At 74.3% G+C, this 57,671-nt stretch carries 43 protein-coding genes; 21 read left to right on the forward strand and 22 right to left on the reverse strand.

Annotation, left to right across the window (positions count from 1 at the left end):
* Positions 1-81: 81 nt before the first annotated feature.
* Genes selD through selA form a run of 3 tightly spaced genes read right to left on the reverse strand, consistent with a single transcriptional unit; the run spans position 82 to position 4,221 of the window.
* Positions 82-1,083 carry a selenide, water dikinase SelD gene (gene selD / locus F8568_RS26035; protein WP_151596322.1) on the reverse strand — a complete coding sequence of 334 codons (1,002 nt, stop codon included), beginning with the start codon at positions 1,081-1,083 and terminating at the stop codon, positions 82-84.
* A gap of 13 nt (positions 1,084-1,096) precedes the next feature.
* A complete protein-coding gene (locus F8568_RS26040) occupies positions 1,097-2,881 on the reverse strand; it encodes a selenocysteine-specific translation elongation factor (protein WP_151596407.1) in 1,785 nt (594 codons plus the stop codon).
* A 2-nt stretch (positions 2,882-2,883) separates the two neighbouring features.
* Positions 2,884-4,221, reverse strand: coding sequence for an L-seryl-tRNA(Sec) selenium transferase (gene selA, locus F8568_RS26045; protein WP_151596323.1), 1,338 nt, complete (start codon positions 4,219-4,221; stop codon positions 2,884-2,886).
* A 428-nt stretch (positions 4,222-4,649) separates the two neighbouring features.
* On the opposite strand from selA, the gene F8568_RS26050 reads away from it, so the two are divergent.
* Complete coding sequence (locus F8568_RS26050; protein WP_236009157.1) at positions 4,650-5,978, forward strand: PucR family transcriptional regulator; 1,329 nt, start codon at positions 4,650-4,652, stop codon at positions 5,976-5,978.
* 10 nt (positions 5,979-5,988) lie between these two features.
* Here F8568_RS26050 and F8568_RS26055 read toward each other — a convergent pair whose 3' ends face one another.
* From F8568_RS26055 to F8568_RS26065, 3 genes are all read right to left on the reverse strand, one after another.
* Positions 5,989-7,749 (reverse strand): fatty acyl-AMP ligase, encoded by a 1,761-nt coding sequence (locus tag F8568_RS26055; protein ID WP_151596324.1) that lies wholly within the window; start codon positions 7,747-7,749, stop codon positions 5,989-5,991.
* Positions 7,750-7,781: 32 nt separating this feature from the next.
* Positions 7,782-8,789, reverse strand: a complete 1,008-nt coding sequence (locus F8568_RS26060; RefSeq protein WP_151596325.1) for an acyl-CoA desaturase — start codon at positions 8,787-8,789, stop codon at positions 7,782-7,784.
* A 96-nt stretch (positions 8,790-8,885) separates the two neighbouring features.
* Positions 8,886-10,163, reverse strand: a complete 1,278-nt coding sequence (locus tag F8568_RS26065; RefSeq protein ID WP_151596326.1) for a lipase family protein — start codon at positions 10,161-10,163, stop codon at positions 8,886-8,888.
* Between the two features lie 309 nt (positions 10,164-10,472).
* Here F8568_RS26065 and F8568_RS26070 point away from each other — a divergent pair, with 309 nt between their 5' ends.
* The 3 genes from F8568_RS26070 (at position 10,473) to F8568_RS26080 (ending at position 13,605) form a co-directional block, all read left to right on the forward strand.
* On the forward strand, positions 10,473-12,176 hold the full coding sequence (locus F8568_RS26070) for an ExeM/NucH family extracellular endonuclease (protein WP_151596327.1): 1,704 nt from the start codon (positions 10,473-10,475) through the stop codon (positions 12,174-12,176).
* 102 nt (positions 12,177-12,278) lie between these two features.
* On the forward strand, positions 12,279-12,557 hold the full coding sequence (locus tag F8568_RS26075) for a hypothetical protein (protein ID WP_151596328.1): 279 nt from the start codon (positions 12,279-12,281) through the stop codon (positions 12,555-12,557).
* 40 nt (positions 12,558-12,597) lie between these two features.
* Positions 12,598-13,605, forward strand: a complete 1,008-nt coding sequence (locus F8568_RS26080) for an LLM class flavin-dependent oxidoreductase (protein WP_202125348.1) — start codon at positions 12,598-12,600, stop codon at positions 13,603-13,605.
* Positions 13,606-13,677: 72 nt separating this feature from the next.
* Here F8568_RS26080 and gabT read toward each other — a convergent pair whose 3' ends face one another.
* On the reverse strand, positions 13,678-15,030 hold the full coding sequence (gene gabT / locus F8568_RS26085) for a 4-aminobutyrate--2-oxoglutarate transaminase (RefSeq protein WP_151596329.1): 1,353 nt from the start codon (positions 15,028-15,030) through the stop codon (positions 13,678-13,680).
* A gap of 86 nt (positions 15,031-15,116) precedes the next feature.
* Between gabT and F8568_RS26090 the strand changes: the two genes are divergently transcribed.
* Together F8568_RS26090 and F8568_RS26095 are read left to right on the forward strand one after the other, a co-directional pair.
* Positions 15,117-16,610, forward strand: coding sequence for a PucR family transcriptional regulator (locus F8568_RS26090; protein ID WP_151596330.1), 1,494 nt, complete (start codon positions 15,117-15,119; stop codon positions 16,608-16,610).
* A 4-nt stretch (positions 16,611-16,614) separates the two neighbouring features.
* A complete protein-coding gene (locus tag F8568_RS26095) occupies positions 16,615-18,042 on the forward strand; it encodes an aldehyde dehydrogenase family protein (RefSeq protein WP_151596331.1) in 1,428 nt (475 codons plus the stop codon).
* 46 nt (positions 18,043-18,088) lie between these two features.
* Here the strand turns inward: F8568_RS26095 and F8568_RS26100 are convergent, their stop codons facing one another.
* Together F8568_RS26100 and F8568_RS26105 are read right to left on the reverse strand one after the other, a co-directional pair.
* Positions 18,089-19,120, reverse strand: coding sequence for an alpha/beta hydrolase (locus tag F8568_RS26100; protein WP_151596332.1), 1,032 nt, complete (start codon positions 19,118-19,120; stop codon positions 18,089-18,091).
* A 90-nt stretch (positions 19,121-19,210) separates the two neighbouring features.
* Positions 19,211-23,851 (reverse strand): hypothetical protein, encoded by a 4,641-nt coding sequence (locus F8568_RS26105; protein ID WP_151596333.1) that lies wholly within the window; start codon positions 23,849-23,851, stop codon positions 19,211-19,213.
* Positions 23,852-24,074: 223 nt separating this feature from the next.
* On the opposite strand from F8568_RS26105, the gene F8568_RS26110 reads away from it, so the two are divergent.
* On the forward strand, positions 24,075-24,362 hold the full coding sequence (locus F8568_RS26110; protein WP_151596334.1) for a hypothetical protein: 288 nt from the start codon (positions 24,075-24,077) through the stop codon (positions 24,360-24,362).
* A gap of 29 nt (positions 24,363-24,391) precedes the next feature.
* Here F8568_RS26110 and F8568_RS26115 read toward each other — a convergent pair whose 3' ends face one another.
* Entirely contained in the window at positions 24,392-25,864 is a 1,473-nt protein-coding gene (locus F8568_RS26115; RefSeq protein ID WP_151596335.1) for a carboxyl transferase domain-containing protein, read from the reverse strand.
* A gap of 122 nt (positions 25,865-25,986) precedes the next feature.
* Here F8568_RS26115 and F8568_RS26120 point away from each other — a divergent pair, with 122 nt between their 5' ends.
* Positions 25,987-27,411 carry an amidase gene (locus F8568_RS26120; RefSeq protein ID WP_207750429.1) on the forward strand — a complete coding sequence of 475 codons (1,425 nt, stop codon included), beginning with the start codon at positions 25,987-25,989 and terminating at the stop codon, positions 27,409-27,411.
* A 51-nt stretch (positions 27,412-27,462) separates the two neighbouring features.
* Here the strand turns inward: F8568_RS26120 and F8568_RS48605 are convergent, their stop codons facing one another.
* Positions 27,463-28,830, reverse strand: coding sequence for a sensor histidine kinase (locus tag F8568_RS48605; protein WP_151596337.1), 1,368 nt, complete (start codon positions 28,828-28,830; stop codon positions 27,463-27,465).
* Between the two features lie 407 nt (positions 28,831-29,237).
* Between F8568_RS48605 and F8568_RS26130 the strand changes: the two genes are divergently transcribed.
* A complete protein-coding gene (locus F8568_RS26130) occupies positions 29,238-30,518 on the forward strand; it encodes a serine/threonine-protein kinase (protein ID WP_160573763.1) in 1,281 nt (426 codons plus the stop codon).
* A 42-nt stretch (positions 30,519-30,560) separates the two neighbouring features.
* On the opposite strand, the gene F8568_RS26135 is transcribed toward F8568_RS26130, so the two are convergent.
* Positions 30,561-31,679: a PP2C family protein-serine/threonine phosphatase gene (locus F8568_RS26135; RefSeq protein WP_151596339.1), complete on the reverse strand. Its 1,119-nt coding sequence runs from the start codon at positions 31,677-31,679 to the stop codon at positions 30,561-30,563.
* A gap of 140 nt (positions 31,680-31,819) precedes the next feature.
* Here F8568_RS26135 and F8568_RS26140 point away from each other — a divergent pair, with 140 nt between their 5' ends.
* A complete protein-coding gene (locus F8568_RS26140; RefSeq protein ID WP_151596340.1) occupies positions 31,820-32,047 on the forward strand; it encodes a hypothetical protein in 228 nt (75 codons plus the stop codon).
* 39 nt (positions 32,048-32,086) lie between these two features.
* Here F8568_RS26140 and F8568_RS26145 read toward each other — a convergent pair whose 3' ends face one another.
* The 4 genes from F8568_RS26145 to F8568_RS26155 form a co-directional block, all read right to left on the reverse strand.
* Complete coding sequence (locus F8568_RS26145; RefSeq protein ID WP_151596341.1) at positions 32,087-32,563, reverse strand: ribose-5-phosphate isomerase; 477 nt, start codon at positions 32,561-32,563, stop codon at positions 32,087-32,089.
* Positions 32,564-32,646: 83 nt separating this feature from the next.
* Positions 32,647-33,798, reverse strand: a complete 1,152-nt coding sequence (locus F8568_RS47040; protein WP_151596342.1) for a hypothetical protein — start codon at positions 33,796-33,798, stop codon at positions 32,647-32,649.
* A gap of 45 nt (positions 33,799-33,843) precedes the next feature.
* Positions 33,844-34,791: an ATP-binding protein gene (locus F8568_RS26150; RefSeq protein WP_328601014.1), complete on the reverse strand. Its 948-nt coding sequence runs from the start codon at positions 34,789-34,791 to the stop codon at positions 33,844-33,846.
* 227 nt (positions 34,792-35,018) lie between these two features.
* Positions 35,019-35,633, reverse strand: a complete 615-nt coding sequence (locus F8568_RS26155) for a mycothiol-dependent nitroreductase Rv2466c family protein (protein ID WP_151596344.1) — start codon at positions 35,631-35,633, stop codon at positions 35,019-35,021.
* A 173-nt stretch (positions 35,634-35,806) separates the two neighbouring features.
* Between F8568_RS26155 and pepN the strand changes: the two genes are divergently transcribed.
* Positions 35,807-38,380, forward strand: coding sequence for an aminopeptidase N (pepN, locus tag F8568_RS26160; protein WP_151596345.1), 2,574 nt, complete (start codon positions 35,807-35,809; stop codon positions 38,378-38,380).
* 79 nt (positions 38,381-38,459) lie between these two features.
* A complete protein-coding gene (locus F8568_RS26165; RefSeq protein ID WP_151596346.1) occupies positions 38,460-39,458 on the forward strand; it encodes a hypothetical protein in 999 nt (332 codons plus the stop codon).
* Here the strand turns inward: F8568_RS26165 and malQ are convergent.
* Positions 39,439-41,568, reverse strand: coding sequence for a 4-alpha-glucanotransferase (gene malQ / locus F8568_RS26170; RefSeq protein ID WP_151596347.1), 2,130 nt, complete (start codon positions 41,566-41,568; stop codon positions 39,439-39,441). The two genes, F8568_RS26165 and malQ, sit on opposite strands and share 20 nt — an antisense overlap.
* A 51-nt stretch (positions 41,569-41,619) precedes the next feature.
* Positions 41,620-43,044, reverse strand: coding sequence for an amidase (locus tag F8568_RS26175; RefSeq protein ID WP_151596348.1), 1,425 nt, complete (start codon positions 43,042-43,044; stop codon positions 41,620-41,622).
* 197 nt (positions 43,045-43,241) lie between these two features.
* Here F8568_RS26175 and F8568_RS26180 point away from each other — a divergent pair, with 197 nt between their 5' ends.
* The 3 genes from F8568_RS26180 to F8568_RS26190 all read left to right on the forward strand — a co-directional run bounded on the left by F8568_RS26180 (position 43,242) and on the right by F8568_RS26190 (position 46,800).
* The gene (locus tag F8568_RS26180) at positions 43,242-44,108 is read left to right on the forward strand and encodes a nuclease-related domain-containing protein (RefSeq protein ID WP_236009158.1); all 867 of its coding nucleotides are present in this window, start codon (positions 43,242-43,244) and stop codon (positions 44,106-44,108) included.
* Positions 44,109-44,458: 350 nt separating this feature from the next.
* Positions 44,459-46,309, forward strand: a complete 1,851-nt coding sequence (ilvD, locus tag F8568_RS26185; RefSeq protein ID WP_151596350.1) for a dihydroxy-acid dehydratase — start codon at positions 44,459-44,461, stop codon at positions 46,307-46,309.
* A 143-nt stretch (positions 46,310-46,452) separates the two neighbouring features.
* Positions 46,453-46,800, forward strand: coding sequence for a DUF1330 domain-containing protein (locus tag F8568_RS26190; protein WP_151596351.1), 348 nt, complete (start codon positions 46,453-46,455; stop codon positions 46,798-46,800).
* A 3-nt stretch (positions 46,801-46,803) separates the two neighbouring features.
* Here the strand turns inward: F8568_RS26190 and F8568_RS26195 are convergent, their stop codons facing one another.
* Both F8568_RS26195 and F8568_RS26200 read right to left on the reverse strand, forming a co-directional pair.
* Positions 46,804-47,028, reverse strand: a complete 225-nt coding sequence (locus F8568_RS26195) for an FmdB family zinc ribbon protein (RefSeq protein ID WP_151596352.1) — start codon at positions 47,026-47,028, stop codon at positions 46,804-46,806.
* Between the two features lie 25 nt (positions 47,029-47,053).
* The gene (locus F8568_RS26200) at positions 47,054-47,563 is read right to left on the reverse strand and encodes an HNH endonuclease (protein WP_151596353.1); all 510 of its coding nucleotides are present in this window, start codon (positions 47,561-47,563) and stop codon (positions 47,054-47,056) included.
* A 312-nt stretch (positions 47,564-47,875) separates the two neighbouring features.
* Here F8568_RS26200 and F8568_RS26205 point away from each other — a divergent pair, with 312 nt between their 5' ends.
* Both F8568_RS26205 and F8568_RS26210 read left to right on the forward strand, forming a co-directional pair.
* A complete protein-coding gene (locus tag F8568_RS26205) occupies positions 47,876-49,954 on the forward strand; it encodes a prolyl oligopeptidase family serine peptidase (RefSeq protein ID WP_151596354.1) in 2,079 nt (692 codons plus the stop codon).
* 68 nt (positions 49,955-50,022) lie between these two features.
* On the forward strand, positions 50,023-50,829 hold the full coding sequence (locus F8568_RS26210) for a methyltransferase domain-containing protein (protein WP_328601015.1): 807 nt from the start codon (positions 50,023-50,025) through the stop codon (positions 50,827-50,829).
* A gap of 215 nt (positions 50,830-51,044) precedes the next feature.
* Here the strand turns inward: F8568_RS26210 and F8568_RS26215 are convergent, their stop codons facing one another.
* Both F8568_RS26215 and F8568_RS26220 read right to left on the reverse strand, forming a co-directional pair.
* Positions 51,045-51,728 (reverse strand): GNAT family N-acetyltransferase, encoded by a 684-nt coding sequence (locus F8568_RS26215; RefSeq protein WP_151596355.1) that lies wholly within the window; start codon positions 51,726-51,728, stop codon positions 51,045-51,047.
* A gap of 6 nt (positions 51,729-51,734) precedes the next feature.
* Positions 51,735-53,372 carry an XRE family transcriptional regulator gene (locus F8568_RS26220; RefSeq protein WP_328601016.1) on the reverse strand — a complete coding sequence of 546 codons (1,638 nt, stop codon included), beginning with the start codon at positions 53,370-53,372 and terminating at the stop codon, positions 51,735-51,737.
* Positions 53,373-53,811: 439 nt separating this feature from the next.
* Between F8568_RS26220 and F8568_RS26225 the strand changes: the two genes are divergently transcribed.
* The 4 genes from F8568_RS26225 to F8568_RS26240 all read left to right on the forward strand — a co-directional run bounded on the left by F8568_RS26225 (position 53,812) and on the right by F8568_RS26240 (position 57,468).
* Complete coding sequence (locus F8568_RS26225; protein ID WP_236009160.1) at positions 53,812-54,213, forward strand: hypothetical protein; 402 nt, start codon at positions 53,812-53,814, stop codon at positions 54,211-54,213.
* Between the two features lie 219 nt (positions 54,214-54,432).
* Positions 54,433-55,431, forward strand: coding sequence for a mechanosensitive ion channel family protein (locus tag F8568_RS26230; RefSeq protein ID WP_151596356.1), 999 nt, complete (start codon positions 54,433-54,435; stop codon positions 55,429-55,431).
* A gap of 69 nt (positions 55,432-55,500) precedes the next feature.
* Complete coding sequence (locus F8568_RS26235; RefSeq protein ID WP_151596357.1) at positions 55,501-55,884, forward strand: globin; 384 nt, start codon at positions 55,501-55,503, stop codon at positions 55,882-55,884.
* Between the two features lie 18 nt (positions 55,885-55,902).
* Entirely contained in the window at positions 55,903-57,468 is a 1,566-nt protein-coding gene (locus F8568_RS26240; protein WP_151596358.1) for a glycoside hydrolase family 13 protein, read from the forward strand.
* The last annotated feature ends 203 nt before the right edge of the window (positions 57,469-57,671 follow it).

Consider the following 57,671-nt stretch of genomic DNA (forward strand, 5'->3'; position numbering starts at 1 on the left):
CCCCCCCCCCCCCCCCCCCTGTGGGGGGGGGGGGGGGGGGGGGGCGCCCCCCCCCCCCCCCCCCCCCCCCCCCGCCACAAGTCAACGGATGAGGAGGGGGTGGTCGGTGGCGGGGATCAGTTCGCCGATCACGGGGTGGCCGGGGAGTTCGGCGGCCACGAGGAGGCCGCCGGAGGTCTGGGCGTCGGCCAGGAGGAGGCGGTCGTCCTCCGAGGTGGAGGCGAAGTCGGTGTGGGGGGTGACCCAGTCGAGGTTGCGGCGGGTGCCGGCGCTGACGTATCCGGCGCGGACGGCGTCGCGGGCGCCGTCGAGGTAGGGGACGGCGGCGGCGTCGACGACGGCGGTGACGCCGGACGCGCGGGCCAGCTTGTAGAGGTGGCCGAGCAGCCCGAAGCCGGTGACGTCGGTGGCGCACTCGGCGCCCGCGGCGAGCGCGGCGGCGCAGGCGTCGCGGTTCAGGGCGGCCATCGACGCGACGGCGTGCGGGAAGACCTCGCCGGTCGCCTTGTGCCGGTTGTTCAGGACGCCGACGCCGAGCGGCTTGGTCAGGGTGAGCGGCGTGCCGGGCTTGCCGGTGTCGTTGCGGAGCAGCCGGGCCGGGTCGGCGACGCCGGTGACGGCCATGCCGTACTTCGGTTCGGGGTCGTCGACGCTGTGGCCGCCGCCGACGTGGCAGCCCGCCCGCGCGGCGACGTCCAGGCCGCCGCGCAGCACCTCGCGGGCCAGGTCGAACGGGAGGACGCCGCGGGGCCAGGCGAGCAGGTTCACCGCGACGAGCGGGCGTCCGCCGACCGCGTACACGTCGGACAGGGCGTTCGCGGCGGCGATGCGGCCCCAGTCGTACGGGTCGTCGACGACGGGGGTGAAGAAGTCGGCGGTGGCGACGACGGCGGGGCCGCCCGGGGCGTCCGGAAGGGTGACGACGGCGGCGTCGTCGCCGGTGTCGAGGCCGACGATCAGCTCGCCGTTCGGGTCGGCGGGGGCGGCGGTGAGCCCGGCGACGACGTCCTCCAGCTCGCCGGGCGGGATCTTGCAGGCGCAGCCGCCGCCGTGGGCGTACTGGGTGAGCCGCTTCCCGGTCATTGCATGCCTGCGTTCATGCGGTCCTTTCGGTGCAGCGGCGGCGCAGGTCGTCCACGCGGACGGTGTAGCCCCGCTCGTCGAGGTGCTCCAGCAGCGGGACGGCGACGCGGCGGGTGGTGCCGAGCGCGCGGCGCGCCTCGCTGAGGGTGAACGGCGGGTCGAGCTTCGCCAGCAGCGCGGCGGCCTCGGCGTCGGCGCCGGGGAGCAGGACGATCCCGTCGGCGACCTTGAGCAGCGCGCCGGCCGCCGCGGCGGCGGCGATCAGCTTCGGAGTGAGGCCGAGGTCGGCGAGCCGGCCCGCGTCGGGGGCGTTGAACGGGGCGCCGGCGAGGTCGCGGCGGACGGCGTCGACGGCCCGCCGGACGTGCGGCGGCAGTTCGGGGGCGGTGGCGGTGCCGTAGAGGCGGCCGTCGCGGCGGTGCAGGCCGGTGGCGAGGGCTTCGACGAGCGCGCGGTCGGGCAGGCCGAGCGCGCGGCGGGCGGCCTCGGCGGGCAGGCCGGGGTCGGTCGGGTGCGTGCGCGCGTGCTCGTCGACGGCGTCGCGCAGGCGGCGGCGCAGGCCGTCCCAGTGCCCGGGGTCGGCGAGCCAGTCCCCGGCGACGGGTTCGGACGGCGGCGGCACGCCCATCGCGATCAGGTCGGCGCGGCGGACGAGGCCGCGGCGGCGCAGTTCGGCGGCGCCGTCGGGGCGCGGCCCCATCGCGGCGAGCTCGCGGGCGCGCGCGGCGGCGGCGCCGCGCCGGGTGAACGGCTCGGGCCGCACGTCGAGGACCGCGACCCCGGCCGCGACGCGGTGCCGGCCCGGGTCGCGCAGCAGGGCGGTGTCCCCGGCGCGCAGCGGCAGGGGCCGCTCCAGCGCGAGCCGCGCGGTGTCCTCGCCGAGCGGGCGGACGTGCACCGGGACGGCCGCCGATCCGGCGTGCAGGACGAGCCGCCGCGGCAGGTCGCGGGCGGGGTCGCCGTGCAGCCGGACGTCGATGAGCTCGGTGGCGAGCCAGCGTCCGGGGGTGAGCAGCGCGTCGCCACGGCGCAGCGCGCCCGCGTCGGCACGGCGCAGCGCGCCGCCGCCGTGCAGGTTGACGGCGACGCGCGCGACAGCGCCGATCTCGTCGCGCTGCTCCTTGAGGCTCTGCAGGCCGCGGACCCGGACGGTCTCGCGGCCCGCCGTGAGCCGGTCGCCGACACGGATCGTGCCGGCGCCGAGCGTGCCGGTGACGACGGTGCCGCGGCCCTGGACGGTGAAGACGCGGTCGATCCACAGCCGCACGTCGGCGGTCCGGTCGGGTTCGGGGAGCGCGGCGGTGAGGTCGGCCAGCGCGGCGCGCAGGTCGTCGAGGCCCTGCCCGGTGGCGCCGCTGACCTCGACGGCGGCAACCTCGCCGAGGGACGTGGCGGCGATCCGCTCGAGCGCGTCGTCGCGCACCCGCGCGGCGGTCGCGGCGCCCGTGAGGTCGCGGCGGGTGACGGCGAGCAGCCCGTGCCGGACGCCGAGCGCGTCGAGGACCGCGAGGTGCTCCTGCGACTGCCGCTGCCAGCCCTGGTCGGCGGCGACGACGAACAGGGCGGCGGGCACGGGCCCGACCCCGGCGAGCATGGTCGCGACGAACCGCTCATGCCCGGGGACGTCGACGAACGCGAGCGGTTCGCCGCCGGGCAGGGTGGTCCAGGCGAAGCCCAGCTCGATGGTGAGGCCGCGGCGCCGCTCCTCCTCCAGCCGGTCGGGCTCCATCCCGGTCAGCGCGCGGACGAGCGTGGACTTGCCGTGGTCGACGTGCCCTGCGGTGACGACGACGTGCATGCTCACCACCCTTCCGCCGCGGCGGCCACCGCGCGGGCGAGGGCGTCGTCCTGGACGGGCGGGACGGCGCGCAGGTCGAGCAGGCAGCGGCCGTCCTCGATGCGTCCCATCACCGCGGGCGAGCCGTGCCGCAGCCGCGCGGCGTACGGTTCGGGCAGCGCGACGGCCGCGCTCGGCAGGACGACGCCGGGCGCGCCGCCGCCGCCCACCGCGGCGTCGCTGTCGACAGGCGCCGCGTCGACGCCCGCCGCGCGCAGCCGGTCGGCCAGCCGCCGCGCGCGCTCGCGGAGGGACGTGACATCGGCGTTCAGCGCCTCGTCGGTCGGTGTGCGTGGGCCGCGGACGGTGGCTTCGAGCGCGGCGAGCGTCAGCTTGTCGACGCGCAGCGCGCGCGCCAGCGGGTGCCGCGACAGCCGCCGCACGTACTCCTCCTTGCCCAGGACGAGCCCGCACTGCGGTCCGCCGAGCAGCTTGTCGCCGCTGGCGGTGACCAGGTCGGCGCCCGCCTTCAGCCAGGTGGCCGCGTCGGGCTCGTCCGGCAGCAGCGGTTCGGGTCCGAGCAGGCCGGAGCCGATGTCGGCGACGACCGGGACGCCGAGCCCGGCCAGCTCCGCGACGTCCGCCGACCGGGTGAAGCCGGTGACGCGGAAGTTGGACGGGTGCACCTTGAGGATGAAGCCGGTGCCGGGGCCGACGGCCGCCGCGTAGTCGTCCGGCGAGGTGCGGTTCGTGGTGCCGACCTCGCGGAGCCGGGCGCCGGTCGCGGCGAGCAGCTCCGGTATGCGGAAGCCGTCGCCGATCTCCACCAGCTCGCCCCGGCTGACGATGATCTCGCGGTCGCCGGCGAGCGCCGTCGCGGCCAGCACCAGCGCCGCGGCGCCGTTGTTGACCACGTGCGCCGCCTCGGCCGCCGGGACCGCGTCCAGCAGCGCGGCGAGCGCGGACCGGCCGCGCCGCGCCCGCGCGCCGGTCGCGAGGTCGAGCTCGACGTCGGTCGCGCCGGACGCCACGAGCATCGCCTCGCGCGCGGCGTCCGACAGCGGGGCGCGTCCGAGGTTGGTGTGCAGCAGCACGCCGGTCGCGTTGACCACGGGCCGCAGCCCGGCCGCGGTGCCCGGCAGCGCCCCGGCCGCCGCGTCCGCGACCGCGTCCGCCGGGATCTCGCCCGCCCGCGCGCGGCGCTGCGCCGTGACGACCGCCGCCTTCACCACGCCGCGCCCGAGCCGCGCCGCCGCCTCCGCGAGCCGCGGGTCGGCGAGCACCGCGTCCGTGCGGGGGATGCGCCGCCGCCCGTCCTGCTCGCCGGGCGGCGCCGGAACCGGCGCGGGTCCACGATCCATGCGGCGACCTCCGTTGCGGGCGGCGCCGCGAGGAGACCCGGTGCGGCGCACGAGACCAGCGAGGGCTACCCCTCACCATCGCACGCCAAACGGTTCCGGTGGTCTTCGCGCCTTCGGCGCCGCCGTGCCGCTCCTCAGGGCGTCGCGGGGACGACGGGCAAGGCTCGGCGAAGAAATCGGAAGAAGATCCCGCAAACAGGGCGCTACTCGTTGTAATGTCGCAGCCGCCCGTTTCCACGAATGCTGACAAAACACCACGGCGTTTCTTGTGTTCTCCTGCCCGGGAACCGCCGGCCTTCGTATTCCGCTGCGCGAAATCAATCCCTCCTGTACCAAACCGCGGGTCGGCTTGTCACTTCGGTGAGTGTCGCGAGGGGCGCGGGATCTCTAGCCTGGCGGCCCGGGTGTCCGCTCACGGAGGTGACACTTTGACGGAGCTGTACGAAGGGTCGGCCGAGACCGACGATCTGTCGGCGCAGCCCTGGCGCGACGTCCCGCGCGAGGAGGCCCGGTGGATGCGGCCCCACCTGCCGGCACTGGTCGACACCATGGTCGAGGGGGTGCTGCGCAACGTCCCCGAGTACGCCCGTCCGGACGACCCCGTCTACACCGACGTGATCCGGAGCGCGGTGGCGCAGGGGATGGGGCACTTCGTGCGGATGATCGCCGACCCGGACGCGCCCTGGCAGGAGGTCCACCAGGTCTTCTTCGACATCGGCTACGGCGAGGCCGTCGAGGGGCGCAGCCTGGAGCACCTGCAGAACGCGCTGCGCGTCGCCTCCCGGACGGCCTGGCGGTACCTGTCGCGGGAGGCCGACCGGCTGAAGAAGCCGCGCGAGCTGGCGATCGCGCTCACCGAGGTGAACTTCGCCTACCTGGACCTGCTCGCGTCCGCCGCCGCGCAGGGTTTCGCGCGGGCGCGGGAGAAGGCGGCGGGCGAGCGCGAGCAGCGCCGCGGCCGGCTGCTCAGCCTGCTGTTATCGCATCCGCCCGCACCCCGCGACATCATCGTGGAGCAGGCGGGGCTGGCGGCCTGGCCGCTGCCCGAGCGGATCGCCGTCATCGCGCTCGACCCGCGCCCCGGCAGCGGCGGCGAGGGCCCCGCCGGGCTGCCGCCGTTCCTGCTCAGCGGCGTCGACCGGGGGCGCCCGTGCCTGGTGATGCCCGACCCCGACCGCCCCGGCGGCGCCGACCGGCTCACCGCCACCGTCGCCGGCTGGACGGGCGCGATCGGCCCGTCGGTGGCGCTGGAGGAGGCCGGGGTGTCCCTGCACTGGGCGCACCGGACGCTCGACCTGATGGCCGCCGGACGGCTCGGCGGCGCCGAGAACCCCGCCGGCGCGCGGGACCTGCCCGAGGAGACGCCCCCCGCACCCGGCCGGCAAGGGACCCGGACGCGGCGGAGCGGCGCCCCGGCCGGACGGCTCGTCCGCGCGGACCGGCACCTGCCCGAGCTGCTGCTCCAGGAGGGCTGGACGCTCGCGGAGGCGACGGCGCGGCGCCGCCTCGCGCCGCTCACCGAGCTCGGTGCGCACCGCGGCGGGCGCCTCGCGATGACGCTGCTCGAATGCCTCAAGCACGGCTTCAACGCCACCGACGCCGCCGAAGCGCTCTGCGTGCACCCGCAGACCGTCCGGTACCGGCTCGCGCAGCTGCACGACCTGTTCGACTACGACATCGAGGACCCGGCGGTGCGGCTGGAGCTGATGCTGCTGCTCCCCGTCTGGCTGCGCGCCACCGCCGACGGGGAGCGGTGAGGACCGCGGGCTACTCCTCCCCGGCGGGAACGGTCACGTACGGCAGCGTGCGGTCGAGGTAGGCCTTCCGGCACGCCGACCGGGCGATCTTGCCGCTGCTGGTGCGCGGGATCCCGCCCGGCTCGATCAGCACGAAGTCGTGCACGCGCAGGTCGTGCTGCTGCTTCACGGCGGTCCGCACGGCCTGCGCGACCTCGTCCACGTCCAGCAGCGCGATCGGCACCCGCCGGTTCCGCTCGGCGACCACGACCAGGCCCTCGGTCTCGCCGATGTCCACCGACACCGCCGCGGTGTACTCGCGGCGGATGCCCTTGTGCGCGTTGGACACGGTGAACTCGATGTCCTGCGGGTAGTGGTTGCGGCCGTCGACGATGACCAGGTCCTTGATGCGGCCGGTGACGAACAGCTCGCCGCCGTGCCGGACGCCGAGGTCGCCGGTGCGCAGCCACGGCCCGCGCGGCAGTCCGCCGGTGTCGCCGGACAGCTCGGCCTCGAACGTCTCCTTGGTCTGCTCCGGACGGCCCCAGTAGCCGGCCGCGACGTTCGGGCCGTGCACCCAGATCTCGCCGACCGCACCGTCCGGCTTCCGCTCGCCCGTCTCGGCGTCCACGATGATCGTGTGCTGGCCGAAGGACGTGCCGCACGCGATCAGCTGGATCGCGCCGGGGGCGTCCGGGGCGCACGGCTCGGCGGTGCCGCGGCGCAGCGCCTCGTGGTCGAACGCGGCGCGGGTCGGCTCGCGGAACCGCGACGACGCCGACACGTACACGGTCGCCTCGGCGAGCCCGTACGCGCACACCTGCGCCTCGGGCTTCAGCCCGCAGTCCTTGAACGCCTCGTAGAACCCGGTGAGGGTGCTCTCCCGGATCGGCTCGGCGCCGTTCATGAACACCTGCACGCCGCTGAGGTCGAGCTTCGCCTTCTCCTCCTCGGTGACCTGCGCGGTGAGGTACTCGTAGGCGAAGTTCGGGCCGCCGGTGAAGGCGTGCTTCTGCTGGCTGAGCAGCTCCAGCCAGCGGACGGGCCGCATCACGAACGCGACCGGGTCCATGATCACGCCGGGGTTGCCGTAGACGAGCGGCAGCGCGACCGTCGTGACCAGGCCCATGTCGTGGAACACCGGCAGCCAGTTCACCCCGGACGACTCGCGCGGGATCCCCTCGAACGTGCGCCACAGCTGCTCGGCGTTGGTGGCGAAGTTCCCGTGCGTGATGATGACGCCCGCCGGGGTGCGGGTCGACCCGGACGTGTACTGCAGGTACGCGACGTCGTCGGGGTCGATCGGCTCCGGCGTCCAGTCGAGCGAGCCGTCCACCTCGTCCGCCACGATGATCTCGGCGGGCGCGCGGACGCCGTCGCCCGCGAGGAACGTGCGGACGGCGGGCAGCGACGCGCTCGTGGTGATGACGACGTCGGGCTCGGCGTCCTGGTAGACGGCCAGCAGCCGGTCGCCGTGGCCCGGCAGGTCCGGCGAGAACAGCGGGACGCCGATGACCCGGGCGTACATCGCGCCGAGGAACCCGGTGACGTAGTGCAGGTCCTGCGGGGCGAGCAGCGCGACGCGCCGCCCCGGCGAGGTGGCGCGGCGGATCGCGGCGGCGATCGCGCGGGCGCGCCGGTCCAGCTCGCCCCAGGTGACGTCGGTGGCGACGCCGTCCGGGTCGGTCATGTAGTCCATGAACGTGTAGGCCCGGTCGTCGGGGAAGTCCTTGGCGAACCGGGCGAGCCGCTCGATCAGCGGGGTGCGGTCGAGCGCGGGAAGGTCGGTCATGCTCACAAAGCTCCTGGTACGGGAGGGACGAGTCAGGAGGAGGCGGCGGCGCCCGCCGGTGCGCCGGCGGGCTCGTTCTGGGAGGCCGGATCGCCGCGGCGGACACGGCGGTTCTCGAGCCGCTCGTAGTCGGGCCAGCGCACGTCCCAGACCCAGCCGAGCCGCTCGAAGATCCAGATGACGCGGGCGCTGATGTCGATCTGGCCCTTCAGCACGCCGTGCCGGGCGCAGGTCGGGTCGGCGTGGTGCAGGTTGTGCCAGGACTCGCCGAACGACGGGATGGCCAGCCACCACACGTTGCGGGCCTTGTCGCGGGTCCGGAAGTCCTCCTTGCCGAACACGTGGCAGATCGAGTTGATCGAGAACGTGACGTGCTCGCCGACGAACACCCGCATCAGCCCGGCCCAGAACAGCGCGGTGACCGCGCCGTGCCAGGACCGGGTGAGCAGCGCGCCGAGGCCCATCGGGACCAGGAACGTCGACAGCACGATCACCGCGTAGACGGGGTCGAGGGACAGGAACCGGATGTCCCTGTCCTTCAGCAGGTCGGGCGCGTACTTGCTGCGGGACGTGCGGTCCTTGCTGAACAGCCAGCCCACGTGCGCGTGGAACAGGCCCTTGGTGAGGCCCCACACGCCCGGCCCGTACGCCCACGGGGAGTGCGGGTCGCCCTCCTGGTCGGAGTACTTGTGGTGGCGGCGGTGGTCGGCGACCCACCGGACCACCGATCCCTGCATCGCCTGCCCGCCGAGGATCGCGAGCGCGATGCGCAGCCACCGCTTGGCCTTGAAGCCGCCGTGCGTGAAGTGGCGGTGGTAGCCGACCGTGACGCCGAGGGCGTTGAGCGGGTAGAGGAAGGCGAAGATCGCGATGTCCGTCCAGCCGATCCCCCAGCCCCACAGGAAGGGCAGGGCGGCCAGCAGCCCGGCGATCGGGGCGGCCACGAACACCACGACCGCGATGCGCTCGGGCAGCGGCACGGTGCCGGAGATGTCCGGCTGCGGGGTTCTGCTGCCGGCGTCGGCGACACCCGCTGTCATTGCGGACTCCTTAGGAACATGAGTGCGGAGGCCCCGCCCGGCGGTTCAGGGCGGCCGGTCGTCCCGGCCGCCCGGTCCCGCGGGCGGGGTGCTGGTTCAGCAGTTGCTCTGGACGGGCTTGCCGGCGAACCGGTCGCCGAGGAAGTTCGTCACGTCCCCGGCGGCGCCCCAGTCGGTGGACAGATGCTCGGTCGGGTAGGTGTTCTTCCAGGTGGTGTTGATCCCGGCCTTGCAGTAGGCCTCGTGGGTACCGTCCTCGGTCTCGTGCGGGATGATCTCCTCCAGCCAGCCGCGGTACTGGAACACCGGGAAGCCGATCTTGTACTTGGCGGCCGAGGACGGGGTGCCGATGTCGACGCCGAGCTTCTGCCGGTCGACGACGTCGCTCCAGGTGGTGCCGTCCGGGCCCGTGAGCGCGTAGATCTGGTCGAGCGACAGGCCCTGCTTGGAGAAGTTCTCGACCTTCGCGCCGAGGAACACCGCGAGCGTCCCGTACAGGCAGTTGGCCTTCACGTCCTTGATCGCCTGGGCGCCCTGGTCGTTCATCAGGTCGTCGAACGGCATCTCCGGGTAGGCGGCGTGCAGGCCGACCAGCGCGTCGGCGAGGAACCCGGCGAACAGGCTGCCGTTCAGCTGCTTGGCGGTCAGCTTCAGGTCGCCGGGCACGCCGCCCGCCGCCGCGCCGACCACGTTCAGCTCCGGCGCGTACGACGCGGCGAGCTGCGCGCCCCACAGCGCGGCGGCGCCGCCCTCGGAGTAGCCGGAGATGCCGACCTTCCCGTCGGCCTTCAGCGTCCCGCCGGGGATCTGCCGGGACGTGCGGACGATGTCGAGCAGCGCGTGTCCCGCGTTCGCGCCGATCATGTAGGTGTGCACCTGGCCGTCGAGGTAGCCGACGCCGTCGGTGGCGGCGACCGCGTACCCGGCCTTGAGCATCAGCTGCAGGTTGCCGCCCTCGTACATGTCGACGTACTGGCCGGCGAGCTGCTTGGAGAACGCGCACTGCAGGCCGGAGCCGAGGGTGCCGGGATTGAACGCGACCGTCGGGCGCGACCCGCCGCCCTGCCACTCGGCGTCCGGCACCGCCACGGTCCCGGACACGGCGATCTTCCGCCCCTTGGCGTCGGTCGAGACGTACCGGACCTTCCAGGCCTGCATCGGCACGTCGCCGGGGATGTTGGTCAGCTTCGCCGGACGGCAGGCGAGCAGGTCGCCCGGGTTCCCGGTCACCGTGCCGGAGGACGCCGCGTAGATCTGCGCGTCCGTGGCGTCGCAGCCCGGCGGCGCGGCCTCGGCCTGCGGCGCGCTGAGCACCGCGGGCACGGCCAGGGCGGCGCCGAGTGCCGCGGTGGTGAGCAGGGTCCGAAGTCGCATTCCTCGCTCCAGGGGTGAGTCTGGAAAGTGAATGCTGCTGACTGTCCCCCAGGGGCGGCGCGCGGCGGAATGAAGCTGCGTCACAGGCTCGGGTGCCCTTATTAGCAACCAAGTCAAAAACGCCGGGTCAGGGTGGACGCGAGGTGACGTCCGGGCACGGACCGGGACGGCTCACCGCACGGCGCCCGCCGGGCCACGCCGCATCGGCCGCGCCCCTCCGCCCTCGAATCGGGACAAGCCATTGCAAATTGGTGGAGTCTTCATTAATGGTTCGCCGGTAGGGGGCGGCCGGGCCGTACCGTCCCGCGCATGCGCCGAACAGCAGCAGCACTCGCGGCCGTCCTGGCCGCCGGCATGACCGTGAGCACGGCCGCCGGCGTCGGTCCGGCCGCCGCGGCGGAGCCGGAGACCTGCGCCACTCCCGCCACCCACCAGATCGCCGAGGTCCAGGGCACCGGGACCGCGTCCCCCCTGCGCGGGCGGACCGTCCGCGTCGAGGGCGTCGTGACCGCGGACTTCCAGCGGGCCGACCAGCTCAAGGGCTTCTTCGTGCAGGACCCGACCCCGGACGACGACCCCCGGACCTCCGACGGGATCTTCGTCTACGCCACGCGGGAGGTGCGGCCGGGCGACCGCGTCCTCGTCACCGGCAAGGCCACCGAGTACAACGGCCTCACCGAGCTGTCCCCGGTCACGACCGTGGACGTGTGCGGCAGCGGCAAGGTCGCGCCCGACAACGTGCGGCTGCCGCTGGAGGACGGCGCGAACCTCGAGCAGTACGAGGGCGAGCTGCTGCGCTTCCCGCAGAAGCTCACCGCCACCGAGACCTACCAGCTCGGCCGCTACGGCGAGATCACCGTCTCCGCCGGCGGCCGCCTCTTCCAGCCCACCGATGGTCACGGCTCCACGCAGGCGGACAACGACGCGCGGCGGCTCCTCGTCGACGACGGGTCGAACGTCCAGGACCCGGCGACGATCCCGTACACCGACAAGCGCGTCCTGCGGATCGGCGACACCACGGCCGGGCTCACCGGAGTGCTCACCTACCAGTTCGGCGCCTACGCCCTCCAGCCCACCAAGTCGGCGCACTTCGCCAACGACAACCCGCAGCCGAAGAAGCCGCAGCCGGTCGGCGGCGACGTCCGCGTCGCGAGCTTCAACACCCTCAACTGGTTCACCACGCTCGGCGAGCGCGGCGCGAACACCGCCGAGGAGCGCGAGCGTCAGCTGACCAAGCTCGTCGCCGCGCTCAAGGGCCTGGACCCCGACGTCGCCGGGCTGATGGAGGTTGAGAACAACGGCGACACGGGCGCGCTGAAGACGCTGGTCGACCGGCTCAACGAGGCCGTCGGCGCCGGCACGTACTCCTGGATCGAGAACCCGAAACCGGGCACCGACGCGATCCACGTCGCGATCATCTACAAGCCGGCGAAGCTGAAGCCGGTCGGCGCGGCGCACTCCTCCGACCAGGCCGTGTTCGAGCGCCCGCCGCTGGCGCAGGAGTTCCAGCCGGTGAACGGCGGCACGACGTTCACGCTGATCGTCAACCACCTCAAGTCCAAGGGCTGCACCGGCGCGACCGGCGCCGACACCGACCAGGGCGACGGGCAGGGCTGCTTCAACGCCCACCGTGTCGTGCAGGCGAAGGCCGTCGCCGCGCTCGCCGCCCAGGAGGAGAACCCGCTCGTCATCGGCGACCTCAACAGCTACACCGCCGAGGACCCGGTCAAGGTGCTGACCGGCGCCGGGCTCGCCGGGCAGACCGAGCGGTTCGTCCGGCCCGAGCAGCGCTACTCCTACGTCTTCGACGGCATGTCCGGCGAGCTCGACCACGTGCTCGCCGGCGCCGCGCTGGCCAGGCGCGTCACGGGCGCGACGATCTGGCACGTCAACAGCGACGAGCCGACGTTCCTCGACTACAACACCGAGTACAACCAGCCGCGCTTCTACAAGCCGGACGCGTTCCGGTCGTCCGACCACGACCCCGTCCTGCTCGGCCTGCGCCTGCACTGATCCCCTTCGGCCCGGGCGTCCGCGAACCGGACGCCCGGGCCCCTTGCGCCACCGCTCACGGAGCGTATGATCCGGATCACACTTCTAGGGATCGGTGCGCGCATGAACGAAGCAGCTCCCCGCCTGGCGTTCGGAATCGGGCCCGACGGGACGTACACCCGGATCGGGCAGACGTTCGCGTTCATCCTGGGCCTGCTCACCACGTTCGCGTTCCTGCCGCTCGTCGTGGTCGGCGCCCTGCTGTACACCAAGGCCGAGGGGATCTTCCCGGCGGACGCCGACCGGGCGCGCCGGCTGGTGAACTGGTCGTGGGTCAGCATCACCGTGCCCGTCGTGCTCGCGGTCGCCGGCGGTGCGGCGGCCGCGGCGCTGACCGGCTGACCCGGGAAGAGGGCGGGGGCCCGGCGGGTTCACACTCGTTATGAGCATCCCCTTCTCCGTCCTCGACCTGGCGCCCGTGGTGAGCGGCGCCACGTCCGGCGACGCCCTGCGCAACACCCTCGACCTGGCCCGGCGCACCGAGGGGCTCGGCTTCCACCGGTACTGGCTGGCCGAGCACCACACGATGCCGGGCATCGCGAGCTCGGCGACCTCGGTGCTGATCGGGCAGGTCGCGGCCGTGACGTCGCGGATGCGGGTCGGGTCGGGCGGGGTGATGCTGCCGAACCACGCGCCGATGGTGGTAGCCGAGCAGTTCGGGACGCTGGAGGCGCTGTTCCCCGGGCGGATCGACCTCGGCCTCGGCCGGGCGCCCGGCACCGACCAGGCGACCGCGCGGGCGCTGCGCCGCTCCCCCGACGCGCTGTCCGTCGACGACTTCCCCGAGCAGGTCATCGAGCTGCGCAACTACTTCGCCGAGGACAGCGCGGTGACGCCGGCGGCGGGCAACGAGCCGCCGGTGTGGCTGCTCGGGTCAAGCGGGTACAGCGCCCGGCTGGCCGGGCTGCTCGGGCTGCCGTTCGCGTTCGCGCACCACTTCAGCGCGGAGAACACGCTGCCCGCGCTGGCGCTGTACCGCGACACGTTCCGGCCGGGGACGCTGACCGAGCCGTACTCGATGATCGGCGTGGCGGTGACGGCGGCGGAGTCCGACGAGCGGGCCCGCGAGCTGGCGGCGCCGCAGGCGCTGTCGTTCCTGCGGCTGCGGCAGGGCCGTCCCGGGAAGCTTCCGACGCCGGAGGAGGCCGCCGCCCACCCGTACACCCCGCTGGAGCGGCAGATGATCGACTCGCGGCTCGCCGACCAGGTGATGGGCGGTCCCGAGACGGTGAAGCGGCAGATGGACGCGCTGATCGAGCGGACCGGCGTGAACGAGGTCATGGTGACCACGCAGGTGTTCGACCACGCCGACCGGATCCGCTCCTACGAGCTCCTCGCGGAGCTGTACGACCTGAAGGCCGCCGAACCCCCCGCCGCCCGCGGCCTCTGACTCCGTTGAGTTGTGGCGTGTCGTGGTTCTCGCCGTGCCGAAAACCACGACACGCCACAAGTGAACGGGTGTTCAGGCGGCGAACGCCTGCTCGATGACGTCGAGGCCCTCGTCGAGCAGGTGATCGGGGATGACCAGCGGCGGCAGGAAGCGCAGTACGTTCCCGTACGTCCCGGCGGTCAGCACCAGCACTCCCGCGGCGTGGCAGCGGCGCGCGACCTCCGCCGTCAGCTCCGGGTCGGGGTCCTTGGTGCCGGGCCTGACCAGCTCGATCGCGATCATCGCGCCGCGTCCCCGGACGTCCCCGATCGCCGGGTGCGCGTCCGCGAGCGCGCGCAGCCGGGGCAGCATGACCTCCCCGATCCGGCGGGCCCGCTCGACCAGCTTGCCCTCCTCGATCTCCTCCAAGACGGCGAGGGCCGCCTCGCAGGCCAGGGGGTTGCCGCCGTAGGTGCCGCCGAGCCCGCCGCCGTGCACCTTGTCCATGATGTCGGCGCGGCCGGTGACGCCCGCCAGCGGCAGCCCGCCCGCGATGCCCTTCGCGGTCGCCACGATGTCCGGGACGATCCCCTCGTGCTCGCAGGCGAACATGTCGCCCGTCCGCGCGAACCCGGTCTGCACCTCGTCGGCGACGAACAGGATGCCGTTGGCGCGGGCGAACTCGGCGAGCGCGGGCAGGAAGCCGGGCGCGGGCTCGATGAACCCGCCCTCGCCCTGGATCGGCTCGATCAGCAGCGCGGCCACGTTGGACGCGCCGAGCTGCTTGGTGATCTGGTCGATCGCCTGCGCCGCCGCCTCCGGACCGCAGTTGTCCGGCCCCGTCGGCCACCGGAACGGGTACGCCGACGGCATCCGGTACACCTCGGGCGCGTACGGGCCGAACCCCTGCTTGTACGGCATGTTCTTCGCGGTCAGCGTCATCGTCAGCAGCGTCCGGCCGTGGTAGCCGTGGTCGAACGCCACGACCGCCTGGCGGCCCGTCGCGTACCGGGCGATCTTGACGGCGTTCTCCACCGCCTCCGCGCCGCTGTTGACCAGGATCGACCGCTTCGCGTGGTCGCCCGGCGTGATCCGGTTCAGGTTCTCGCACACCGCCACGTACGACTCGTACGGCGCCACCATGAAGCAGGTGTGGGTGAAGCGGTCCGCCTGCTCCTTCACCCGCGCGGCCACCCGCGGATTGGCGTTGCCGACGCTCGTGACCGCGATGCCCGAGCCGAAGTCGATCAGTGAGTTGCCGTCGGCGTCGACGACCACCCCGCCGCCCGCGTCCGTCACGTACACCGGCAGCACGCTGCCGACGCCGGGCGCCACCGCGGCGGCGCGGCGCTCCTGCAGCGCCCGGGACCGCGGCCCCGGGATCTCGGTCACGACGCGTCGCTCCTGCGGCAGCCGCGCGCCGCCGTTCAGGTTCTGGCTGGTCATGGCGCGAACATAAGCCGAACGGCCCCTACGATGAACCGTACGGGGCGGCGAAATCCGTCCAAAGCTTTGGACATGAAGGAGTGCGGGTGCCGCCGACGCTGGCCGCCGTCGCGGCCCTTCCCCAGCTCGGCCTGCGCCCCCTCACCGGCCCGCTCCCGGACGCGCCCGTCGTGTGGGTCGCGGTCAGCGAGCTGGAGGACCCGACCCCGTTCCTCGAAGGCGGCGAGCTCGTCCTCACCACCGGCATGCGGCTCACCGCCGGCGGCGCCGCCGGCTACGTCGACCGGCTGGTCCGGCGCGGCGTCGCCGGGCTCGGCTTCGCGGTCGGCGTCATCCACCCCGACGTGCCGCCCGCGCTGCTCGCCGCGGCCCGCGACCGGGGCCTCGCGCTGCTGGAGGTGCCGCGCCCCACCCCGTTCATCGCGATCGGCAAGGCCGTCTCGCGGATGCTGGCCGCCGAATGGTACGAGGACGTCACCCGCGCGTTCCAGGCGCAGCGGGAGCTGACCCGCGCCGCGCTCACCGGGCCCGGCGCGCTCGTGCGGCGGCTGGCGCGGCTGCTCGGCGGGTGGGCGCTGCTGCTGGACGCGTCCGGCGCCGTCCGGCACGCCGAGCCCGCCGGCGCCCGCGACCGCGCCGCCGCCCTCGCCCCCGAGCTGGCCCGGCTGCGCCGCCGCCCGGCCTCCGGGGCCTCGCCGGCGAGCATGGCGCTCGCGGTCCCGGGCGACCACATCGTCCTGCAGCGGGTCGGGCTCGGCGGGCGGCCCCGCGGGTTCCTCGCCGTCGGGACGCGCGCGCCGCTCCCGCACGTCGCGCACACCATCGTCGGCGCGGCCGTCGCGCTGCTGACGCTCCAGTCGGAGACGCCCCGCACCGGCCGGGACGCGCGGGCCGCGCTCGCGGCGCTGCTCGCCGGGCTCCCCGCCACCGGCCCGGCGGTGCCGTCCGGACCGGTCCGCGTGCTGGCCTGCGCGGGTGGCGGCGCCGTGCTCGACGCCCTGGAATCCGATCCCGCCGGGGAGCGCTGCCTGGCCGCGCCCCTCGACGGCGGCACCGCCGTGATCGTCCCCGACGAGGCGGCCGAGGCGGTGACAGCGCTGCTGGCGGGCACCGGGCCCATCGGCGTCAGCGACCCCGGCGAGGCGGACGGCGGAGCCGGCGCCCTCGCCGAGCCGCTGCGGCAGGCGCAGGACGCCCTCGCGGCGGCCCGCCGTACCGGATGGCCCGTCCTGCGGCACGCGGACCTCCCCGGGCAGGGCGTCCTCGGGCTGCTGGACACGGAGGCCGCGCGGGCGTTCGCCGGCGCGCTGCTCGCCCCCCTCGCCGCCGAGGACCTGGTCGCGACGGTCCGCGCCTACGTCGCCGCCAACGGGCAGGGCGAGGCCGCCGCCCGGGCGCTCGGCGTGCACCGGCACACGCTGCGGTCCCGGATCCGCAAGGCCGCCGACCTGCTGGGCCGCGACCTCGACGATCCCGCCGCCCGCGCCGAACTGTGGATCGCCCTGGCCGTCACGTCCAACGGGGAGGGTCCGATTGGCCGTCCTGGAGACTCGCCATCCGGGCCGCCGGAGATAGCGTGAGGTCATGAACGTGACCCCATTCTGGCTGGCCGGTCGCCCCGAGACCGGTGACGGTGAGCTGACCGTTACCCACCCCTACGACGGCCGGGTGGTCGGGACGGCCGCCGTGCCGACGCCCGCGCAGGTGGAGGAGGCGGTCGCGGCGGCCGACGCGATCCGCAAGCGGGCCGCGGCGCTCCCGCTGCACGTGCGGGCCGAGGCGCTCGCGCACGTGTCCGCGCGGATCGCCGAGCGGGCCGAGGAGATCGCCCGGCTGATCACCGCGGAGAACGGCAAGCCGCTGCTGTGGGCGCGCGGCGAGGTGACCCGCGCGATCTCCACGTTCCGGTTCGCCGCCGAGGAGGCCCGCCGGTTCAGCGCCACCACCCAGCGGCTGGACACCGACCCCGCCGCCGAGGGCCGGATGGCGTACATCACCCGCGTGCCGAAGGGCCCGGTGCTCGGCATCTCGCCGTTCAACTTCCCGCTGAACCTCGCCGCCCACAAGATCGCCCCGGCGATCGCGGCGGGCACCCCGATCGTGCTGAAGCCCGCGCCCGCGACGCCGCTGTCGGCGCTGCTGCTCGGCGAGCTGCTCGCCGAGACCGACCTGCCCGCCGGGATGTTCTCCGTCCTGCCGGTCCCGAACGACCGGGCGTCCGCGCTCGTCGACGACCCGCGGCTGCCGATCGTGTCGTTCACCGGGTCCGTCCCCGTCGGCTGGGCGATCAACGACCAGGTGCCGCGCAAGCACGTCACGCTGGAGCTCGGCGGCAACGGCGCCGCGGTCGTGCTCCCGGACGCCGACCTCGACTGGGCCGCCAAGCGGATCGGGCTGTTCTCCAACTACCAGGCCGGGCAGAGCTGCATCGCCGTCCAGCGCGTCTACGTCGACCGGGCGGTGTACGAGGAGTTCGTGCCGAAGCTCGTCGAGCAGGTCGGCTCCCTCGTCACCGGCGACCCGTGGGACGACAAGACGCAGGTCGGCCCGCTGGTCAGCCAGGACGCCGCCGAGCGCGTCGAGGCCTGGGTGGACGAGGCCGTCGCGGCCGGCGCGACGGTGCTGGCGGGCGGCACCCGCGAGGGCGCGACCTACGCCCCGACCGTCCTCGCCGACGTCCCCGCCGACGCGAAGGTCGCGCGCGAGGAGGTCTTCGGGCCGGTCCTGCTGGTCCAGCCCGTCGACGGCGTAGACGAGGCGTTCGCGCTGGTCAACGACTCGAAGTTCGGGCTGCAGGCGGGCGTGTTCACGCGGAACCTCGACATCGCGTTCCGCGCCCACCGCGAGCTGGACGTGGGCGGCGTCGTGATCGGCGACGTCCCGTCCTACCGCGCCGACCAGATGCCCTACGGCGGCGTGAAGGACTCCGGCGTCGGGCGCGAGGGGCTGCGGTCGGCGATGGCCGACTACACCGAGGAGAAGGTCATGATCTTCACCGGGCTGCTCCTCTGAGCACCGCCCGCGGGCCCGCCCCCGGCCGGGGGCGGGCCCGCCGGTGTCAGAGCAGCCCGGTCCGCAGCGCCCCGGCCGCCTCGGACAGGGCCTCCTGGAACCGGCCGCCGAGCCCCCACATGTTCGCGAACCCGTGGATGAGGTCCTCCTGCCGGCGCAGCGCGACCCGCACCCCCGACTCCCGCAGCCGCTTCGCGAACGCCTCCCCCTCGTCCCGCAGCGGGTCGAACCCGGCGGTGGCGAGGTAGGTGGCCGGGAACCCGCTCAGGTCGTCGGCGAGCAGCGGCGACGCCTTCGGGTCGGTGCGCCGCGCCACGTCCGGGCAGTAGTGGTCGCTGAACCAGACCATGTCGGCGTCGGTCAGGTAGAAGCCGTCCGCGAACAGGTGCCGGGACCGCCGCCGCACCGACATGTCGGTCGCTGGGTAGAACAGCAGCGCGAAGTCCGGCCGGCGGTCCGCGAACGCCCCGACGACCGCCGCGAGGTTGCCGCCCGCGCTGTCGCCGCCGACCGCGACCGCCGCCGCGGACGCGCCGAGCGCCGCCGCGTTCTCCACCGCCCACGCGTACGCCGCGAGCGCGTCGTCCGCCGCCGCCGGGAACCGGTGCTCGGGCGCGAGCCGGTAGTCCACCGACAGCACCCGCACCTCGGCGTGCACCGCGAGGTACCGGCAGACCGAGTCGTGCGTCCCGATGTCGCCGATCACCCAGCCGCCGCCGTGGAAGAACACCAGCAGCGGCGAGCCCTCCGCCAGCCCCTTCGGCTCGTACAGCCGCGCCGGGACCGTCCCGGCGGCGGTCAGGTCCCGCGTCCGTACCGGCCGCTCCGGCAGCCGGTCGATGTACTGCTGCCCGCGCGCGAGGCCCTGCCGCGCCTGCGCCGGCGTCGCCCCGGTGAGGGTCGCGCCCTCCAGCCGCGTCATCAGCAGGAGCAGCTGTGCGTCCAGCGCGAGCCGCTGGCCGTCGCGCACCACCGGCCGCCCGGCGATCAGCCGCCGCACCGGATCCGGGAGCGCGAACACGGCGCGGAGCACGGCGCCCGCGACCGACGGGGGGACCATTTCGGCCAGCTGTGCCATCGAACCTCCCAAAACTCGGACGTTCCGGACACCGTACCCCTGCCGCCCCACCGGCCGAACAAGGTTCGGTTCGAATGCACGACGCCGCGCCTAGGTCGGGCGGCGGGCCGCCCAGGCGTTCTGGAACATCTCGTGCAGGGGGCGTGGGGGCAGCAGGCGCAGGAACGGGCCGCCGGCGCTCTTGTCGCGGACCTCCCCGGCCAGGTGGGCGGCGAGCTTCGCGGCCTCCACGGGAAGTTCGGGAGCCTTGAGCGCGAGCCATTCGCCGGGGACGAACGCGGTGCGGCCCGCGCGGGCGCGCTTGTCCTGCTGGACGAGGGCGCGGTCGACGAGTTCGGCCTGGGCCGCCTTGTGCCGCGCGGGCGTCCAGCCGTTCCACTTGCGGACGTTCCGGTCGGTCGGGCGGACGAGGGTGAGCAGCTGCAGGTAGAGGGCGGCCGCGTCCTCGCTCGTGCCGGTCTCGGCGGCCGCCTCGGCGACCAGGTCCGGCACGCTGAGCAGCGGGTTCGCCTCGTAGCCGCCGGGCGGGACGGGCGTGGCGGCGGCGCGGGCCGCCATGCGGGCGACGGCGTCCGCGCGCGCCGCGGCGCCGTCGACGCGGAAGAGCAGCTCGTCCAAGCCCTCGTCGGCGCAGAGGTCGTCGAGGCGCGCGCGGGCCGCCGGGTCGGCGAGCGCCGACGGGCGCAGGACGACGGGCGCCCGCACCCCGCGGGCACCGACGATCAGCAGGCCGTCGTCGAAGGCGAGCACGTCGGCATCCGCCGCCGCCTCGCCCGCGGAGGCCCGGCGGACCGGGTGGGTCTGCGGCCCGAACAGCCGCCCGCGCCGCTCGGCGTCGCCGAGGAGGAGCCCGCCGAGCGGGAACAGCAGGCCCGGCGCGGCCCAGCGGGCCGCCATCCGCGCGGCGAGGACGGCGACGCCGGGGATCGCCGGATCGCCGACGGGGCGCTCGGTCAGCGCCCACACCAGCACGGACGCGAGCGGGATGTACGGGTCGTTGTACAGCCGCCGCGGGCTCAACGCGCCTTCGGCCGAGACGGTGTGGACGCCGATACCGTACGGTTCCTGGTCGGCGACGACGCAGGTCAGGTCGTCAGCGGCGAGCGGGGACGCCTCCGGGTCGCCGAGGGCGGCGGCCCACGCGTCCGAGACGCCGAGGTCGCGTTCGAGGTCGGCGACCAGGTCCTCGTCCACGGCGGCGCGGCGGCCGAGGAGCCCCGCCCACGCCTCGGCCATGCGCGCGGCGGCGGCCGTGAAGCCGCCCTCCGCCCACAGTTCGGCGGGGTCGTCGGGCATGCCGGCGGCGACCACGCGCTGCCGGCCGGGCACGCCGAGGCGGTGGGAGAGGTTCTCGGCCTCCCGCGCGACCTCCTTGGTCGCCGAGTACGGCTTGGTGCGCAGCATCTTCTCGTGGGCGTCGAACCGGGTCGTGAGGTCGCCGCCCTCGTAGGCGCGGCGCGGCAGGCCATCCAGGACGAGCGCCGCGATGGCGCGGCGGACGCCGGTGCCCCGGACGAACGCCGCGACCGCCTCCTTGTCCGGCGCGAGCGGCCCGTTGCGCTCGTACAGCTCGAGGAGGCGGCGGAGCCGGGCGGCGTCGTCGCGGGTGACGGTGACGGTCTCGGCCTTCTTCGCGCCGGCCGGCTCCGGGGCGCCGGCGCGCTGCACGAACCGGTAGGCCCGCTCGGGGTCGATCGGCCCGTCGGCGGACGGGACGACGCCGACGATGACGGTCGCGTCGAGCCCGGCGAGGGCGCCGCCGGTCGCGTGGCCGCGCCGCCATCCGCCGGGGCGGGCGAACGGCTGGTCCGCCCAGGTGCGCAGCAGCGCGGCGAGGGCCGCCCGGTCCCGGGCCGGGGTCGCGGGCGCGACGAGCCGCCACGCGGCCGCGTCGATCGCGCCGAGCAGCGGCGACCAGTCCAGGGGCCGCGCGGGCGGGCTGACCAGCCGGACGGTCTCGTCGATCGCGCCGTCGAGGAACCTGCCGTCGGCGGCGATCGCGGTGACGGTCGCGGGCCGCGGCGACCGCTCCTGCCTTGCGTGCGTCGGCGGCGCGGGCAGCAGCCCGAGCAGCGCGTCGTCCAGGTCGGTGTCGGGAGTCTCGGCGGGCGGCCGCACCGTCGCGCCGGACCGGATCACCTCGACGCGGCGCGACAGCGAACGGCGGCGGCGCAGCACCTCCGCGGCCCGCAGGACCGTGTCGACGACCCCGGCGGCGATCGCCGGGTCGCTCACCTCGGGCAGCTCGCGGGCCAGCGCGTCCCGCACCGCCTCCGGCGAGACCGCGGCGTCCAGCAGCGCGCGGGCCGTCTCCTCGCCCACGCGGCGCAGCGCCGCGGACGACGCGGCGTCGCGCGGGGCGAGGAAGTGCCAGAAGGCGGGCGGCGGCAGGAACGGCCGGCTCTTGCGGTCCGGCCACGGCTCGGCCTCGCCCCCGGGGAACGGGCGCCCCTCCCACAGCAGGGCGCCGTCGGACGCGTCGTGGCAGCGCATCTCCCTGATCGCGCTGTAGCGGACCGACGCCATCACCAGGTCGGGGCCGCCGGGCATGCGCAGGACGCCCCACGGCAGGCCGCCGTCCTTGACGTGACTCAGCCGGGCGCGGCGGCCGTCGACGCCCTCGATCGTCCAGCCGGACGGCGGGCGGTGCGGGTCCGCCCCCCGCTCGGCGACGCGGAAGCCGGCGAGGCCGCCGGAGGAACCGAGCGGCGTCCCCGTCACGCCGTCGGGGAGCCGGACGAGGCTGCACAGGTCGAAGTCCCACGCCTCGTCGTCGCCGGGCGGTTCGGCGGCGAGGAAGCCCGGCAGCGCGCCGGCGGGCCGCTGCTCGCCGGACGCGGTGTCGAGCACCGTCCATTCGTCGATCGAGCGCGCGTAGACCGGCGAGCTCCAGATGCGGGCGCCGTCGCCGAACTGCCGCTCGTAGAGGCCGATGCCCTCCCGGCCTCCGGGCGCGAGGACGCGCTCGCCGTCGTAGCGTCCGCCGCAGGCCTCGAGATGGAAGCCGAGGGCGCCGTCCTGCGGCCCGCGCCAGGCCCGCAGCCCGTAGGTGACGGCGGGCTCGAAGACGTCATCGGGAGCGCTCGCCCAGAACGCGCGCGCGGCGGCACTGGCGTGCTCGTGCTCGGCCCAGCCGATGAGGAAGTCGCCGCCCGCGTAGTGGACGGTGTGCAGCCTCGTCCCCTCCGGCAAGGTGAACGCGCACTCTCCGCGCCGTCCCGCATGGTCGACGGCGATCGCCCGGCGGCGCCCGTAGACGGTCAGGACGGGCCAGGTGGACGTGACGCCGGCGACGGGCTCGCCGAGGACCGCGAGCGCCTCGCCCAGGGCGGGCCAGCCGAGTTCGGCGATGATGCCGGCGCGCAGCGTGCGGGCGAGCGGGACGGCGAGGTCGAGCGGGGCGAGGGCGCCGCCGAGGCCGTCCAGCGCGGTGATCGTCGGCGGGTCGAGGAGGCCGTCGAGGACGTCCAGGGCGCTGTCGGCGTCGCCGAGCCCGCCGGCCGCGACCCGGTCGAGCTGGCGGCCGATCCTGTCGTGGACGGACTTCTCCACACCGGGCGTCTCGGGCAGCCGCGAGATCGCGGTGCCCTGCCGCAGCCCCGCGTGGACGGTGCCCTCCAGCCGCGGCCCGAGCACGGGATCGGCCGCGAGGGCCTTCATATCGCGGCGGGACCGCTCACCCCAGAAGTGCAGCCGCACTTCCTCGCCCGGATCCTCCACGGCGACGCCTTCGGCGAGGCACGCGTCGACGAGGTCGGCGTCGAACAGCGAGGCGCCCTGGTAGCGCGAGTCGTGCAGCCGCACCGGGACGGCCTCGGCGCGCAGCCGGGCCGCGAGGCGCGGCAGCGCGGCGTACAGCTCGTCCGGCAGCGGCTGGGCGGTGATGCCGCCGTAGGCGACGCGGACGCAGGAGTAGTGCGCGGCGAACGCGCCGAGCCAGCCCGTGAGCCCGCCGGACGGGCGGACCTCGCCGTCCGCCATCGCCCCGACGATGCCGGCGGCGTCCAGCATCCGCAGCCAGGCGGAGCCGTCGACGGCGCCGGTCGGGAAGATCTCCGCGAGCCCGGCGCGCAGGGCGGCGGGCGGCGGCGCCTTGGCGAACACCTTCGCGGCGCCGTCGAGCACGCCGTCCGGGACGGCGGTGCCGCGCGCGTCGGCGAGGGCCTGCGCGAGGATCTCGGCGTCCTCGGACGGCCCGAGCCCGGCGGCCTTCGCCGACTTGCGGACGCGGGTGTGCAGGTCGGCGGGCGGGGCGGCGCCGCCCCTCCCCCACGCGGCGACGAACCGGGCGAACTCCCGGTGCGCGCGGTCGGCCGGGTACGTCGCGGCGAGCCACTCCTGGTGCTCGCGGACCCGCGCGGCGCCGATGGCCCCGCCCCGGGCGAACAGGAGGGCGTTGTCCACCCGGTACTGGGCGTCGACCGGCAGCGCGTGCCGGCCCTCGGCGTCGCGGGCGTCCGCGTAGGCGGTGGCGGCGTGCCGGGGCGCGAATCGGATCAGCCGGTGGCCGACCGTGTCCCAGAACCAGGGGAGGTGCGCGGCGGGCAGATCGCGCACCTCCCGCTTCATGTCGTCCAGGAACCGGCCGGGACGCGCGTACGCGCGCGCGAGCCCCGTACGGACGGTCGCGAACAGCTTTTCCGCGTCGAGCGCGGCATCGGGGTCGGTCTCCTCGACCCACTCCAGGTAGAGGGTCGACTGCGCGGGGTCTGCCGGGAGCTGCGGGGACATGGCGGGCAGTATGGCAGCGTCCCCGGACATAACACGCGGGAAAGGATCAAGACGGGATCAGCCCCCTGCTCAACCGGACCCGCGACACTCCCGAACCGGCCGTGTGACCCTCCGCACGTCGGGCGCTGTACGGGTTCACACCGATGCGCAGCGTGGTCGTCTCATGACATGCTGTTGCCAAAGAGGGCGTCAGGAGATCCCTCAGGACAGGAAAGCGATCGACATGCCGGACAACACCGAGCGAGGCCGCCCGCCCGTCCCGGACCTGGTCTCCGCACCGAACCGCAAGGCCCAAAGGCTCGTCGCGTGGAGCCTCGTGGCGCTCGCCGCCGTGGCCGCGCTCGCCGCGCTCCTGGCCTCGACCGTCCCGCGCCGCCGCCGCGGCACCCGGCACCTGCCGCGCACCCGCCCGTGGCACCGCCGCCGCGCCCCGGCCGGCGCTTTTCACGACATGGACGACGATCCCGACGAGGACGAGGCACCGCACACCGGCCGGGATCCGCGCGACTGAGTCCCGCCGGGCGGTGGCCGCGCGGTGCGTCAGCGGGACGGCCGGTACCGGGCCTGCCGGGACGCGGCGGTGCCCGCGGTCAGCCCGGACAGCTCCCGCTCGATCGCCGCGGCGGCGCGCCGGCAGAACTCCTCCGGCTCGTCCGCGGCGTCGGGCCGCTCGTCCACCACGGCGTCCACGAGGCCGTCCCGCAGCAGGTCGGCCGACCGGACGCGCTGGGACGCGGCCATCTCGGCGGCCCGCGCCGGCGTCCGGTGCACGATCACCGAGGCGCCCTCGGGCGGCAGCGGCGCCAGCCAGCCGTGCCGGGCCGCGAGCACCCGGTCGGCGGGCAGCAGCGCCAGCGCGGCGCCGCCCGTCCCCTCGCCCATCAGCAGGCACAGCGTCGGCGCCGCGAGCGTCATCAGGTCGGCGAGGCAGCGGGCGATCTCCCCGGCGAGGCCGCCCTCCTCCGCCTCGGCCGACAGCACCGCGCCCGGCGTGTCCACCACGGTGACGAGCGGGAGCCCGAGTTCGGCGGCGAGCCGCATCCCGCGCCGCGCCACCCGCAGCCCGGCCGGGCCGAGCGGGTGCCCGGCGCGCTGGCCGTGCCGGTCCTGCCCGACGAGCACGCACGGCGCGGCGCCGAACCTCGCCAGCGCGAGCGTCAGCCCCCGCCCGGCCTCGCCCTGCCCGGTCCCCGACAGCGGCGTGACGTCCGCCGCGCCGTACCGGAGCAGCTCCCGCACGCCGGGACGGTCCGGCCGGCGGGACCGTTCGATCGACTCCCACGCGCCGTCGTCCGCGGGCGCGCCGCGCGGCGCCGGCCCGCCGCCCCGGGGCGGGCGCGCGCACAGCACGGACAGGGCCCGCGACGCGACGTCCGCCAGGTCGTCCAGGCCCACGACCGCGTCCACGAGCCCCTTGGCCGCCAGGTTCTCGGCGACCTGGACGCCGGGCGGGAACGGCTCCCCGTGCAGGCCCTCGTAGACGCGGGGCCCCAGGAACCCGATCAGCGCGCCGGGCTCGGCGGCCGTCACGTGCCCCAGCGACCCCCACGACGCGAACACCCCGCCCGTCGTCGGATGCCGCAGGTAGACCAGGTACGGCAGCCCGGCGGCGCGGTGCGCCGTCACGGCCGCGGTGATCCGCGCCATCTGGACGAACGCGGCGGTCCCCTCCTGCATCCGCGTCCCGCCGGAGGACGGCGCGGCCAGCAGCGGCAGGCGCTCGGCGGTGGCGCGCTCGACGGCCGCGACGATCCGGTCCGCGGTGGCCGCCCCGATCGACCCGGCCAGGAACCGGAACTCCGACACGACGAACGCGACCCGCCGGCCGCGCAGCCGCCCCTCCCCGGTGACGACCGCCTCGTCGGTGCCGGCGCGCTCGCGGGCCGCGGCGAGGTCGTCCCCGTAGGCGGTGCCGGGGGCCGGCTCCCCGGCGGGCGGGACGTCCCAGGACGTCCAGCCGCCCGCGTCCAGCACGCGCCGCAGCAGCTCGTGAGCGCCGACCCGTTCCGTCACCGCACCTGCCCGCCCTTCCGCGATGGCGACCGCTCTCCCAGAATCATGGACCGCGAGCGCGGCCGGGCGGTCACCCGGGGTGGACACTGGGAGCGCACACCGCTCAGGGAAGGGAAACGCCGTTGCCCTCCGAAGCCGACGAGATCTGCTTCTCCTCCGCCCGCGACATCGCCCGCCGCCTCCGCGACCGCGACCTGTCCGCGCGGGAGGTCCTGCAGGCCCACCTCGACCAGATCGAACGGGCGAACCCGCACGTCAACGCGATCGTCACGCTCGCCGCGGAACGGGCGGCGGACGAGGCGCGGGCCGCCGACGAGCGGCTCGCCTCCGGTGCGGAGACCGGGCCGCTGCACGGGCTGCCCGTCGCGCACAAGGACACCCACGCCACCGCCGGGATCCGCACCACGTCCGGGTCGCCGATCTTCGCCGACCACGTCCCGGACACCGACGAGCTGGTGGTCGAGCGGATGCGGGCGGCCGGCGCCATCACGATCGGCAAGACGAACGTGCCGGAGTTCGCGGCCGGGTCGCACACCTTCAACCCGGTATTCGGGCTGACCCGCAACCCCTACGACCCGTCGCGGTCGGCGGGCGGCAGCAGCGGCGGCGCGGCGGCGGCGCTGGCGTGCGGGATGCATCCGCTCGCCGACGGCAGCGACATGGGCGGCTCGCTGCGCAATCCCGCGTCGTTCTGCAACGTCGTCGGGTTCCGGCCGTCGCCGGGCCGGGTACCGTCGTGGCCGGTCGCGGCGGGCTGGTCGACGATGAGCGTGCAGGGGCCGATGGCCCGGTCGGTCGCGGACGCGGCGCTGCTGCTGTCGGTGCTCGCCGGCCCGGACCCGCGCAGCCCGATCGCGCTGGAGACGCCCGGCTCCGCGTTCGACGTCCCCCTGGAACGCGACATGGCGGGCGTGCGGCTGGCGTGGTCGCCCGACTTCGGCGGCGCGGTGCCGGTCGACCCGGCCGTCACCGCCGTCCTCGAACCGGCCGTGAAGGTCTTCACCGGCCTCGGCTGCGCCGTCGAGGAGGCCTGCCCCGACCTGTCCGGCGCCGACGAGGTGTTCCGCACGCTGCGCGCCTGGCACTGGGACACCGTCCTCCGCCCGCTGCTGGACGAGCGCCGCGCCGACTTCAAGGTGTCCCTCGCCCGCAACATCGAGGAGGGCCGCACCCTCACCGCCGCCGACGTCGGGCGCGCCGAGGTGCTGCACACCGCGCTGTTCCACCGCGTCCGGGAGTTCTTCGAGCGCTACGACGCGCTGCTCGTGCCGGTCAGCCAGGTGCCGCCGTTCGACGCGGACCTGGAGTACCCGGAGGAGGTCGCCGGGCACGCCATGCCCGACTACCTGGAGTGGATGCGGTCGTGCTTCCTGGTGTCGGCGACCGGGTCGCCCGCGCTGTCGGTGCCCGCCGGGTTCGCCCCCGGCGGGCTGCCCGTCGGGCTGCAGATCGTCGGCCCGCACCGCGCCGACCTCGCCGTCCTGCGGATCGGGCACGCGTTCGAGCAGGCCACCGGGTACGCGCGGCGCCGCCCCCCGCTCGCCTGAGGCACCCGCACCGCACCCGCACCGGCCCGGCGGCGCGGCCCGGCGGCGCGCCTAATCGTCCTCGGCCGGGATGCGCAGGACGAACCGCGCGCCGCCGCCGTCGCCCTCGGCGACCACCAGCGTCCCGTCGTGCGCGCGGGCGATGTTGCGGGAGATGGTCAGGCCGAGGCCGGTGCCGGCCTCGTCGCGGCGCCGTCCCTCGGCCAGCCGCTGGAACCGCCAGAAGATCCGCTCCCGGTCCTCGGGCGGGACGCCCGACCCGTCGTCGCGCACCTCCAGCACCGCGTCCGGGCCGTCCCGCGCCACCGCCACCCAGATCCGCGACCGGGCGTGCCGCTCGGCGTTGTCCAGCAGGTTCGTCAGCAGCCTGACCAGCTGCTCCGGCGTCGCCTGCACCGCGACGCCCTCCGCCACGTCCATTTCCACCGCGACCCGCAGGTGCCGCCGCGACACCTCCGTCCGCACCAGCGCGCCGAAGTCGACCCGCTGCCGCTCGACGGGCACGCCCGCGCCGAGCCTGGCCAGGACCAGCAGGTCGGTGACGATGCCCTGGAGCCGGTCGGCGTCCGCGAGCGCCGCCCGCGCGACCGCCGGCCAGTCCTCGCCCTCCGGGTCCTGCAGCGCCAGCTCCAGCTGCGTCCGCAGCCCGGTCAGCGGGCTGCGCAACTCGTGCGAGACGTCCCCGACGAACCCGCGCTGCCGCTCCATGACGGCCTCCAGCCGGTGCAGCGTCAGGTTCACCGACTGCGCCAGCTCCGCCACCTCGTCGGCCGCCTCCGGGACCGTGACCCGGCCCGGCTCGCCGCCGGTGATGTCCGCCAGCTCGTCGCTCATCTCCCGCACCGGCCGCAGCGCCCGCCGCACCGCGCCCGCCACGATCCACGCGACCAGCGCGGTGCTGGTGACGGAGCCCCCGACGAGCAGGCCGATGAACGCGTCCTTGTTGCGCGTCAGCTCGGTGAGCGGCGCCCCCGCGTAGACGGTCCGGAACCCGGACGAGGTCCGGACGCGCTCCCCGACCAGGTAGATGTCGACGTCGAGGCCGTTCACGTGGATCACGTGGTCCTCGGGGCGGCCCGCGACCCGCGGACGCGGCGCCTCCATCGGCCCCCGGCCGCGCAGCGCGTCGCTGTAGGCGAGCACGTTCCCCCGGTCGTCCACCACCTGCAGGATCGTGAAGTCGGGGTCCTCGGGGCGCAGCGGGCCGTGCGGGTCGGTCTCGCGGACGAACGCGGCGAGGTTGCCGATGACCAGGTCGCCGCGCCGGTGCAGCCCGCCGTACACGGTGCGCTGGACGAGCGTGTAGAACACGACCGTGCCGACCACCAGGACGACGCTGACCATCAGGGTCGCGGTCGCGGTCACCCGGACCCGCATCGACCAGCGGGAGGGCGACAGCCTCTTCCAGGGAACCCGCACCCCCGCGCTCTCCCCCTCCCCGTCACGCGGACGCCGGCGCTTCGCCGCGTCCCAGCGCCCGGGAGGAGTGCGCAGAACTGGTTGTTACCGGGCCGTCGCCCGGTGAAACCTCGCGCTTCGCGAGTGGCCGATGCCCGCACGGACGGCGCCTCCCACCCCTGGGGTGCCGCCCGCGCGGGCATCGCCTTCGGTGCCGCCAGCTCGCCCGCCGCCCGCGCGCCGAGGAGGATTTCCGACGGGATCGGGCTCGCTGTCGAACGAGTCCCACTCTGCCCGCCCCCTGTGGACTGGACGCTACATCGACGTGACGATCACGTTTCCAGTTCTTCCTGGGGGAACGCGCCATAATCTCCCGATGAACGGGGATGGATGGACGCAGGAGACGCAAGGGAGTCGGGAACACCGCCATGGACGGAGACATTCGGCCGCTCGAGCCCGCGGACCCGCGCACGGTCGGCGGGCACACGCTGCTGGGCCGGCTCGGCTCGGGCGGCATGGGCACCGTGTATCTCGGCACCGACCCGGTGTCCGGCGGGCGCGTCGCGGTGAAGACCATCCATCCGCACCTCGCCGGGGACGAGTCGTACCGTCGCCGGTTCAGGGACGAGGCGGACCTGGCGAGCCGGGTCGCCTCGTTCTGCACCGCGCGGGTCCTCGCGCACGGTGAGGACGACGGCCGGCCCTACCTCGTCACCGACTACGTCGGCGGGATCTCGCTGCACCAGCGGCTCAGCTCGGGCGGGCCGCTGCCGCCCGCCGACCTGCACGGGGTGGCGGTCGGCGTCGCCTCGGCGCTGGCGGCGATCCATGCCGCGGGGCTGGTGCACCGCGATCTCAAGCCCGCCAACGTGATGCTGACGCTGTCCGGCTGCCGCGTCATCGACTTCGGGATCGCGCGCAGCCAGGACTCCGGCGGCGTCACCGCGGCGACCGGGAAGGTGCTCGGCACCCCCGGCTGGATGGCGCCGGAGGTGCTGCGCGGCGGCCCGGCGACCCCGGCCGCCGACATCTTCGCGTGGGGCTGCCTGGTCGCGCACGCCGGCACCGGGCGGATGCCGTTCGGCGGCGACCCGGCGGCGCTGCGGGTCACCGACGCCGCGCCGGACCTGTCCGGGCTGCCGGAGCCGCTGCTGCCGGCCGTCCGGTCCGCGCTGTCGCACGACCCGGCGGACCGGCCGAGCGCCTCCGACCTGCTGCTGGCGCTGGTGGAGCAGCCGCAGGCGGGCGAGTGGCCGGCGGCCCCGCCGGACGGGGCGCCCGCCGCCGTGGTGCCGCCGTCCCCGCCGGGCGGGACGCCGTCAGGGGTGAGGCCGCCGGGGACACCGCCGCGTCCGCTCGCCGAGGGGGACGGCGCGTCCGCCGAGACGCGGGCGTTCAACCCGATCGGCATCGCGAGCACGCTGTCCATCAACCGCACCCGGCTGCTCGCCGCCGCGGGTGCCGCCGCGGGGACCGTCCTGATCGGCGCGGTCATCCTCGGGCTGACGCAGGGCAAGGGCGACGCGCACGGGCACGCCTCGACGCCGGTGACGCCGGCGACGTCCGCCCACGCGACGAAGAAGACGCGGGCGACCGCTCCCCGGCCGGCCAAGCGGACGCCGTCGCGGACGCACGCGCCGAAGCCGGCCCCGAAGCACAAGGCGAAACATGCGAAGGGGAAGGGGAAGGGCAAGGGCAGGCCGCACTGACCCGCCCGCGCGGGCCCGGCCCGGGCCGCGTGCGCCGCGGGTCTACGTGCGCCAGATGAGGACGAGGGCGCAGTCGTCGTCGCGGGCGGCCGCCATCCTCTCCACCAGCTCGCGGGCGCCCGTCCCGAACCCCTGGGGGACGAGCCGTTCCGCCTCCCCGAGCAGCCGGTCGATGCCCGCGTCGAGGTCGCTGCCGGGGGACTCGACGAGGCCGTCGGTGTAGAGCATCAGCGCGTCGCCGGGCCGCAGCGTCCCGCGCTCGGGGACGCAGTGCAGGTCGGGCACGACGCCGAGGACGACGCCCTTGGCCGGGCTGACCTGCCACGCGCCGCTGCCCGCGTCGAACTGCACGGCGGGCGGGTGCCCGGCCGAGCCGACGGTGTACTCGCCGGTCTTGAGGTCGACGACGACGTGCACCGCGGTGACGAAGCCCTCGTCCCAGCGCTGCTTCTGGAGATAGACGTTGCAGGCGGGCAGGAACCGGTCGGGTTGGAGCGATCCAAGCAATCCCCCGAACGCACCCGACAGCATCAGCGCCCGGGTGCCGGCGTCGGTGCCCTTCCCCGACACGTCGACCAGCGCGACCTCCAGCGTGTCGCCTGCCAGCGAGGAGACCACGAAGTCCCCGCCGAAGGACGAGCCGCCCGCCTGCAGCATGACGACCTGCGACGCCCAGCCGTCCGGCAGCTCGGGCATCTCGCCCTGCCGGCGCAGCCGGTCGCGCAGCTCCAGCAGCATCGAGTCGCCGCGCAGCCCCTGCACGCCGAGCTGCTGGCGGGTGCGGGCGAGGGTCAGCGCGAGCACCGCGGTGATCGTCAGCGTCGCGACGATGCCGGGACCGATCGCCGCGACGTCGCTCCAGGCGTCGTAAGACACCATCGCGACCACGACGCACAGCAGCGCGACGAGGCTGCGGACCTTCAGCAGCAGCCCGCCGCCCAGCACGATGAGCACCAGCGCGCCCGACGGGGCGAGGCCGCGGGTGTCGTCCGCCGTCGCGATGCCGATGGCGATCGCCGCCACGGCGAGCACCGCGAAGACGTACCGCTCCCTGGTCAGCTTCCCCTGCCGCATGGCCCGGTAAAGGGCGACCAGCGGCGGGATCCGGCGCAGGAAGGCGCGGACCCGCGGCGGGAGCAGCTGGACCAGTCGTTGAAGCATGTCCCGGGCACTGTATCGAGCATTCGCGACGGCGTGCGGGCATCCGGGCCACCGGTGACGTGTTGCAACGATCCAGCTCCGTTCCCTGTGGGTAAGACCAGATCCGAGGCGGAATTTCGGGAACGCGAGGGAGGCGGCATATGGGGCAGCCGGGAATGCGCATCACCGTGACCGCGGCGATGCGGGCGCGGGACGTCTCGCGCCCATGGCCCGACGGCGCCGACGCGCCCGCGCCGGGCGGCGGGCCCGGCGAACGCGGCGAGGCCCCGCGCACGGAGTCGGCCAAGCGGTCCCGGGCGGCGAAGAACGAGCGGCGCCGCCTCGGCAAGCGCGGCGGCGCCCGCAAGGCCCCGGAGAACGAACTGTAGGCCCCGCCCCGCAGGGCGGGGAACGCGTGTTCGAGGAGGTCAGCCCTCGCCGGGCAGCGGCGGCAGCTCGCCCGTGCGCTCGTAGTCGCCGAGCATGGCGATCCGGCGGGTGTGCCGCTCCTCGCCGGAGTACGGCGTGGTCAGGAACAGCTCGACGAACCGGGTCGCGGCGGCGGCGTCGTGCTGCCGCGCGCCCAGGCTGATCACATTCGCGTCGTTGTGCTCGCGGGCGAGCGTCGCGGTGTCCTCGTTCCAGACCAGCGCGGCCCGCACGCCCTTCACCTTGTTGGCCGCGATCGCCTCGCCGTTGCCGGAGCCGCCGATCACGATGCCGAGCGTGCCGGGCTCCGCCGCCGTGCGCCGAGCCGCGCGCAGCACGAACGGCGGGTAGTCGTCCACCGCGTCGTAGGCGAACGCGCCGCAGTCGACGGGCTCGTGCCCGTTGGCCTTCAGCCAGGAGACCAGGTGCTCCTTCAGTTCGAAGCCAGCATGGTCGGTTCCCAGAAACACGCGCATGGGCCCGATTCTCGCAGGCCCGCGCCCCTGGCGCGCGCCGGGGTCAGGAGGCCCTTCTCACAGGCGCACGCCCGCGCGCACGGTCACTGGGGCGGGGGCATCGGGTCCGGGTCGCGGGGCAGGTCGGGCTTGCGGTCGACCATCGTCCGGTCGGCGAGGTCGTCCTCCTCGTCGTCGTCCTCGTCGTGCGCCGCGCTCTCCGGCGCCGTGCCCGCGGGGACGGCGTCCTGCGGCCCGGAGTCTCCGGGCGCGTGCGCTTCCGGCTCGTCGCCGTCCGATACCCCGGCCGCCTCCGGCTCGGACGGGGCCCCGGCGGCCTCCGCGGCGGCCTCCGGTGCCGGAGCCGGGGACTGGGCCGGCGGGACGGACGGCGGCGCAGCGGCACCGGCCTGCGGCGGGACGGGCATGCCCTCCCAGCCGGGCGACTGCGCCGGCCGCGCCGGCGGGACGTACGGGACGGCCGCCGGATGCTGCGGCGGCAGTCCCGGCTGGTCGTTCCCCGCCGGAAGCGGCGGCTGCGGCGCTCCGGGCGGCAGGCCCGGCTGCACGCCCTGCGGCGGGACGCCCGGCTGCTGCCCGTAGGGCTGCTGCGACGGGTACGGCTGCGGAGCGTACGGCTGCTGCATCGGCGCGCCCTGCTGCGGGGCGAACGACTGCGGCGCGCCGTAGGGCTGCTGCGGCGCGTACTGCCCGGCCGGCCGCGGGGCGGCCTGCCCGCGCGGACGGCTGAGCAGGAATCCCGCGAGCGCGCCGAGCCCCGCGAGCCACCCGTACAGCAGGCCGGAGGCCGCGCCCGCCTCAAGCGACTCGAAGAAGTTGCGGCTCACCGACCCGCCGGGGTACCTGACCGCCCACTTCAGCAGCAGCCCGGACAGGCCTCCGGCGACGCCGCCCGCGACGACCGCGGCCCACCATCCGGTGATCAGCGCGCTGAGCGGGCCGCGCTGGGGATCGACCGTGCGGGCCGCGGCCAGCACGAGCAGCGCGACCACGGCGAACAGCACCAGCGTGGTGAGGTCGTCCGACACGACGAAGCGCCAGTCCAGCCCGCGCGGCGGAGTGAAGCGCCAGGCGACGAAGAACAGGTGCCGCACCAGCGGACCGAGGCCCTCATCGAGCTTGAAGCCGCTCTTGTCGATGGCGTCGACGACCCATTGGTTGCCGACGAGCAGGGCCAGCACCAGGAGGGGCACCAGCGATCCGCCCGACATCATGAACATCCGCCGCGTCGTCATGGCGGGCAGGGTAGTGCGGATCGGGGGCCGCCGGTAGGCCCGATGTCACCCGGCGTAGGCGACGGGGAACCGGAAGTCGGGGTCGACCTGCGCGGCGAGGTCCTCGCCGGTCGCGCGGTTCGCCCAGCGGCGCGCGTTCTTGAGGTGGAACTCGACGGCCTGCCGCTGGAACGCGTCCCAGTCCTTGGCCTGGGCGTCGACCTCGGCGAGCATCCGGCCGAGCGCGGCCTCGTTGCCGTCCTCCAGCACCGCGCCGGACCGGCCCTGCTCCATCGCGCGGACGGCGGCGGACTGCCCGAGCCAGACGAGCAGGTCGTCGCCGACGTGCTCGCGCAGGTAGTCGACGTCGTCCTCGGACTGCACCTTGTTGCCGACGACGCGGATCGCGACGTCGTAGTCGCGGGCGTACTCGACGTACTGGCGGTAGACGCCGACGCCCTTGCGGGTCGGCTCGGCGACCAGGAACATCAGGTCGAACCGGGTGAACAGCCCGGACGCGAACGTGTCGGCGCCGGCGGTCATGTCGACGACGACGTACTCGCCGGGGCCGTCCAGCAGGTGGTTGAGGTAGAGCTCGACCGCGCCGGTCTTGGAGTGGTAGCAGGCGACACCGAGGTCGTCGTCCTCGAACGGGCCGGTGACCAGCAGCGTCACGCCGCCGACCTCCTGCCCGAGGGCGTGCACCGGGTCGTCGCCGCGCAGCCGCAGCAGCCGCGACCCGGTGCCCGCCGGGGTCGTCTTGACCATGGTGGACGCGGAGCCGATGCGCGGGTTGTCGCCGCGCAGGTACTCCTTGATCTCGGTCAGGTGGGCGCCCATGGCCGGGATCTTGGCGGCCTGGTCGTCGTCCATGCCGAGCGCCGCGCCGAGGTGCTGGTTGATGTCGGCGTCGATGGCGACCACCGGCAGCCCGCGCAGCGCGAGGTGCCGGACGAACAGCGACGAGAGGGTGGTCTTGCCGCTGCCGCCCTTGCCGACGAACGCAACCTTCACGAATGCCCCCGTTTCGGGTATGAAAACCGTTGCCATTTTCTCGGAGCACCGAGTCTGGCGGAGGGGCACCGGCGAGGCAACCGGAACGGCCGAAGCCGCACGCACAATAGTGCGCACGGTTATCATCAGATCACCCGCAGTCGCCCTGCTCCCCATGCACGTGGGGGTGGTCCGCCGTCGGTCGACGCCACCGCGACAACGCCATCCGGACGACTGCGGGCACCGAATCAATCGAAGATCGGTTCGCTGGTACGCGTGCGCTTCAGCTCGAAGAAGCCCGGCGTGCCCGCGACCGCGACCACGCCGTCCCACAGCTTCACGGCGGCCTCGCCGCGCGGGATCGGCGACACGACCGGGCCGAAGAACGCGCTGCCCTCGACCTCGATCACCGGGGTGCCGACCTCCTGGCCGACCCGGTCGATGCCGTCCTTGTGGGACGCGCGCACCGCCTCGTCGTAGGCGGTGGAGCCTGCGGCGTCGGCGAGCGCCGGGTCCAGGCCCGCGGCGGTCAGCGCGGACTCGAAGTACTCGCGGGTGAACTTCTGCTTCTCGTGGTGGCGACGCGTCCCCAGTTCCGTGTAGAGCCGGCCGAGCACCTCCGAGCCGTACTTCTGCTCGGCGGCGATGCACACGCGCACCGGCCCCCACGCCTCGGCGAGGCCCTTGCGGTACTCCTCCGGCACGTCCTTGTCCTCATTGAGGACGGCCAGGCTCATCACGTGCCAGCGCACCTCGATCGGGCGCTGCTTCTCCACTTCCAGGATCCAGCGCGAAGTGATCCACGCCCATGGGCACAGCGGGTCGAACCAGAAGTCCACGGGTGTGGGAGCGTCCTGCGGCACGTCGCCTCCTACGGCTCGAACGTCATTGATGAAAACTCAACCACCGACAACCCGGTCCCGGCCCCCGTGATTCCCGCACGCGGGCGCGGTAAAGGCCGTGGCGTGCGGACCTCCTGCCCGGCCGGTTGGTAGACATGGGGGCAGCAGAGAAATGAGCCGACCAAGGAGTACATGTGGCAGGCAACCTCACGCGCGACGAGGCGCGGGAACGGGCCCGGCTGCTCACCGTCGAGTCGTACGCGGTCGAGCTGGACCTCACCACCGGGAGGTCGGGGGCGGGCGCCCTTCAGGGGGTCGGCGAGAACACGGAGCGGTTCGGCTCGACCACCGCGATCCGCTTCGGCTGCGCCGAGCCGGGCGCGTCGTCCTTCGTCGACCTGCACGGCGCCGTCGTCCGCGAGGCGACGCTGAACGGCGAGGAGCTGGACCCCGCGTCCTACGACGGGGAGAAGGGCCGCCTCCCGCTGCCCTCCCTGGCCGCGCACAACGAGCTGCGCGTCGTGGCGGACTGCGCCTACTCCCGCTCCGGCGAGGGCCTCCACCGGTTCGTCGACCCGGTGGACGGGAGCGTCTACCTCTACACGCAGTTCGAGACGGCCGACGCGCACCGGATGTACACGTGCTTCGACCAGCCCGACCTCAAGGCGACCTTCGAGCTGGCGGTGAAGGCGCCGCAGGACTGGCAGGTCGTCACGAACGAGACCCCCGAGAGCGTCGAGGGCGGGACGTGGCGCTTCCTGCCCACCCCGCAGATCTCCACCTACATCACCGCGCTCATCGCCGGGCCGTACCACGCGGTCCGCGACGAGTACCGCCGCGACGACGGCACCGTCATCCCGCTCGGCGTGTTCTGCCGGGCGTCGCTCGCCGAGCACCTCGACGCCGACGCCATCGTCGACGTCACCCGGCAGGGCTTCGCCTACTTCGAGAAGGTGTTCGGCCGGCCGTACCCGTTCGGCAAGTACGACCAGCTGTTCGTGCCGGAGTTCAACGCGGGCGCGATGGAGAACGCCGGCGCCGTCACGTTCCTGGAGGACTACGTCTTCCGGTCGCGGGTCACCGACGCCTCCTACGAGCGGCGCGCCGAGACGATCCTGCACGAGATGGCGCACATGTGGTTCGGCGACCTGGTCACCATGCGCTGGTGGGACGACCTGTGGCTGAACGAGTCGTTCGCGACCTACATGAGCGTGCTGTGCCAGTCCGAGGCCACCAAGTGGACGGGCTCGTGGACGACGTTCGCGAACCTGGAGAAGGCGTGGGCGTACCGGCAGGACCAGCTGCCGTCCACGCACCCGATCTCCGCCGACATCCCCGACATCCGGGCCGTCGAGGTGAACTTCGACGGGATCACCTACGCCAAGGGCGCGTCCGTCCTGAAGCAGCTGGTGGCCTATGTCGGCCGCGAGAACTTCCTGGAGGGCGTGCGGCGGTACTTCGACCGGCACGCGTGGGGCAACACCGTCCTCACCGACCTGCTGGACGCGCTGGAGGAGACGTCCGGCCGCGACCTGGCGTCCTGGTCGAAGGAGTGGCTGGAGACCGCGGGCGTCAACACGATGCGTCCCGAGTACGAGGTCGACGCCGACGGGAACTTCTCCTCGTTCGCCGTGCTGCAGGAGGCCAAGGCCGACTACCCGACGCTGCGCTCGCACCGCCTGGCGATCGGCCTGTACGACCGGACGGGCGACGGGCTCGTCCGGCGCGAGCGGGTCGAGCTGGACGTGGTCGGCGCGCGGACGGAGGTGCCGCAGCTCGTCGGGCAGAAGCGTCCCGACCTGGTGCTGGTGAACGACGACGACCTCACCTACGCCAAGGTGCGGCTCGACGAGCACTCGCTGAAGACGCTAGTCGAGCACATCGGCGACATCAAGGAGAGCCTGCCGCGGGCGCTGTGCTGGTCGGCGGCGTGGGACATGACGCGCGACGCGGAGATGGCGACGCGCGACTACGTCCGGCTCGTCGCGAAGGGCATCCGCGGCGTCACCGACATCTCGGTCACGCAGACGCTGCTGCGGCAGGCGCGGACGGCCGTGCAGCAGTACGCCGACCCGTCCTGGCGCAAGGAGGGCCTGGCGCTGCTCGCCGGCACGCTGTTCGAGCTGGCCCGGGAGGCCGCGCCCGGCTCGGACCTGCAGCTGGCGTACACGCAGGCGTTCGCGGCGTCGGCGGTCAGCGAGGAGCACCTGGCGTACGTCCGGGCCCTGCTGGACGGCTCGCAGTCGCTCGACGGGCTGACGGTCGACACCGACCTGCGGTGGGCGCTGCTGCGCCGCCTCGTCGTCACCGGCAAGGCCGGCGAGGACGAGATCGACGCCGAGCATGAGCGGGACCGGACGGCGGCGGGCGAGCGGCACGCCGCGGGCTGCAAGGCCGCGATCCCGACCGCCGAGGCCAAGGCCGCCGCATGGGACCGGATCATCGGCGGGACGCTGCCGAACGCGGTCTACCGCGCGACGCTCGGCGGGTTCGTCGAGCCCGACCAGGCCGAGTTGCTCGTCCCGTACGTGGACAAGTACTTCGCCGAGGTCGGCCGGGTGTGGAAGGAGTGGACCAGCGACATGTCCCAGACGTTCGCCGAGGTCGCCTACCCCTTCCTGGTGATCGAGCAGTCCACGATCGACCGGACCGAGTCCTACATGGCCGAGCAGAAGCCGCCCGCGGCGCTCGCCCGGCTGCTGTCGGAGGGCCGTGACGGCGTGGCGCGCGCGCTGCGCGCGCGTGCGAAGGACGCCGCCGCGGGGTGAGGCCGCCGCCCCTGTCGCAACCCCCGTGACCATGCGATCGTTGCAGGGTCACGGGGGTCCGCGGAGAGGGGTTGGTGGCGTGGAGACGGCGCGGGACGTGCTGACGGCGCTGGCACGGCGGTACGCGTTCGGGGATCTGGAGGCGCTGATCGCCGGCGGGGCGCTCGTCCCGGACACGCGGGCGAAGGCCGCCCGGCCGCTGTGCGCGTTCGGGCAGCGGGTCCTGGACCTGGACGCCGAGGACTTCGGGATGCCGGAGGCGGCCGGCGAGGTCCCCCGCGACCTGCTCGACCGGGCCCGCGCGAGCCGGATGCCGCAGGCGCCCAAGGAGCGGCCGCGCGGCGCGCTGGCGAGCCTGCGGCCCGCGTACGCGCTGCTGCTGGAGGTCATCGCGATCCGCTGGCACCGGCGCGACATGGCAGCGCTGGTCGCCGCCGTGCACATCGCCAGCGAGTACCTGCCGCTGCTGGCGTGGGAGCCGGTCCTCGGGCACGCCGGGGACCCGGCGCTGATCGGCGCGTCGGTGAACGGGGACGGCAGCCGGTTCGGCGTCCCGATCGAGCCGGGCTCGCCGCGCGAGTGCGACCACACCCGCCCGGAGCGGTCGGCGTGCGAGCGGACGCTCCGGGTCGCCAAGGAGCCGCCGCCCGGCTGGCGCGCCTACCTGGACCGCCAGCACAGCCAGGTCGCGTCCGCTCTCGGCGACTGCGCGGCCCGCTGCCGCACGCCGTGCACCGTGATGACGCGGCTCGACGACCCGGTCCGCGAAGACCTCACCGACCGCTGCAGGCTCGCGGCCGAGTTCACCGACGGCGCGCTGGTGAAGCTGCGGCACGCCGCGCCGGTCGGGCACGGCTTCGGCGTCCCCTCCCCCGAGGAGGTCGAGACGGCCTGGGCGCGCGCCCGCAGGTCGCTGTCCCACCATCCGCTCGGGAAGGCGGCGCTGGAGGGCGCGGACTCCGACGGCTACCCGCTGCCGGGGCTGCCGGGGCTGTTCTCCGCGATCGCGGCGGCGCCGATCGTGCCGGACACGCTCCTGCACGACGTCACCTTGCGGATCACGACGACGCTCGGCTGACCCGCTCCAGCACGGCGCGGACCTCCGGGTCCTCGACGAGGTCGTCCAGCACGACGGGCCGCCCCCGCGCGTCGGCGAGCGGGACGCGCCAGTTCGGGTACTCGTCGACGGTGCCGGGCTGGTTCTGGGTGCGGCGCTCGCCGACCGCGTCGGCGAGCGAGACGCCGATGAGGCGCGCGGGCGTGCGCCCGAGGAAGGCGTGGAGCGCGGCGACGACCTGCCGGTCGTGGGCGTCCGAGCCGTCGTCGAGCGCCCGCAGCACCTCGCCGGGCGGATCGGTCAGCAGTCCTTCGGCGTGGAGCACGCCGAGCCAGGCGGCGAGCTGCTCCCGGTGCTCGGCGGTCTCCTCGGCGAGGGGACGGGTGAGCAGCCCGAGGCGGTCGCGCAGCGCGATGTGGTCGCCGTGCAGGAACCCGGTGATCGGCGGCATGTCGTGGGTGCCGACGGTGGCCAGCGACAGCTCCCGCCACCGCGCCGCCGGCTTCGGGCGGCCCTCCGCGTCGCGCTCGAACCAGAGCAGCGACGTGCCGAGGACGCCCCGGTCGGCGAGGTCGTCGCGGACCTCCGGCTCCACCGTGCCGAGATCCTCGCCGACGACGAGGGCGCCCGCCCGGTGGGCCTCCCACACCAGGCAGCCGAGCATCGCGTCCCGGTCGTAGCCGACGTACGTCCCGTCGGCGGGCGAGGCGCCCTCGGGAATCCACCACAGCCGGGACACCTGCATCGCGTGGTCGAGGCGGAGCCCGCCGCCGTGCCGCAGCGCCGCCGCCAGCATCTCCCGGTACGGGACGTAGGCGTCCGCGGCGAGCGTGGTCGGCCGCCACGGCGGCTGCCCCCAGTCCTGGCCGCGCTGGTTGAACTCGTCCGGGGGCGCGCCGACGCTCATGCCGGACGCGAGCTCGTCCCGGTAGATCCAGGCGTCGGCGCTGCCCTGCGCCACCCCGACCGCCAGGTCGTGGACGATACCGGCGGGCATCCCGGCGTCGCGGGCGGCCTTCTGCGCGCCGGCGAGCTGCTGGTCGAGGCGCCATTGCAGCCACGCGTGGAACTCGGCGCGCGCGTGGTGGCGGGGCTCGTCCATGACGGCGCGGCCGTGCGCGTCCTTGAGGGCGGGCGGCCATCGCCGCCAGTCGGTCGTCCCCCGCTCCTCGCTGATCGCGCACCAGGTGGTGAAGTCCCGCAGCGCGGCGCCGTGCCGGCTGCGGAAGGCCGCGAAGGCCGGATCGCGGCGGATGCCGGGCGACGACCGGTACATCGCTTCGAGCGCCTCGAGCTTCGCCGTCCACACGGCGTTCCGGTCGAGCGGCCCGCCGAGCGCGCGCAGCCGCGCCGCCATGGCCGCGAACCGTTCCCTGCCCTCGGGAGGAAGCGCCGCGTACTCCGGCATGTCCTCGATCCGCAGGTAGATCGGGGCGGGGAAGCGGCGGCTCATCGGCGAGTACGGCGACGGGCTGACGGGCGGCATCGGCTCGGCCGCGTGCAGCGGGTTCGCGACGACGAAGCCGGCGCCGAGGTCGCGGCCCGCCCAGGCCGCGAGGCCGGCGAGGTCGTGCAGGTCGCCGATCCCCCACGAGCCGCGCGAGCGCAGCGCGTACAGCTGGACGGTCAGCCCCCACATCCGCGGCGGTCGCGGCAGCGAGGCGGGCGCCACGAGCAGCGCCGCGCTCTCTTCACGGCCTCCCTGCCGCACCTTGAGGCGTTGCCATCCGAGCGGGACGTCGCCTTCGACGCCGTCCAGAGGAACGGGCCCGCCCCGGGCCCGCTCGGCGGACGGCTCCGCCAGGACGTCGGGTTCACCGGGCTCGATCCATGCGTCCAGGTCGCCGGTGGGCCGCAGGCTCCGGCGCAGCCGTTCGAGGATCCGGCCGGCGGTGCGTCCCTCGCCCGCGTCGCGGCGGACGACGACCGTCGGCGGCAGCGTCCGCGCGCGCTCCCGGTGGCGCTCCAGCTCGGCGCGGACGGCGGCCGGGGACGAGGCGTCCACGCCGAGCGCGCCGAGGACGGCGACCAGGGTGCCGGGCGGGACGTCCGCCGGACGCCCCCGCCAGTCGGTGTACCGCGTCGCGACCCGGTGGTGCCCGGCCAGCCTGATCAGTTCGTCGTCAGCCACGCCTGCACCCATGCCCCGGCGGCGCCCCGCCAAGCGCGGGCCGGGACGGGCTCACGCGTCCCAGATCGGCGGCTTGCGGCGGGCCCAGGGCCGCGCCTCCTCCAGCTGCGCGGACAGCGAGATCAGCGTCCCCTCGCCGCCGAGCCGCCCCGCGAGCATGACGCCGATCGGCAGCCCTTCGGCGGTCCAGTGCAGCGGCACGTTGACGGCCGGCTGCCCGGAGATGTTGTAGGCCGCGCAGAACGGCGTGAACAGCGTCTGCCGGCGGAAGTTCTCCTCGGGCTCCTGGTCGTGGAAGTGGCCGACGGGGACGGGCGGCTGTGCCAGGGTCGGATGCAGGATCGCGTCGAACCCGTTCATGACCGGGAACGCGGCGCGCAGCGCGCCCTGCAGGGCGGCGTGCGCGCGGAACAGCTGCGGCGCGGTCGTGGCGTTCCCGCGCTCGCGGAGCCAGCGCGTCAGCGGCTGGAGCAGGTGCTCGCTCCCGTCCGGGACGGGCGTCATCGTGGCCATGACGCCCCAGAGCAGCTCGAAGTGCGGGACCATCTCGGGCCCGAACACCGGTGGCAGCTCGACGACCTCGTGCCCGAGCTCCTCCAGCAGCGCGGACGCCTCCTCGTAGGCGGCGACGCAGTCGGGATGCACCTCGGCGCCGGGGACGGCCGGCTGACGGCTGCGGGCGATCCGGAGCCGTCCCGGCGCGCGGCCGGCGTACGACAGGAACGTGCCCTCGACGGGCGGGGCGGCGTACAGGTCGCCGGGCATCGGCGCGGCCATGGCGTCCAGGAGCAGGGCGGCGTCCTCGACGCTCCGGGCGATCGGCCCGTTCGCGGACAGGCCGAACAGGTCGGGGACGACCGGCCCCTGGGAGATCCGGCCGCGGGTCGGCTTGATCCCGAACAGCCCGCAGACGCTGCTCGGGATGCGGATGGAGCCGCCGCCGTCGCTGCCCTGCGCGGCGGGGGCGAGCCCGGACGCGACGGCCGCGGCGGCGCCGCCGCTGGACCCGCCCGCCGACCTGGCGAGGTCCCACGGGGTGCGGGCGGGCGGCGCTACACCGCCCTCGGTGTAGCACGGGAGCCCGAACTCCGGCACGGCGGTCTTGCCGGGCATGATCGTTCCGGCCTCGCGCAGCAGCCGCACGACGTTGTCATCCGTGAAACCGGTCATATCGGTAAAAACGGAGGAACCAAAAGTCAGCCGCACACCGTCCACCATGTTCAGGTCCTTGACTGGAACCGGCACCCCGTGCAGCGGCGGCAGGTCCGCCGGATCGGCCGCGTCCAGCACCGCCTTCTCGGCCCGCGCCGCCCGCTCGCGCGCCGCCTCGGCCGTCACCGTCACATAGGCACCCACCTGCGGGTTCAGCCGTTCGATGCGGTCCAGATAGTGGTCGGTCAGCTCGACCGGGGACAGCCGCCCCGAACGGACGGCGTCAGCCGCCTCCCTAGCCCCGAGGTCATGGAGATGTGTCACGAACCGGAACGCTAGACCGCTCGCGCGCGGGCATCAAAGAGGCGGAGACTCTCTACGAGAAGAGGGCGTAGATGATTCACATACCCACCCCTGCACGGAAGTCAATCACTCACGTGCGGCGACAAAACTATTAACCCTGCATGACTAGTCGCCGTCCCGCATGATGATTACTCTGCGCACGGAGGATCATGCCCCCGATGGGAGAGGAATACGGAGCGTCACTTATGGCGATCACGGAGCGGGGCAACACACAGCAGGCGCGCGGCCAGCCCGGGGACGGCCCCGACCAGCGGACCGAGGCGCAGGAGCAGCCCCTCATGCAGGAGCCGGAGCAGCAGCCGGACGAGCGTCCGCCCGCCGACCGGACCATCACCGCGATGCTCACCGGCCCCCGGGTCCGCGTGTGGGCATGGCGGATCGGCGTCGCGCTCGTGGTGCTCGTCGTCGCGACCGCGGTGTTCGGCGGCCGCCTCGGCATCACCGCGGCGGTCCTGGTGGTCATCGCGGACGTCGTGCGCCGGTCCCGCCGGGACTCCAGCATCCCGGCCTGGCAGAAGTCCTCGGCCGCCGAACGGCGCACCGAGAAGCAGCTGAGGTCGCTGCAGCGCAACGGCTACCTCGTCCTGCACGCCCGCGCCGTCCCGCGCGACGACGAGGGCGTCAGCGACGGGCGGATCGACCACCTGGTGATCGGGCCGAGCGGCGTCTACGCCATCGACTCCGAGAAGTGGGACAAGCGCCTCCCCGTGCGCACCCTGTCCCACCGCAAGCTCTTCCACGGCCCCTTCAACAAGAAGGACCGGCTGGACGAGGCGCGCTGGGAGGCCGACCAGGCCAGCAGGATCATCGGCGGGCAGGTCGGGTTCGAGGTGCCCGTGCAGCCCTCGGTGGCCATCTACGGGCCGTCCATCCCGTGGAAGGTCATGCGGGTCAGGGACGTGGACGTGTACGCGGGCAACCGGGCCCGCTCGTACCTGCGCCGCCGTCCCAAGATCCTCACCGACACCGACGTCCAGCAGATCTTCCAGGCGGCGGAGAAGGCACTGCCGCCCAAGTACGGCTGATCACGCGGCGGCGCCGATGCTCCCGCACGGCGCCGGACCCGCCGCGGCACCGGACCCCGCAACGGCGCGGGAACCGGCACCCGGGGCGGCCCTGTCCCCGGGCCGCCCGCACGCTCGACGCCGAGCCACCGGGCCCCTCGCGGGCCCGGCTTTTCCATGCCCCGGCCCCGACCTTGTAGCATCGAGTTGCACAGGCCGGCCCGCGCGCGACCTCCGCTGAGCCGGCGGCAGCGCCGCGATCCGCCGCTGAGAGCTTCCCACCGCGCACCGCTCGCTCACCGCCCGCCGAACCCGGCGCGGCGACGCGTCCGGCGACACGGCACCACGGCACAGGTTGGAGAGGTCACAGGATGCCCCCGCTCAGGTCACGTACGGTCACCCATGGCAGGAACATGGCGGGCGCCCGCGCGCTCATGCGGGCCAGCGGCGTCGGACGCGAGGACTTCGGCAAGCCGATCGTCGCGGTGGCCAACAGCTTCACCCAGTTCGTGCCCGGCCACGTCCACCTCGACGAGGTCGGCAAGGTCGTCGCCGGCGCCGTCCGCGAGGCCGGCGGCGTGCCCCGCGAGTTCAACACGATCGCGGTGGACGACGGCATCGCGATGGGCCACGGCGGCATGCTGTACTCGCTGCCGTCCCGCGAGCTGATCGCCGACGCCGTCGAGTACATGGTCAACGCGCACTGCGCCGACGCCCTGGTCTGCGTCTCCAACTGCGACAAGATCACCCCGGGCATGCTGCTGGCCGCGCTGCGGCTGAACATCCCGACGGTGTTCGTCTCCGGCGGCCCGATGGAGGCCGGCAAGCCCGTCGAGGGCGTGATGGGCGGCAACAAGCTCGACCTGATCGACCCGATGATCGCCTCCGCCGACGAGTCCGTCGCCGACGCCACGCTCGCCGAGATGGAGGAGAGCGCCTGCCCGACCTGCGGGTCCTGCTCGGGCATGTTCACCGCCAACTCGATGAACTGCCTCACCGAGGCGATCGGCCTCGCGCTGCCCGGCAACGGCACCGTCCTCGCCACCCACACCGCCCGCCGCGACCTCTACGAGCGGGCCGGCCGCACCGTCGTCGAGATCGCGAAGCGCCACTACGACGGCGACGACGCGTCCGTCCTGCCGCTGAGCATCGCGACCCGGGACGCGTTCGAGAACGCGATGGTGCTGGACGTCGCCATGGGCGGCTCCACCAACACGATCCTGCACCTGCTCGCCGCCGCCACCGAGGCCGGCGTCGGCTTCGGCCTCGACGACATCGACGCCGTCTCCCGCCGCGTCCCCTGCATCTGCAAGCTCGCCCCGGCGCTCGCCACCTACCACGTCGAGGACTGCCACCGCGCCGGCGGCATCCCCGCCCTCCTCGGCGAGCTGCACCGCGCCGGGCTGCTGAACTCCGCCGCGCACTCGATCCACAGCCCGTCCGTCGCCGACTTCGTCGCCAAGTGGGACGTCCGCTCCCCCGACGTCCTGCCCGAGGCCGTCGAGCTGTTCCACGCGGCGCCCGGCGGCGTCCGCAGCACGTCCGCGTTCAGCCAGAGCAACCGGTGGAAGGAGCTCGATCTCGACCGCGAGAGCGGCTGCATCCGCGACGTCGAGCACGCCTACACCGCCGACGGCGGCCTCGCCGTGCTGCGCGGCAACATCGCCCCCGACGGCGCGATCGTCAAGACCGCGGGCGTCGAGGAGGAGCTGTGGACCTTCAGCGGCCCGGCCGTCGTGTTCGAGAGCCAGGACCAGGCGGCCGAGGGCATCCTCGGCGGCAAGGTCAAGGCGGGCGACGTCGTCGTGATCCGCTACGAGGGACCGCGGGGCGGCCCCGGTATGCAGGAGATGCTGTACCCGACGAGCTTCCTCAAGGGCCGCGGGCTCGGCAAGGCGTGCGCGCTGATCACCGACGGCCGGTTCTCCGGCGGCACGTCCGGGCTGTCCATCGGGCATGCCTCCCCCGAGGCCGCCGGCGGCGGGATCATCGCCCTCGTCGAGGACGGCGACCGGATCGTGATCGACATCCCGAACCGGGTGCTGGAGCTGGACGTCCCGGCCGAGGAGCTGGAGACCCGCCGCGAGAAGCTGCTCGCCGACCTCGGCGGCTACCGCCCCCGCAACCGGGACCGCCACGTCAGCGCCGCGCTGCGCGCCTACGCGGCGATGGCGACGTCGGCCTCGACCGGCGCGGCGCGCGACGTCTCGCAGCTGTACTGACGCGGTCCCGGCCGGCGGGCCCGCGCGGCTGAGGCTTTACCCGCCGCGTAATCGCCGCCGTTCCCCGCTCCGGGCAGAGTGGATCACGTCAACGGGGCCGCCCCACCGGGCGGCCCCGGGATCCGCGACCGGAGGAGACCGCGATGACCGCCTACGCCATCGGCCTGCTGCACCCCCAGCCGCCGCTGCACGAGGACGTGTTCGTCTACATGGAGCGCATCCAGGCCACGATGGACCCCTTCGGCGGCCGATTCATCACGCACGGCAAGACCCCCGAGGTCCACGAGGGCACGTTCGACGGCGCCGTGGTGATCCTCGAGTTCCCGGACATGGACCGGGCCCGGGGCTGGTACGACTCGCCCGCCTACCAGGAGATCATCCCGATGCGGGCCGACCACATCCCGAGCGTGATCATGCTGGTCGACGGCGTCGGCGCCGACCACGACTCCGCCGCCCTCGGCGCCGCCCTCCGCGCGGCCCAGCGGGGATAGCCGTCAGGAGCAGCAGCCGCCGCCACAGCAGCCGCCCCCGCCACCGGCGGCCGGCGGGGGCTTCGGGGCACCGCCGCGGGACGTACCGGTCACGGCGACCGTGGACAGCAGCTTCACCGTGTCGTCGTGGCCGGCCGGGCAGGCCGCCGGGTCGGACGCGTTGATCATCGGGCGGGAGACCTCGAACGTCGCCCCGCACGCGCGGCAGCGGTAGTCATAGCGTGGCACGACTACAGGATACGGCCCGCCCGCGCTAGGCGGCGGGCTCGGAGACGTACGGGGCCCACTGGGGGTCGCCGTCGTGCACGATCCCGATCAGCCGCCAGTGCGCGCCGCGCGGGACGCCGGGGGTCATCCCGAGCGTCCAGCCGAGCTCGGACAGCAGCCGGTCGGCCTTGCGGTGGTTGCACGTCATGCAGGACGCGACGCAGTTCTCCCAGACGTGCTTGCCGCCGCGGCTGCGCGGATGGACGTGGTCGATGGTCTCCGCGCGGCGGCCGCAGTACACGCAGCGGAAGTTGTCGCGGCGCATGAGGGCGGCGCGGGTGAGCGGAACGCGGGTCCGGAACGGGATGCGCACGTAGCGGCGGAGCCGGATCACCGAAGGGATCTCGATCTCCATGGTCGCCGAGTGCAGGGCGGCCCCCGAGATGTCGTGATGGACGATCTCGGCCTTCTCCCGGAGCACGAGGCAGACCGCCCGCCGCAGCGGGAGCGTGGTGAGTGGTTCGTACGTCGCGTTCAGGAGAAGGACCTGTCTCATCAGACGGCCTCCGCCGGCGTACCGGGGTTCGCCTCGGCGGACGCGGCTGACCGCGCCTCGCACCGAGGCCCGAATATCGTCTCCGGCACCTGCGCACTCGCCATGAGGACCTCCCCAGAGGCGAACCGACCTGGAATCAGTGTGGCGGCTGAGGGAGCCCGACCGCTACCCCAAATATCCCCATCGAAGGACCAGATCGAACGCAAAAACGCAGGCATTGCGCATCGGCGGCCCTGCCGGACGCCCGCCGACCCGCCTGGTCGGCCCGCCTGATCGGGCGGACGGCCCGCACCGGTGAATACAGTGCATTCCATGACCGGAACGCCTTATCCGCCCGCGCGGCGCCAGGACATCGTCGAGGACATCCACGGCCACCGGGTCGCCGACCCGTACCGCTGGCTGGAGGACGCGGGCAGCGACGAGACACGGGAGTGGCTCGCCGCGCAAGACGAGCTGTTCCACAAGGTCACCGACGCGCTGCCGGGCCGCGACCGGCTCCGCCGCAGGCTCGGCGAGCTGCTCGGCGCGGGCAGCGTCGGCGCCCCGCTCTGGCGCGGCGACCGGCGGTTCTTCACCCGGCGGACCGCCGAGCAGGAGCACCCGGTGCTCTACACCGTCGACCCGGACGGGTCCGAGCGCGTCCTGGTCGACCCGATGGAGCTCGACCCGGACGGCACGACGACGCTGGACGGCTGGCAGCCCGACAAGGAGGGCCGGCTGCTGGCGTACAAGATCTCGACGGGCGGGGACGAGGAGTCGCTGCTGTTCGTGATCGACGTCGCCACCGGCGCGCGGGTGGAGGGGCCGATCGACCGGACCCGGTCGTCCGGCATCGCCTGGCTGCCCGGCGGCGAGGCGTTCTACTACGTCCGGCGGCTGCCCGCGCGGGCCGTCCCGGAGGGCGAGGAGCAGTTCCACCGGCGCGTCTACCTGCACCGGGTCGGCGCCGAGCCGGAGACCGACGATGTGCTGATCTTCGGCGAGGGGATGGACAAGACCAACTACTACGGCGTCGGCGTGAGCCGCGACGGGCGGTGGCTGACGGTGTCGGCCTCGCAGGGCACGGCGCCGCGCAACGACCTGTGGCTCGCGGACTTGTCGGCCTCGCCGCTCGACCGCCCGGACCTGCGGCCGGTGCAGGTCGGCGTCGACGCAGAGACGTGGCTGCACGTGGGGCGGGACGGCCGCGCCTACGTGTTCACCGACCGGGACGCGCCGCGGTCCCGGCTGTGCGTGACCGACCCGTCCGACCCGTCCCCCGGGACGTGGCTGGACCTGATCCCGCAGGACCCCGAGGCCGTCCTCACCGACTACGCGATCCTCGACGGTCTCGAGGCGCCCGTCCTGCTCGCCGGGTGGACGCGGCACGCGATCAGCGAGATCACCGTGCACGACCTGGCATCCGGCGAGCGGCTCGGGACCGTCCCGACGCCGGGGCTCGGCTCGATCGGCGGGATCGTCGAGCGGCCCGAAGGCGGCCACGAGGCATGGTTCGGCTACACCGACAACGTCACGCCGTCGTCGGTGCTGCGCTACGACGCGCGGACCGGGGAGACGAGCCTGTGGGCGTCCGCGCCGGGCACCGTCGAGGTCCCCGAGATCGAGACCCGGCAGGTGACGTACGCGTCCGCGGACGGCACCGAGGTGCGGATGCTGGTGGCGTCGCGGCCCGGCGCGTCCGGCCCGCGCCCGGCGATCCTGTACGGCTACGGCGGGTTCAACATCTCGCTGACCCCGGCGTACTCGGCGAGCATCCTCGCCTGGGTGGAGGCCGGCGGCGTGTACGCGGTCGCGAACCTGCGCGGCGGCTCCGAGGAGGGCGAGGAGTGGCACCGCGCGGGGATGCGCGAGCGCAAGCAGAACGTGTTCGACGACTTCCACGCCGCCGCCGAGAAGCTGATCGCCGACGGCCTGACCACTCGGGAGCGGTTGGCGATCTCCGGCGGGTCCAACGGGGGGCTGCTCGTCGGCGCGGCGCTCACCCAGCGTCCCGACCTGTACCGGGCGGTGGTCTGCTCGGCGCCGCTGCTGGACATGGTCCGCTACGAGCGGTTCGGGCTCGGCCAGACCTGGAACGACGAGTACGGGACGGCCGGCGACCCGGAGGAGTTCGGCTGGCTGATCGGCTACTCGCCGTACCACCACGTCCATCCGGGGACGGCGTATCCGGCGACGCTGTTCACCACGTTCGGCAGCGACACCCGCGTCGACCCGCTGCATGCCCGCAAGCTGTGCGCGGCGCTCCAGCACGCGACGGCGTCGGACGCGCCGATCCTGCTGCGCCACGAGGCGGAGGTCGGGCACGCGGCGCGGTCCGTCAGCCGGTCGGTGGACCTGATGACCGACACCCTCACCTTCCTGGCCGCCCAGACCGGCCTCGACCTGGCCTGACCGGTCCGTGGGGCGGGTCACAGCGGCCGGCCCTGGCGGGCCTCATTGACAGATGATCGAATAGGGGTGTGAACGTGTCGATGGTGCGCAGCCCGTCCGCCGTGGACCGGGTGCTCGGTCTGCTGCGCGAACCGCCCGCCGAACCGGACCTGTCCGCCGGCTACCTCGACCTGCTCGGCCCGGCCGAGGAGCGGGCGCCGTCGCTCGCCCAGTCCGTCATGGAGTCGGCGTTCCTGCCGCAGATCTACGAGAAGGTCTGGCGGCCCGTCGGGTTCAACCTGGCGAAGGGCTGGCCGATCGGCCCCGACACCGCCGCCGAGCAGGCGATGGCCCGCGACTGGCTGGGGCTCGGGCAGCCGGGCGACACCGCCCGGCCGGCCGCGACCGTGCTGGACGTGGCGTGCGGGCCCGGGAACGTGACCCGCGCGCTCGCCGAGGGCGTCGGCGCGGACGGCCTCGTCGTCGGGCTGGACGCCTCCGCCACCATGCTGGCCCGCGCCGAGGCCGACACACCGTCCGGCGGCGAGGTCTGCTACGTCCGCGGCAACGCCGTCGACCTGCCGTTCCGCGACGCGGTGTTCGACGCCGTCTGCTGCTTCGGGGCGCTGTACCTGTTCGACGACCCGTGGACGGCCGTCGACGGGATGACCCGGGTGCTGCGGCCGGGCGGCCGGCTGATCATCCTCACCTCGCGGCGGCTGACGCCGCTGTACGCCTCGAAGGTCGGCGGCGAACTGATCCGCCGCGCCACCGGGTTCACGATGTTCGGCGACCGGGAGATCACCGGGGCGCTCGCCGACCGCGGATTCACCGGGATCCGCCGGCGCCGCTACCCCCTCATGCAGCTGGTGGGCGGCACCCTCCCGGACGCGTGACCCGCCACGGGGCCGGGGCACGCGGGTGAACGCGGGTAACGCGGCCCGAGCCGCGGGCGCTCGCGCGCCGCGCCGCGCCGTCCCGCGGCTCGGGGGTCCTGGGGCCGCACCGGCCCCGCTCGGCACTCCTCGCACCACGCCCGAGCGCACCGCCCGGCCGGTGGGACGGCGCCGGAAGGCGAGGCCCCACCGGCCGCCTCGCGCGGACGCGGCGGCTAGGACAGCTTCTTCTCGATGTAGATGTTGACGATGCCGCCGATCACCTCGCGGCGCGTCTCCTTCCAGCCGAACTTGCGGTACAGGGCGAGCGCCGGGGCCTGCAGCTCGGTCGTGTCGGCGCGCAGGATCCGGTACCCGTACTCGGCGGCGCGTTCCTCCAGTGCGGAGACGACGGCGGCGCCGTAGCCGCGCCGTTGCGCGTGCGGCCGCACCCGCAGCCGCACCATCTCCACGGCGTCGAGCACGGGAGCGCCCGGCGCGTAGCCGCCGAACGCCCGTGCCCGGCCCCCGGGAACGAGGTCGGCGCGCCGCAGGCCGCCCATCGCGACGATCTGCCCGTCCACCTCGCCGACGAGGAACTCGCCGTCATTGCGCAGGTAGATGTCCTCCATCCGGAAGAAATCGTGGTCGTAGTAGACGCCGTCGCCGGGACGCAGGCCGACCTGCGCCAGGCCCTCGCGGTGCAGGGCGAGGACGGTGGCGTGGTCGCGAGCCCGGTACCGGCGCAGCCGCAGTTCCCCGTAGCTCCAGACGGGGGGATCGTCCTGCAGCCGCGCCAGAACGCGGCGGTCGGGGCGGGGATCCGTGGCTGGCGGCGAGGGCGGCTCGGCCCCCGGGCCCGCGGGTTCCGCGCCGGGCGCGGGCCGATCCTGCCAGGAGGCGCTGTCAGGCGTGCCCATGCCCGGTCAGACCTGCTCGGTCGGGGGGACGGACGGCCGCTCCCCGGTCGGGGCGGGTTCCTTGGTCGGGCTGGTGACCCAGGGCCCGGCGAGCGCCTCGCGGAACTCCCGCAGGCCGGGGATCTCGCCGTGCTTGGCCTGCACCGCGGCGCCGATCTGGCGGGCCCGGTGCACCAGGATGTCGGAGCGGTGGTCGGGGGGCAGGTCGAGGATCGCCTCCTGGCCGCCGGCCAGCGCCGCGTCCGGGTTCCCGGCGTGGAGCTTGCACATCGCCCGGTCGAGGCGCACGAGAGTCAGGTCGACGCGGTCGGTCGGCGCGTACAGCGTCAGCGCGTGGCTCAGCACCTCGTCGCCGTGCTTGTGGTCGCCGAGATTGGTGAACGTGTCGCCCTCATAGAAGGCCATCTGCCGGTCGGTGAAGCCGAACACCAGGTCGCTCGTGTCGGTCTTGGACAACTGGTCGAACACCGAGCGCCCGCGCACGAGCGCCCGGCGGGCGCTGGGCGCGGCGTCGCCGCGCCCGCGCAGCGCGAGCATGCCGAGCGCGCGCGCCTCCACCGCGGGCGCCATCGCCGCCGCCACGCCCGGGGTGCGGCCGGCCAGGTCCTGCGCCTTGCGCGCCAGGTGCAGCGCCTCGCGGGGGTCGCCGTAGTACATCGGGACGAGCGACTCGCGGACGGTCACCCAGGCGCGCAGCTGGCGGTCGCCGGTCTCGTCGGCCGCGGTGCGCGCGGTCCGGAAGAACGAGCGGGCCAGCCGGTGGTCGCCCAGATTGATCATGATCAGCCCGGACAGCCCGGACAGCTGCGCAGCGATCCGGCACAGCCGCTCCTGCAGCTCGACCGGCTGCCGCTTGTCGCACATGCGGCGCACCTCGCTGAAGTCCAGCAGCACATCGCAGAGCATCCGCAGCGACGGCGTCGCCTGGTACTGCCGGCCGTAGCCGTAGGTGGTCTCCTCCCATTGGTCGAGCATGGTCGGCGAGACCGTCGCACCGACCAGCGTGTCGTCCATCTTGCGTCGAATGCCGTCGACCGCACCCAGGAACTGGCCGTCGAGCGCCACGCCCGCTCCGGCCAGCAGTTGCAGAAGGGTCCTACGAAGCACGATGTCCTCCTCTCCCACGTCAATGGACAGGGGGCCGTCGGCGCGGTCAGGGCCCCGTAGGTCGTTGACTTCCACCCAGTGGCGGTCCTCCGCCCTGGGAATGATCGACCCGACGAGCGGACCGTCGGGCCGCTGTGCCGCGTGCCGTTCCGGAGCCCGCGGCTGCGGCACCGTGGCGGCCCCCGGCCGCACGGCGTGTCCCCGGCCGCAGATGCACGGGCTCTTGTAGTCGAGCTGATCGGGCTCGACGCGGTACACGGCGCACAGGTAGTGCAGATACTCGGGACCGGGTCTTTTGTACCCGCTCTCATAGGCCGACAGCAGCGTCTCCCCGAGCCGGGGCGGCGGCTTGCCGTCGACCTCGTACAGGGCCCTGACCTGGGCCACGATGTCGGACAGCGCGACACCGTGGGCCAGGCGGTGCGCCTTGACCCGGCTGGTGCCGAACAGGGGACCGCACTGCTCGTGGATCTCGTGCGCGATCTCTTGCGGGCTGCGCCCCCGGGCCAGGGCGTGCGCGCGGATCCGGCGAGCCACGTCCGTTTCTTTCCGAGGGGGGTCCGACATCGATTCCGGCCTCCTCACCGTCGGGCCGGGGCGCCGCTCCTCCGGGGGAAGGGCGGTCGTCCAGGCCACGGCGACCGGTCAATAGTTGGCCACGACAGATAATCTCTCGCGCACGCAGCGTAACCCTGACGGCGGGGCGAACCAAGCGATTCCCGGGAAAGACAGGGGCTTCGGATGCGTCCCCACTCCCCAGGGTAGAGATTCTTCCTCCGCCGGATGTGAAGCTTCCCCTGAGGCGGTGGAATCCGGTACTTCGCCGGACGGGGGAGCCCTTGACCCGCCACCGTGAGAGTTGCAATTCTCACCTTGAGCAACAGAACGGATCCAGAGGGTTGATCATTTGCCGGCCGTCCCGGCGGGCGCGCGGTCACGCACCACGCCCCCCGGGGCCGGCGACGAGGGATCGGCGATGCAGACGACGGCACAGGAACCGGCGGTACGGCAGCGGCCCGGCGCAGCGGCGGCGGGCGCGGCGGAGGGAAGGGGAACGCAGGTGGTCACCGACAGACGCGTCGGCTACCTCCAGGCGCTGGAGCGCGAGCTCGACGCGCGCGGACTGGTCGCCCGCGTGGTCCGGACCCGGTCCGGCCCGGCCTTCCTGCGGGTGGTGAACCCGGCCGCGGCGAGCCTGGCCGAGGACGTCACCTGCGCTCCCGTCCCCGACGGCCACGACCACTACTTCTGGTGGTCCTGGGGGGAGCGCATGCACCGCGTCGACGACGTGGGCGGCGCGGCCCTGAAGCTCGCGCACGTCCTGCAGCCCCTCGATCAGCGGTCCGCCCGCGTGATGCGGCCGGCGGGCCGCTCCTAGAGCCGGGCGTGCCCCGCGGGGCCGTGGCCGGAACGGCGCGGCAGCCGCGGACCCCGCGGGGCACGCTCGCCGGAACAGCCCCTCCCCGGCCTTGTCAAGACACGTCGCCGGCGAGGTACGAACCGGTCGTTACCGTCCCCTACGATCGGGCTCGTACCCGCCGCAGGTCCACGGCGAGGTGTCGAGACACCCACAACGGCCGGGGAGGGTCTGCCCGAGATGTTGGTCGATGCCCAGTCCCTGCTGCCCTGGGCGCAGAACGGCACGCCGGAGGCGGCCTGCCGCGACCAGTCGCCGAGCACCGGCTGCCGGCTGGTCTGGAACGTCTCCCACAGCACCGACTTCACCCACTTCTACGCGACGTGGCTCGACAAGCCCCTCGGCACCGTCCTGTCGATCATCGTCACCTTCGCGCTGGCGCTGGTCGTGCGGAACGTCGCGCACCGGATGATCACCAAGGTGACGGTGCGGATGTCCGAGGGCACCATGTCCGAGAAGATCAAGGAGCGGTCCCGGACGGTCTTCGAGGGCAGCCCCGCACTGCTGAACCAGCGGCGGGCGCAGCGCGCCAAGACGCTCGGCTCGGTGCTGAACTCGGTCGCGTCCATCGTGATCATGGGCACCGCGGCGTTCAGCATCCTCGGCTCGCTCGGGCTGAACCTCGCGCCGATCCTGGCCAGCGCGAGCGTGATCGGCGTCGCGGTCGGCTTCGGCGCGCAGAACATCGTCAAGGACTTCCTCGCCGGGCTGTTCATGCTGCTGGAGGACCAGTACGGCGTCGGCGACTTCATCGACGTGGGCTCGGCCAAGGGCACGGTGGAGGCGGTCACCCTGCGGGTCACCCGGATGCGCGACGTCAACGGCGTCGTCTGGTACGTGCCGAACGGCGAGATCAAGAAGGTCGGGAACGAGTCGCAGAACTGGGGCCGGGCCGTCCTGGACATCCCGGTCGACATCCGCGAGGACACCGAGAAGGTCAAGGAGATCCTGCAGACCACCGCGGACGCGCTGGCGGCCTCGCCCGGCTGGGCGGACCTGATCCTGGAGGCGCCGTCGGTGTGGGGCGTGCAGGCGCTCGCCGGCGACGCGCTCGTGATCCGCGTGGTGCTGAAGACCGCACCCGGCAAGCAGGGCGAGGTCGCCCGGGAGCTGCGCGAACGGGTGAAGAACGCGTTCGACGACGCGGGCGTCACCGTCGCCACCCCGGCCGCGAACTGACCCGCGCACCGGCGGGGTCCCGCACGCGGCCGATCAAGGGCCGGCGGATCGCATAGGGTGGGCAGCGCCATGACTGAACAGGTGACCTTCTACGAAGCGGTCGGCGGCGAGGAGACCTTCCACCGGCTGGTGCACCGCTTCTACCAGGGTGTCGCTGAAGACCCCGACCTGCGCGCCCTCTACCCGGAGGAGGACCTCGGCCCCGCCGAGGAGCGGCTCCGGCTCTTCCTCATCCAGTACTGGGGCGGCCCCAGCACCTACAGCCGGCGGCGCGGCCATCCGCGATTGCGGATGCGGCACGTCCCGTTCGTCATCGGCGAGGCGGAACGGGACGCCTGGCTGCGGCACATGCGGGTCGCGGTCGACGAGCTGGAGCTGCCCGAGCAGCTGGAGAAGATGCTCTGGGACTACTTCACGATGGCGGCGCGAAGCATGGTGAACGCGCCGTCCTGAGCGGGTAGATCGCTGTACATGACGCGAACCCCCTGGTGGCGCAACGCCGTCGTGTACGAGGTCTACGTCCGCAGCTTCGCCGACTCGGGCGGTGACGGCGAAGGCGATCTCCAGGGGATCCGGTCGCGGCTACCGTACCTGCGCGACCTGGGCGTGGACGCGCTCTGGCTGACGCCCTTCTACACCTCGCCGCTCGCGGACGGCGGCTACGACGTCGCCGACTACCGCGACGTCGACCCCCGCTTCGGCACGCTCGCGGACTTCGATGCCCTCGTGGCGGACGCGCACGCCCACGGGCTCAAGCTCATCGTGGACATCGTCCCGAACCACTCGTCGGACCGGCACCGGTGGTTCCAGGAGGCGCTGGCGTCACCGCCCGGGTCCCCGGAACGAGGCCGCTACATTTTCCGTCCCGGAAGGCCAGGAGAGAATCCCGGCGAGGTCGAACCGCCGAACGACTGGCCGTCCGCGTTCGGCGGACCGGCCTGGACACGGGTCCCCGACGGCGAGTGGTACCTGCACCTGTACGCCCCCGAGCAGCCGGACTTCAACTGGCGCAACCCCGAGGTCCGGGCCGAGTTCGAGGACATCCTGCGGTTCTGGCTCGACCGCGGCGTGGACGGCTTCCGCATCGACGTCGCCGCCGGCCTCGTCAAGGACGCCTCGCTCGGCGACCTGAACGGCCGGGCCCGCCGCGTCGCGAACGGGCCGATCTACAGCCGTCCCGAGGTCCACGAGATCTACCGGCGGTGGCGCCGCATCCTGGACGACTACGACGGCGACCGCATGGCCATCGGCGAGGTGTGGACGGACGGCCCCGAGGACCTCGCGCTCTACCTGCGCCCGGACGAACTGCACCAGGTGTTCCAGTTCGACCTGCAGCTCGCGCCGTGGTCGGCGCCGGCGTTCCGCGACGTGATCGAGGCGGCGCTGAAGGCCGTCGCGCCGACCGGTGCCGCGCCCACCTGGGTGCTGTCCAGCCACGACTCCGTCCGCCACCTCACCCGGTACGAGCGGCCGGGCGGCGTCCCCGGAATGGAGCACGCGCGCGCCAAGGCGGCCCTGCTGATGCTGCTGGCACTGCCTGGCTCGGCGTACCTGTACCAAGGCGAGGAGCTGGGCCTGCCGGAGGTGCGCGACCTGCCCGACGAGGCCCGCCAGGACCCGATCTGGAAGCGCAGCGGCGGAACCCGACCCGGACGGGACGGCTGCCGCGTCCCGCTCCCCTGGTCCGGAACAACGGAGCCGTACGGCTTCTCACCGGACGGCGTCCGCCCATGGCTGCCGATGCCGGCGGGATGGGCGTCGCTGACGGCGCAGGCACAGGCGGACGAGCCGGCCTCGATGCTGGCGTTCTACCGGCGCGCGCTGGCGCAGCGCCGCGAGCTGCCGGACGCCCTGCCCGAGGAGCTGACATGGCGCGACTCCCCCGACACCACCGTCTTCTTCACCCGCGGACCGCTCACCTGCGCGGTCAACTGCGGCGACAACCCCGTCCGCCTCCCGCCGGGGACCCCGATCCTGACGAGCATGCCCATGTACGGCGACCTCCTCCCCGGCAACGCCGCGGCTTGGCTGTATTAAGGCAAGCCAGGCCCAGGGCGCTCGCCTAGCGGCTCGCACCCTGACCTTGCTTGGGCGAGCGCGACCTCGCTTCGCGAGCTCCGCGGTGGGGGCTCGCCTCCGGCATCGCCCCCACCACTCAGATAACGCGCTCGCGCGCCGGCTCAGGCACCCGTTGATCGAAGGTTCGGGGCCGCTACCTCAGCCACCTCACGGGCGGGGAC

The sequence above is a fragment of the Actinomadura physcomitrii genome (genome assembly GCF_008923205.2).
GTDB classification, from domain to species: domain Bacteria; phylum Actinomycetota; class Actinomycetes; order Streptosporangiales; family Streptosporangiaceae; genus Spirillospora; species Spirillospora physcomitrii.

Coding starts and splice junctions, on each gene's coding strand:
- selD (WP_151596322.1), bottom strand. CDS start 1,083: ATGACCGGGAAGCGGCTCACCCAGTACGCCCACGGCGGCGGCTGCGCC.
- F8568_RS26040 (WP_151596407.1), bottom strand. CDS start 2,881: ATGCACGTCGTCGTCACCGCAGGGCACGTCGACCACGGCAAGTCCACG.
- selA (WP_151596323.1), bottom strand. CDS start 4,221: ATGGATCGTGGACCCGCGCCGGTTCCGGCGCCGCCCGGCGAGCAGGAC.
- F8568_RS26055 (WP_151596324.1), bottom strand. CDS start 7,749: ATGACCGACCTTCCCGCGCTCGACCGCACCCCGCTGATCGAGCGGCTC.
- F8568_RS26060 (WP_151596325.1), bottom strand. CDS start 8,789: ATGACAGCGGGTGTCGCCGACGCCGGCAGCAGAACCCCGCAGCCGGAC.
- F8568_RS26065 (WP_151596326.1), bottom strand. CDS start 10,163: ATGCGACTTCGGACCCTGCTCACCACCGCGGCACTCGGCGCCGCCCTG.
- F8568_RS26070 (WP_151596327.1), top strand. CDS start 10,473: ATGCGCCGAACAGCAGCAGCACTCGCGGCCGTCCTGGCCGCCGGCATG.
- F8568_RS26075 (WP_151596328.1), top strand. CDS start 12,279: ATGAACGAAGCAGCTCCCCGCCTGGCGTTCGGAATCGGGCCCGACGGG.
- F8568_RS26080 (WP_202125348.1), top strand. CDS start 12,598: ATGAGCATCCCCTTCTCCGTCCTCGACCTGGCGCCCGTGGTGAGCGGC.
- gabT (WP_151596329.1), bottom strand. CDS start 15,030: ATGACCAGCCAGAACCTGAACGGCGGCGCGCGGCTGCCGCAGGAGCGA.
- F8568_RS26095 (WP_151596331.1), top strand. CDS start 16,615: ATGAACGTGACCCCATTCTGGCTGGCCGGTCGCCCCGAGACCGGTGAC.
- F8568_RS26100 (WP_151596332.1), bottom strand. CDS start 19,120: ATGGCACAGCTGGCCGAAATGGTCCCCCCGTCGGTCGCGGGCGCCGTG.
- F8568_RS26105 (WP_151596333.1), bottom strand. CDS start 23,851: ATGTCCCCGCAGCTCCCGGCAGACCCCGCGCAGTCGACCCTCTACCTG.
- F8568_RS26110 (WP_151596334.1), top strand. CDS start 24,075: ATGCCGGACAACACCGAGCGAGGCCGCCCGCCCGTCCCGGACCTGGTC.
- F8568_RS26130 (WP_160573763.1), top strand. CDS start 29,238: ATGGACGGAGACATTCGGCCGCTCGAGCCCGCGGACCCGCGCACGGTC.
- F8568_RS26135 (WP_151596339.1), bottom strand. CDS start 31,679: ATGCTTCAACGACTGGTCCAGCTGCTCCCGCCGCGGGTCCGCGCCTTC.
- F8568_RS26140 (WP_151596340.1), top strand. CDS start 31,820: ATGGGGCAGCCGGGAATGCGCATCACCGTGACCGCGGCGATGCGGGCG.
- F8568_RS26145 (WP_151596341.1), bottom strand. CDS start 32,563: ATGCGCGTGTTTCTGGGAACCGACCATGCTGGCTTCGAACTGAAGGAG.
- F8568_RS47040 (WP_151596342.1), bottom strand. CDS start 33,798: ATGACGACGCGGCGGATGTTCATGATGTCGGGCGGATCGCTGGTGCCC.
- F8568_RS26180 (WP_236009158.1), top strand. CDS start 43,242: ATGGGAGAGGAATACGGAGCGTCACTTATGGCGATCACGGAGCGGGGC.
- ilvD (WP_151596350.1), top strand. CDS start 44,459: ATGCCCCCGCTCAGGTCACGTACGGTCACCCATGGCAGGAACATGGCG.
- F8568_RS26190 (WP_151596351.1), top strand. CDS start 46,453: ATGACCGCCTACGCCATCGGCCTGCTGCACCCCCAGCCGCCGCTGCAC.
- F8568_RS26200 (WP_151596353.1), bottom strand. CDS start 47,563: ATGAGACAGGTCCTTCTCCTGAACGCGACGTACGAACCACTCACCACG.
- F8568_RS26205 (WP_151596354.1), top strand. CDS start 47,876: ATGACCGGAACGCCTTATCCGCCCGCGCGGCGCCAGGACATCGTCGAG.
- F8568_RS26215 (WP_151596355.1), bottom strand. CDS start 51,728: ATGGGCACGCCTGACAGCGCCTCCTGGCAGGATCGGCCCGCGCCCGGC.
- F8568_RS26225 (WP_236009160.1), top strand. CDS start 53,812: ATGCAGACGACGGCACAGGAACCGGCGGTACGGCAGCGGCCCGGCGCA.
- F8568_RS26230 (WP_151596356.1), top strand. CDS start 54,433: ATGTTGGTCGATGCCCAGTCCCTGCTGCCCTGGGCGCAGAACGGCACG.
- F8568_RS26235 (WP_151596357.1), top strand. CDS start 55,501: ATGACTGAACAGGTGACCTTCTACGAAGCGGTCGGCGGCGAGGAGACC.
- F8568_RS26240 (WP_151596358.1), top strand. CDS start 55,903: ATGACGCGAACCCCCTGGTGGCGCAACGCCGTCGTGTACGAGGTCTAC.